This is a genomic window from Bradyrhizobium sp., from assembly GCF_035309285.1.
In the GTDB taxonomy this organism is placed as follows: Bacteria; Pseudomonadota; Alphaproteobacteria; order Rhizobiales; family Xanthobacteraceae; genus Bradyrhizobium.
This window is the reverse complement of sequence record NZ_DATGFH010000008.1, coordinates 168697-222557: the sequence shown is the minus strand read 5'-3', so window position 1 is coordinate 222557 and position 53861 is coordinate 168697. Positions and strand designations below refer to the sequence as shown.

Below are 53861 nucleotides of genomic sequence, written 5' to 3'. Positions count from 1 at the left end.
TCTCGCTTAAGCTATCCGTGCACGGAGCGAATTGGCGCACGGGACCCACTGCAATGACTTCGCCGAACGAGATACCAGCGCAGGAGATCACGATCCTGCTCGTCGAGGACGATCCGCCAACGCTATGGCGGCTGCGGGACGCGCTGGTGAAGGCCGGCTTCGATGTCGCGGCGGCCGCCACGCTTGCCGAGGCGCGGACCTCGCTTGCGGCTCGCGTGCCGCGCGTGCTGCTCACCGATCTGCAGCTCCCCGACGGCCACGGCGTGGAGCTGATCCGCGAGACGAGGGCGCGCCATCCCGCAACCGAGATCATGGTGATCTCGGCGCTCGGCGACGAGGAGACGGTGATCTCGGCCATCACGGTCGGCGCCACCGGCTATATCCTGAAAGACGCGTTTCCCTCCGACATCGCCGCGACGGTGCGCGACCTCGTCGCCGGCCACTCGCCGATCTCGGCCTCGATCGCGCGCTTCATCGTGCGACGGACGCAAGCCAATGTCGAGCCGCCGCCGGGGCCGGAGCTCAATACTGCAAAGCTGACGCCGCGCGAGATCGATATTCTCTGGGGCATCGCCAAGGGATTCAGCTATGCCGAGATCGCCGATCATCTCGGCATGTCGAAGCAGACCGTGCCCGGCCACATCAAGAGCATCTACCGCAAGCTCGAGGTGCACACCCGCGGCGAAGCCGTGTTCGAGGCCGTGCAGCAGGGCCTGATCAAGCTGTGACCGAGGGCGCGGCCAGGCCGTCCGTCCCGGCAACGCGCGTCTTGCGCGCGCGCAACACCGGCACCCGTCTTGCTCAATACAGTCTGCTGCAGGCCGCGATCGCGGCGCTCCTGATCTTTCTGCTGCAGCAAAGGCTGCCCGAGCCGCCGGCGACGACGCGGGTCACCTCGTTCAGCCTGACCGATCGCGGCGCGACGCGAGCGGTCACCCCGCCCGCCTTCGTGCCGTCCCGCAGCTCGATGAAGGAGCCAGCGATCTTCACCGGCCGCTTTAGCTGGAGCACGCGCGAGAAGGGTCGCACCTGGTCGGTCTATCTGCCGCGCTTCACCAATGGCGTCGCCGTCGACGTCAATGGCGTCGAGATCCTCGACAGCCGGCGCGATCCCTCCGCCAACCGTCCCGATCGCGCCACGCCCGAAATCGCAATCATTCCCGCCTCGCTGCTCCGCGACGGTGAGAACGCGCTCGTCATCCACCTCTTCGTCTGGGTCCCGATCTCGGGCTTCCTCGACAAGGTCTATGTCGGCCCCGACGAGGAGTTGCGCCGCGATTACGAGCAGCGCACGTTGTGGTTCGTCACGCTCCCGACCGTGTTCGCGGCCTGGCAGGGCATCCTGGCGGTGATCCTCACCGTGATGTGGACGATGCGGCGCGGCGAAGCCGCCTATGGCGCGCTCGCCGCGGCGATGGCGCTGGGCGCGATCCAGGCGTTCCTGTCGTCTACGATCGACCAGCCCGCCCATCCCGAGCTCAACGCCGCGCTGCTCGCGTCCGCGCCGCTCGAAAGCGGCTTCGTGCTCACCTTCGGCATTCTGTTCTTCGGCCGCAAATGGCCGCGCCTGCTCGGCCCCCTGATCTTCGTGCCCGGCGTGATCCTGGTTCTGATCGGCGTGTTTGGCGATCCATTCACGCTCCGGAAATCCTTTCTCATCATCGGCATGCCGGCGCTTGTCGTGCACCTGGTGCTGCTCGGGTCGATCGTGGCGTGGTCGGAGATGCGGCGTCCCGACGTGCCGGGCCTGCTGCTTGGCTGCGGGGTCACGATCGTGCTGACCTCGCTGGTGCATGACATCGTTGAGGTCGCAGGCTTCATTCCCGACGATCGCGTGTTCTTCACGCGCCTGTCCTATTCCGCCATGCTGGTCGCGATTGGCGCGGGTCTCACCTGGCGCTTTGCGCGGGCGCTCAATCGCGTCGACGGCTTTGCCGCGCATCTTGCGATCCAGCTTCGCGAGGCCGAGGAGAAATTGAAGGCGAGCTTTGCCCGCGAGCAGGAGCGCGAGCGCGCCGCCGCCCTCGCACGCGAGCGCACGCGGCTGATGCGCGACCTGCACGACGGGCTCGGCGGGCAGCTCGTCTCGATCGTGGCGCTGAGCGAGCGCAACACGGATAGCGCCGGCATCGGTGATGCCGCCCGCGCCGCGCTGAAGGATCTCCGCCTCGTCATCGATTCCATGGACGACATCGGCGGCGACCTGATGCTGGCGCTGGCCTCGTGGCGCGATCGCGCCGCGGCGCAACTCCGCCCGCATGACATCGCGCTCGACTGGCGCGCGGCGCCGCCCGGCCTTCCCGTCTATCCTGAGCTTCGGCCCTGGCACGTCATCCAGATCATCCGCATCCTGGACGAGGCCGTTACCAATGCGGTGAAGCATGCCGCCGCCCGGCGCATCAGCGTGAGGATCGAAACGGTCGGAGAGGCCGATGGCGAGCATGGCTGCATCACCGTCGCCGATGACGGCAAGGGATTTGCGACGGATGGCGAAAAGCGACGGGCCTCGCGCGGACTTTCCAACATGAAAAACCGCGCCGCAAGATGCGGCGCGGCGCTCGAGCTTTCCTCCGGCGATGGCGGCACCACGGTGAGGCTGCAATTGCCCCGCCGCTTTCCTGAGGGCGACGCCGCCGCCGGCTGAATTTTTCATTTTCTTATTCGTTAGCGCCGCACGCGGGTGTAGCCGACGTGCCGCACGCCGTAGGGCGTGACGCGGGTGTAGCCGACATGGCGCACGGTGGCTGCCGGTGCCACGACAGGCGCGCGGTAGATCGGCGCCACGGGCCGCACCACAGGGGCGACGACAGCCGGTGTCGTGCGAACGACGCAGCCCTGCGGCACGCCCGCGGTCTTGCAGTAGACAGCCGCGGCATTGGCCGGCGCGGCAGCGAGCGCAGCGGTCGAGAGCACAGCAAAGGCAATTGCGGCGCCAATAAAACGAGACTTCGACATGGGACTTCTCCTGTTCAAGCATCTGGCGGTCTTGCGATGCATCGGATGATCACCGCAGCCGTTGTGCGGCGATACATGCGCCCGAACAGTCGTCGGCAAAATCCCACGAACATGGGGTGTGCGCTTTGTCGCATTCATCACGCTCGAAAGGATGCGAGCTGATCCATTCATGCGTCATCCCTGCTCCAAAAACGCCGAACGCGGTGGCGATCATCATCGCCACCGCGTTCGAAGTGATCCGCCGATGTTGTCAGCGCGTTAGCGCCACACGCGGGTGTACCCGACGTGCCGCACGCCATAGGGCGTGATGCGGGTGTAGCCGGCATGCGCCACCGCAACCGGAGCCGCCGGCGCGATGGCGGCGGTGCGGACGACGGCCGTGGTCGCAACCGGCGCCGGCGCGACGACGACCGGGGCCTTGGCGACGATGCAGCCCTGCGGCACACCGGCGGTCTTGCAGATCACGGCGGCATTGGCCGGCGCGGTCGCAAACGAAACGGCGGCGAGAGTGGCAAGAGCGATCGCGCCGCTCACGAAATGAGATGTCTTGGTCATGGTCCTTCTCCTGTTTGAAGCGTTTGGCGGTCTTGCGTTGGGCCGGTTGGCCACTGCAGCCGTCGCGGGGAGACACATGGACCCGATCGGCGAAGCGCAATATCCCATGGACATGGGGGATTCCGGCGCAAGCGAAATAACGTCGTTATTTCAATAGCTTTCACAAAGCACCATGAACATGGGATCGACCGTGCGTGGCTTTTCGACGAGGTTCGCGGCGCTTTCGAACGTCCAACACAACCCACATCGAAAAAAGGTGCTCCCATGACCAAGTCGACCACGTTGAAATCCGCCGCTCTCGCCCTTGCCCTCATGATCGCGGGCATCGCGCAAGCTTCCGCACAAAACGGCCCGACAATGCAGGAGAAGATGGCCTGCCGCGCCGACGCCGCAAGCTTCTGCTCGCAGTTCGTCGGCAAGCCGGACCAGATGCGGGCCTGCCTCGCGCAGAACAAGGCCAAGCTCTCCACGCCCTGCCGTCAGGTCGTGGAGGCGCATGGCGGCTGATCGCACGATCGCTTCGCCGCCTCCGCAAAAAAGCGACCTCCCTTGAACAGGGAGGTCGCTTTGGTTTCGAGATACCCTCGATCGTCGATCAGAAAGACTCAATCCTGCGGGCCGAACAGATTGAAGCCCGGAAGCCCGAACGGCATCGGCTGGCCAAAACCGCGGGAAGCGGAATCGTCGCGATCCGCGCGCCGCACGATGACCTCCCGCGATCCGCTATCGCGCCATCCGCTTCTGTCGTCGTGCCATCCTCGATTGTCACCCCATCGCCCGTTGTCGTTCCAGCCCTGATCGTCGCTGTTGCGCTGATCCTGATCATGCTGCTGCTGACGCCGGGCCATCCATTGTTGCCGGCGCTCGGCGCGGCGCTTGTCGTCCGCCCGCTTCAGATCCGCGTCGTGCGCCTTGGCATAGGCATCATAGGGTGAGGATGGTTGCGGCTGGCCGTCCGCAGGCTTCGCCGCCGTATTCGTCGATCCCGCCGTCCCGGCGGACTGCGCCGGCGCGGGCGGCTGTGAGGCCTGTGGCGCGGGGTGGCTCGCCTGGGTTCGGCTCGCCTGGCCTTGCGGCGGCGCAGGATTGGGCGCGGTCGGCGCGACCGCATCCGTTGCGCCGGATGCGGCCAGCGAGGCAGCGATGTACGGCAGCGGAGCCTGGGCTTCTTGCGGCTGGTCAACCTGGTTCGACGGAGGAAGAGGCTGCGATGACATGCGCTGCTCGAGCCGGGTTGCCTGGTGCTTTACCGGATGCGGACTCATGATGTTGCCCATCACGAGGCCACCGCCGACACCGACGGCGATCGCAGCCACGACGGTTCCTGCCCCCGCAAAAAACGCGATTGAAGCACGCATGGTCCTGCTCCTCCTTCGAGAGCAGGCGGGCAACGTCCGGCGTCAAGCGATGTTCCGTGTGCGCGGGCGGAACCCGCGTTCACGAAAAAGCGGGTCTACGATACAAATGAATGAGAGAGCAACGTCTGGGCTGCGCGCCCCGCGTCAAATCTGCTCGGCGACCTTCTCCAGCCCGATGAGGCGGGCGAGCTTGCGCACCTCCTCCTTCTGGTCGTCGCGGAGCTGGAACAGAAGCGGCATCGCCGCCGATTTGAGCTGTTGTACTTCCGCGCAGTCGGGATCGAGCTGGGCGGCTTTGGCGTGCGGATTGGAGAGCCGCTCGGCGTTGATCTTGCGGGCGACCGCGCGCAGCGCGGTTTCGACGCCCGGCCAGTAATATTCCTGATCCGATGAAAGTCTCAGCCGCTGCTTGATGCCGGCGATCTGGCCGTCGCTCAGGAGCGTGTAGGATTTTTGCGGCGCCAGCTTGGCTGCAACCTTCGGCTTGGCCGGCGGCACCGTCGCCGACGGCAGCGCGTCCGCTTGCGGCTCGGGCGACAGCGCAGCCACTTGCGGCTCCGGCGGTAGTGCACCGGTTTGTGGCGCGGGCGGCGCCACCTTTTGCAGGGCCGCGACCGCCTTCGCCGCTTCGACGTCGGCGGCGGAGGCATAGGCCTGGCGCAACACCTCGGTCGCGGACGGGGTCGCGGAAGTCGCCGGCTTCTCGGGCTGCTCGAACGATGCCTGCGCGAGGCTCATCACCGAGAGGCGGTCCTGCTTGGCCTCGCGGTTGGCGACCGGGTTCTTGACGACCGGCGCGGGTTCGGCCGGCGGCGCGATCATGCTTGCCTGCGAGAGAATGCTGGTGACGGCTGCACCCACCACCAGGAAACAGGTCAGCGCGATGATGGTGACCGCCTTCGACAAACCAAACTCCTCAAGGGTGGCCGTTGAGGCCCTTTGCCCCAAGACTGGGGGTTAAATAAGGCTTAACCGCGCTTTCCCCGCGGCATTGCCGCGTTTCCGCATAAACCTCTGAAAAACGACAGCAATCAGGCGGCTAATTCGTAGGCGTCCTGGATATCGGCGACGATGTCGGAAGCCTCGAACAGGGCGCGCGGCTCAATCGACCGTAGATTGACTGTCCAGTTGGCGCCGCGCTTGGTGCGCGGAGTCGAGACGACGTCGAACTGCACCCTGCGGCAAAGCGGATGACGCTCCAGCGCGTGGGCCACGCGGGCGGCGAGCTCATCGAGCGTGGCGGGTGTCTTGGCGAAAAGCATCTCAAAATCCATCGCGCATCCCCCTGCGAATCCCAATCGATGCGGCCCTGGAGAGGCCGGCTTTCCGAGGGATTGTTGGGGCGCGATGGTTAACGCCGCGTTAAACGAAAGGCTGCGCCCTTGCCGGGGGATCGTCGCGCGCGTCAATGTGAGCGCCGCGGTACTCGGCCATGGTGCGGGCGACGAGTTCCGCCACGGCAGGCACGTCGGTGACGCCGGATGTCGAATGCCCGGCGCTCCAGATATCGCGCCAGCGTTTCGGCCGCGCTTCGCGCGCGGCGATGTCGATGTCGCTGGCGATATCGATCGCGCCGCGCGCCGGCAGGTTGTCGGGATCGAGGCCGGCGGCGACGATCGAGGGCTTCAGCATGTTGGTCTGCAGCCCCGTAAAGGCCGTGGTCAGGAGCACGTCGTCGGCGCTGCTTTGAACCAGCATCGCCTTGTAGCGCGCATCCGCCATGCTCTCGCGCGTGGCGATGAATTTGGTGCCCATATAGGCGAGATCGCAGCCAAGCACCTCGGCGGCGCGCAGCGCCTGGCCGTCGCTGATGCCGCCCGCAAGCACGATGGGGCCGGCGAAGAATGTCCGCACCGCGCGCACGAAGGCAAACGGATTGAGCCAGCCGGTCTGCCCGCCCGCGCCCGCCGTGAGCAGGACGAGGCCGTCGGCGCCCGCCTCGATCGCGCGTTCGGCATGGCGAATGCTCGCGACATCGGCGAGCACGACCGCGCCGGCCTCATGCAGCGGCTTGAGCACCGGCGCGGGCGAGCCGACCGAGGTGATGACGAGCTCGCATTGATGCCGCAGCAGCACCTTCAGGTCTTCGGCGAGCCGCGCGTTGGAGCGATGCACAATCAGGTTCGGGCACACCGGCGCGGCATTCTGGTCGCGCAAGCGGCTTTTGATCTCGCTGAGCCAATGGTCGAGCTCGTCCGACGAACGGCAGTTCACGGTCGGAAAGGCGCCGATCACGCCGTTCAAGCAGGCGGCGGCCACAAGCTCGACGCCGGAGACCAGAAACATCGGTGCAGCGACGAGCGGCAGGCGAAGACGGTCGCGAAAGCGCGAAAGCGGATCGGCGGTTTGCAACGGCGTTGGTCCTTGCTAACGTTGTTGACGAAGATTGGCACGAGAGAGGCCGAAGACAAAACGTCGTCGTCATTCCGGGATGGTCCGAAGGACCAGACCCGGAATCTCGAGATTCCGGGTTCGATGCTGCGTATCGCCCCGGAATGACGACGGAGATGGGAGGATCCGACCACATGAGCAATCCGCTCTACGGGTTTCCGCCGGCTTGCGAGCAGACGCTGCGGGCGCTGGCGCGCTATCCACAGCGGACGGCTTTTGCGTGGCCGGGCGGATCGCTGTCGTATCAGGGCGCGACCGACCTGATCGGCCGCTTGCAGGCGGTGTTCATGCGGCTCGGCCTGAAAGCCGGCACGCGCGTCGCCTTCCTCACCGCCAACCGCGCCGAGAGCTGGTGCGCCGGCGTCGCCGCCCAGCTTTCGCAGCTCGCGCTCACCTTCCTGCATCCGCTGGGCTCACTCGACGACCAGCTCTTCCAGCTCGACGATTCCGAAGCAGAGATGCTGGTGGTCGATACATCCGCGTTCCGCGACCGCGGCGGCGACCTCGCGACGCGGGCGCAGGGCGTCAAGACAGTGTTCACGATGGGACCCGCAAGCTACGGCACCGATCTGCTCGCCGTAGTCGAGCGAGAAGGCAGCGTCAGCCCGCGTTGCCTCGTCTGCCCCGACGACCTCGCCACGCTGAACTACACCGGCGGCACCACCGGAAAATCCAAGGGCGCGCTGCGCACTCACCGCGAATATGGCGGCTTCGCCAACGCGATCCTTGCCGATTTCGAGATACCTGAAGGCGCGCGCTATCTCACGGTCGCGCCCATCAGCCATGTTGCCGGCACCAAGGTGCTGCCGACGCTGATGCGCGGCGGCACCGTGCATATGCTGAAGGGATTCGATCCCGACGCCGTGCTGCAGACGATCGCGCACGAAAGGATCAATTTCACGCTGTTCGTGCCGACCATGATCTACGTGCTGCTCGACCACCCCGCGCTTCCCAAGACCGATCTCTCTTCGCTCGAGCTCGTCCTCTATGGCGCTTCCGCCATGTCGCCATCGCGCCTCGCCGAAGGCATCGAGCGCATCGGGCCGGTATTCTCGCAACTCTACGGTCAGACCGAATGCTATCCGGTCTCGGTGCTGCGCAAGGCGGATCACGATCCGAAGACGCCGGAGCTGTTCCTGTCCTGCGGCTTCCCGATCGCGGCCTGCCAGGTGAAAATCCTCGACGACAACGACCAGGAGGTCGCAACCGGCGAGGCGGGCGAAATCTGCGTGCGCGCGCCCCATGCGATGGCCGAATACTGGAAGCGGCCGGACATCACCGCGGAAACCCTGAAGAACGGCTGGCTCCATACCGGCGATATCGCGCGCAAGGACGAGCGCGGCTACATGTTCATCCTCGACCGCAAGAAGGACATGATCGTCTCCGGCGGCTTCAACATTTTTCCACGTGAGGTCGAGGACGTGCTGACACAGCACGCCGATGTTGCGATGTGCGCGGTGGTCGGCATCCCCGACCACAAATGGGGCGAGGCCGTCACCGCGGTCGTGGTCGCGCGCGAGGGTGCAAAGCCTGATGCGGACGAACTCATCAACCTCGTGAAGGCGCGCAAGGGCTCGGCGCATGCGCCGAAGCAGATCCAGTTCGTGAAGGAACTGCCGATGACCGGCGTCGGCAAGGTCGACAAGAAGGTGCTACGCGCGCGCTTCTGGGCGGGGCGCGAGCGGATGGTGGGGTAGCGCCATCGCGTTCCCAGGTGCGATGCAGCGGGACGCGCCGCTGAACCGGACGCCAGAGACCCGTATTCGCCCGGAATCCACAAAATGCGGAATTTTGCCCATACTCGCGCACGCGAGCGGGGGAATTTCATTCCGTATAAATTATTTCCGGCAAGGCCGCTGAATATCACCACTTCAGCGGCCTTTTGCCTGGGCCGTCGCGATCCTGCTGCTCTCTCTATCGCTTCTCGATCACAAGGCTCTGCACAGCGCGGCCGAAATAACCGTGTTGATCGGCGAGTCGCGCCATGGCGAGCCCCGCGCCATCGGGGCTAATCCAGCTTTCCGCATCGAGCAGGATCCATTCGCCGATCGGCTCGCGCGCCATGCTGACGGTGAGGTCGGCATTGAGGAAGATCCAGTGGCGGAAGTCGAGCGCCGCCCCGGTGCCGTTGCAGAAGTCCGCCGCGACCACCGCGCGCACCGCCTGCGACACCTTTTCGCCTTCGACTAGCGGACGCACCACGCGATACCAGATGGCCCCGGGCCCGGGCACGCCGAATTTTCCGCGCGCGGCACGGAGTTGCATGCCGGTGACGAACGGGCTGTTCGAGAATTGTGCGGGGTCCTCCACCGACTCGTCCGGCGAAGGCAGCTCGACCTTCGGGCCGGAGATATCCGGCGGCAGCGCCTCGCGCTTGTGCCTCACCTTGAGCACGGTCGCGGCCACCACCAGCACGCCGTCGGCGCGCAGGCGGATCGCGCAAAGCTGGATCTTGCGGCCCTCGCGCAGGATCTCGCTCTCGATCGTCAGCGGCTTCAGCGGCACCGGCCGCATCAAGTCGATCGTGACGCGCGCAATCCGCATCGGCACCGCGGTCGGGATCGCCTCCGCGAGCCAGACCACGAGGGAGGCCGGCGCGGAGCCGTGCTGCATGGTCGGATCCCAGGGACCGGCGGCCAGAGGACTGACACTGACGCGATCGCCGTCGACGCGAAAAATGGCTTCCATCAACTCAAATCGATCGCGGCAAACGCGTTGCTCCAGGTCTCAACTCGCCACGGCAAGCACCGGCTCGAGCCCGTTGTTCGGGAGCTCGACGTCGACCTCAAGCGTCGACACGTTCTTCCCCCGCTCCATTCGCACAATAACCTTGTCGGGATCGAGCGCAACATGGCGCGAAACCGCGGCCAGGATTTCCTCCCGGAGCAGCATCAGAAGATCGGGCTGCTGGCCCCGCATGCCCCGCTCATGGGCAAGCAGGATCTGCAGCCGTTCCCGCGCGATCGGCGCGGTGGCCGGTGGAGCGGGTCGGCTGGCGAATAGCCGAAACATGTTCATGCAGCTCTCCGTCCGAATAGTTTCCTCAGGCCCTTGGGTTCACTCGGGACCAGCATCGGGATGGTCTCGCCAAGCAGCCGTCTGGTCGCATCCGAATAGGCGCGCGCCGGGGCGCTCGTCGGGCTGTTCAGCGTCACCGGCGAGCCGACATTGGAAGCGCGCAGCACGTCCTGGCTTTCCGGGATGATGCCGAGCAAGGGCGTCGCCAGAATCTCCAGGATGTCCTCGATGCCGAGCATCTCGCCGCGCGAGGCGCGCGCGGGATCATAACGCGTGAGCAGGATGTGCTTTAAGACCTGCTCGCCCTTCTCCGCCTTCACTGTCTTGGAATCGAGCATGCCGATGATACGGTCGGAGTCCCGCACCGACGACACTTCGGGATTGGTGACGATGATGGCCTCGTCGGCAAAGCGCATGGCAAGCATGGCGCCGCGCTCGATGCCGGCCGGGCTGTCGCAAAGGATATAATCGAAACTGCCCCGCATCTCGCTGATGACGCGACCGACGCCCTCTTCGGTCAGCGCGTCCTTGTCGCGGGTCTGGGAAGCCGGCAACAGCGACAAATTCTCGAGCCGCTTGTCGCGGATCAAGGCCTGCGGCAGCTTGGCGACACCCTGCACCACGTTGATGAGGTCGAACACGACGCGGCGCTCGGCGCCCAGGACGAGATCGAGATTGCGCAGGCCCACATCGAAATCGACCACCGCGACCTTCTTGCCATTCTGGGCAAGCGCGGCCCCGATTGCAGCGGTGGTCGTGGTCTTGCCCACCCCGCCCTTGCCCGACGTCACCACCAGCACTTTGGCCATCTTGATTATCCTCCAATAGGGTTTGAATCAGTTGAGCGGCGTAATCCGCAACGTTTCGCCTTCAAGCCACGCCTGCGCTGGTCGGTTGCGAAGAGCGGCGTCGAACTCTTCCGCAGTCTGGTAGAAGCCGTCGATCGCCAGAAGTTCGGCTTCGATCTTCTGGCAGTAGATGCGCGCGGCCGCATTGCCGTTGATGCCGGCCATGGCACGGCCGCGCAGCGTGCCGTAGATGTGGATGGAGCCGCCGGCGACGATCTCGGCGCCCGAGGCAACCGAGCCCACCACCGTCACGTCGCCTTCCGGAAACACGATCGATTGTCCGGAGCGCACGGGCTGATCGAGCAGGAGCGAGGTCGGCGGCGCCGGCCGCGCCGCCTCGACCTTCTCCTCCGAAGGCTGCGGCACGGCGCAGCTCCGCCCGCCCGAGATCAGGGGCGGCATGTTCGACGCCAGCCTCGCAGCATCAACCCCTTCGATGCCGAGCACGCGGATGTTGCGCTTCTCAAGGCTCAACAGGAGATGCGAGATCGCCGGCGGGCTGAGGTCGACCGCGGAGAGATCGAGCACCACCGGCTTGCCGACAAAGAAGCCGGGCGAGCGGGCCAGGGTTTGGTCGATTTCGGTGAGCCAGTCGACGATCGGCACGGCGGGGGCAAAGACAAAAGCAACATAAGAGCGGCCGCGCAAACGAACCGGCTGGATTTTGGGTTCGAGTTGGGAGTCCAATGCTTCCGTGGTCATGGCTGACGACTCGCCTTTCTTACTGAAAGGTTACAGAGCGCCCGTCATGGTTAACGTCTCTTTAAGACTTTCTGGACGCGCGCGGGCCAAAGTCTGACAAAAGCGTGGCGCGTGCACGCGAGGCGCGAGGCCCTACAACGTCGGGGCGAACGGCAGCCGTCTCTCAGACCCAGCGCCGCACCTGCGCGACATAGGCGTCATAATCTGCCCCGAACTGGCGACGCATCTTGGCTTCTTCGAAGGGAATGTGGACCCAGTTGGCGGTCGCGAACACCGCGACCGGCGCAATGATCATCGGCCAGGCGCCGACCCATATGGCGATGCCGAAGGCGAGGAGCACGAGGCCCGAATACATCGGGTTGCGCGTGAAGCGGTACGGACCGCTCGTCACCAGCTTGCGATTGGTCGGCGAGGTCGGCTCGATCTCGGTGCCCTCACGCTGGAACAGGATGAAGGCCCAGACCGGCGGGATGAAGGCGACCGCCACCAGGGCCGCTCCCAGGAGCGGAAGTGGCAGGCCTGGAATCCTCGGCCAGCCGAGCAGCCAGCTCAGCGCGGCACAGAGAAGGAGATAGATGAGCATCCAGATTGGCGGGGGAAACTTGAGCATGATCGATCCACCTCCTCGCCGATTTGAGTTCGAACCCTCAGCGATCAACCTTGATCTGATAGCGCTCGGCGATTGCCGACAACTGGCTCCACGTCTCCCCGTCGATCTCGATGCCGCGCGCAAGGCGCTCAGCGCGCGCGATGCGTTCGGGCTCGCCCGCCACCAGCACCGGAAGATCGGGATCGGCTGGCGCGGCCGACTTCACCCAGGCGATCATGGCGTCGATCTCGGCCAACATGGCATCGCGCGTGGAAAGCCGCGCCGGATCGATGACGATCGTGAGCATGCCATTGATGATACCGCGCTCGGGCGGCGTCATCGTCGTGACGCTTGACGAGCCGACGATGGCGCCGGCCAACAATTCGCACACCAGCGCAAGCCCCGAGCCCTTGTGCTCGCCGAACGGCAGCACCACGCCGCGCGGCTGCGTGTACATGACCGCGGGATTGATCGTGGGTTTGCCCGTATGGTCGAGCAATGCACCGTCGAGCATCGGCTTCTTCGCATTGTAGGCCACCCGCACCTTTCCGAGCGCGACGCGGCTGGTGGCGAAGTCGAGCAGGATCGGCTCGTTGCTGGCGGTGCCGGGAATGGCGATGCAGACCGGGTTGGTCAGGAATCGCCCTTCACGGCCGCGAAAGGGCGCGACGCCCGGAGGACCGGAAGCGACGTTGACGAAATGCAGCGCCACCATGCCTTCGCGCGCGGCGATCTCGCCATAGGTGCCGACGCGGCCGATGTGGTGGGCGTTGCGCAAGCCGTTCACCGCGACGCCATGCTCGCGCGCCGCGCCGATCGCCCATTCGACCGCCTTGCGGGCGACCACCTGGCCATAGCCGGCATGCGCATCCCACACCGAAATCGTGCCGGTGTCAGAGACGACCTCCGGCGCCTGGTTCGCTTTGAGCGTGCCGCCCTCGAAGTCGCGTACATAGGCGACGAGCATGCCGACGCCATGGCTGTCGTGGCCACGCAGGTTGGCTTCGACCAGGTGCTCGGCAACGATAGCTGCCTCGGCAGGCGAACTGCCACCGGCCGCCACGATGCGGCTTGCGAATGCAAGTAGCCTGGCGTGGTCGATAATCATGCTGTCTCCTCATCTCGCGATATGCGGCCGGATCATGATTGAGGCCGGACGCTCTCCATACCTTCGCATATCACACGGGCGAAGCCCGCTACGAGGATTTATGCCGCAGGAATGACACACAACGGTTGTCAGCAGACAAAAACTCAACGCCGTTCTGCCCCGATTCGAGCTTAATAATGTCGCTCGCGAGTTGCATCACAATCACGCGAGACGGGGGGCCGTCTCATTCTGCTAGGCGGCATTTGCCGGGGACAGGCAGTGCGAACGATGGGGAAGCGCGGTTCTTCCGGTTTTCCGGACCATGGAATTGCCAATGTGCGACGCGAGCGCGCAGCACGCGCGCGCCCGATTTGCGCCACGCGATCGCCGTTGGCGTCGTTCAACGCACCCATAGCGATGTTCCCGCCGATTTTCCCGCACGCGCTTTGGCTTGAAACCCTGCCAGGCGCCGCGGCACGGCCGCATGCGTAGCAGTCAGTGGCGAGAGGAGTAGCGTATGAGTAGCAGTAGCGAAGAATCCCCCACCAACAATCCGATAGAGGCTCTGGACGCGTTGGTCTCCGCGTCGCGGCGAGCGGCCGAACGCGCCGAGCCGCCGCGGCTTGCCGCGATCGGAGATGGCCCGTTCTCACGCGCATTCAAGGTCGAGCCGCCGCGGCTTGCGGCCTCGGCCGGCGACCGGCTGGAAAGCGCGATGTCCGAATTCGTGCGGCGCCAGATCAAGCCCGCGGTCGTGCCCGAGCCGCCTGATCTCAAGCGCGAGAGCAAACGCCGCACACTGCTCGCCGGATTCGTCGGCGTCGTGGCTGCGGTCGCGGTTGCATCGGTCGCGGCGCTGCTGTTCGTCACGCTCTTTCCCAGGCAAAGGGGTCTCGAGCAATTCATCGCAGCCGCGTCGCGAGCGCCTCGCGCCGACGACGCGCTTTCGCCATCCCGCGCGCCGGCGCCGACGGGTGGCGGTAACCAGAGCTTGACCCACGAGCAGTCTGAACAGCTGCTGCAGCAATTCGTGCAATGGCGACAGAAGACCGCTTTGACCGACAAACCGTGAGTGTTGGGAGTAACGACAATGTCTGATCATGGGGTTGGACTGAACAAGCAACGGAATCCTCGCCGGCATCTGCGCTGGGCGATCGCGCTGTGCGGCTTGCTGCTGGCAGGACCTGTGGTGACGGCCGCACCGGGTGACAATGTCAGCGTGGTACGCGACCTCGCAAGCCGGGTGGGGCCGATCCTTGGCTCCGCGCTCGCCTGTCCCGAGATTACCCAGTCGCGCATCCAGACGATCTCCGACAAGTTCAACGCCGTCATCAAGGACGTCGCGACCAGCGAGGCCGAGCGCGCGGACATCTCGCAGCAGTTCGATCACTACGTCATCGACGGCCGCGGCGCGATCACCGCGGGCCGTACCGACTGCAAGACGGCGGACCGCCAACTCACGGAGCTTGAACGATCGGTTTCTAGCCCGTCGCTCGCGGCCGTGATCGCGCCGTCGGCGGCGAACGCCGCGCCTGCGCCGATGGCATCGGTCGCGCCGCCCGCAGCGAGTGCTCCCGCGCCCGCTCAAACCAAGCTTGCGGCCATCACACCGAACGAACCGGCCGTACCGCTCACGCCGATGCCGAACGTCCACGGCATCAGTGCCGACGAGATCCGCTTCGGGATTGTGGGGCCGTTCTCCGGCGCGTCGAGAGAGCTCGGACGCCAGATGAAGCTCGGCATCGACACCGCCTTCGACCGCGTCAACGCCGCCGGCGGCGTCAACGGTCGCAAGCTGCACTTGTTCGCGGCCGACGACGGCTACGAGCCGTCGCGGACGCTGGATGCAATGAAGCAGCTTTACGAGAAGGATCAGGTGTTCGGTTACATCGGCAATGTCGGCACGCCGACGGCCGCGGTCGCCATTCCCTACGCGCTGGAGCACCGCGCGCTGTTCTTCGGCGCCTTCACCGGCTCCAATCTCCTGCGCAACGATCCGCCCGACCGCTACGTCTTCAACTACCGCGCCAGCTATGCGGAGGAGACCAGCGCGGTCGTCAACTACCTGATCAAGATCCGCCGGCTGCAGCCGCGGCAGATCGCCGTGTTTGCCCAACAGGACGCCTATGGTGACGCGGGCTATGCCGGCGTCGCAAAGGCTTTCCGCGCGCTCGGCGCCAACGACAGCGCCATCCTGCGGCTCAACTACAAGCGCAACACGATCGATGTGGACGAGGCGGTCAGCCAGCTCAAGTCACAGAAGCCACAGATCAGGGCGGTCGTGATGGTCGCGACTTACCGTGCCGCGGCCAAGTTCATCGAGAGGACCCGCGACACCTATCCCGGCATGATCTACACCAACGTGTCGTTCGTCGGCTCGACGGAGCTCGCCGAGGAGTTGATGCTGCTCGGCCCGCGCTTTGCCAACGGCGTGATCGTGACTCAGGTGGTGCCGGCGGTCGGCGGCTATTCGACTGCGGTGCTCGAATACAAGAACGCGCTCGCCAAATATTTCCCCGGCGAGGAACCCGACTACGTCTCGCTCGAGGGCTATATCGCAGCCAACGTGCTGATCAAGGCCATCCAGAAGACCGGTCCGCAGATCGACACCGAGAAGCTGATCGATACGCTCGAGCTGACGCGTAACCTCGACCTCGGCCTCGGCACGCCGCTCAGTTTCGGCAAGTCCGAGCACCAGGCCTCGCACAAGATCTGGGGCACGGAGATCAACGACGCCGGCAAATACACGCCGCTGGAATTGGATTAACGCCGGGCTTGTCCCTCACCTCTCCCCGTTGGGGAGAGGTCGGATTGCGAAGCAATCCGGGTGAGGGGCCGCGGCTCCAACGCGAGACCGTAACCCCTCACCCGGATCGCATCTCACGATGCGATCCGACCTCTCCCTTCGGGAGAGGTGAAAGACGTCGCGGAGCGATTCAGCCCACCTCACAGCGCCGGATCGAGCGCCTCGTCATATTCCTTCTTGAACCGGCCGATCAGCTCGGCGGCGGGCATTATGTAGCCGACGCTGCCGACGCCCTGGCCCGAGCCCCAGATCTCCTTCCACGCCTTCGGCTTGGCGCGCTCGCCGGAAGTATCTGTGCCGAAGCTCATCTTGGAGGGATCGGAGGTCGGCAGGTTGTCGGGGTCCATGCCGGCCGCGACGATCGAGGGTTTCAGGTAGTTGCCGTGCACGCCGGTGAAGAGATTGGAATAGACGATGTCTTCCGCCGACGAGGCCGTGATCATCGTCTTGTAGGTCTCGACCGCGTTGGCCTCCCTGGTCGCGATGAAGGCCGAGCCGATATAGGCGAAATCGGCGCCGAGGATGCGCGCGGCGCGGATGGCGCGGCCGTTGGCGATCGCGCCCGACAGCGCGATCGGTCCGTCGAACCATTGCCGCGTCTCGGCGACGAAGGCGAGCGGCGAGATGACGCCGGCGTGGCCGCCAGCGCCGGCCGCAACGAGGATGAGCCCGTCGGCGCCCTTCTCGATCGCCTTGTGGGCGAACTTCTGGTTGATCACGTCGTGGAAGACGATGCCGCCCCAGTTGTGGACGGCCTGGTTCAATTCCTCGCGCGCGCCGAGCGAAGAGATGATCATCGGCACCTTGTGCTTCTCGCAGAGCGCAACGTCATGATCGAGCCGGTTGTTCGACTTGTGCACGATCTGGTTGACCGCGAACGGCGCCGAGGGCCGCTCCGGATGCGCCTTGTCGTAGGCCGCAAGCTCCTCCTTGATCCGCGCCAGCCATTCGTCGAGCAGCGCGGGCGGGCGCGCATTCAAGGCCGGAAACGAGCCGACCACGCCCGCCTTGCACTGGGCGATCACGAGATCGGGTACGGAGATGATGAAGAGCGGCGCACCGATCACGGGCAGCGACAGGCGGCCCTTGAACAGGGCAGGCATGGACATTGCGGCAAATTCCTCGTGCTTATTCCGCCAAGCGGGATTGTGTTTACATTGTAAAGATACAGGTTTACACTGTAAAGATGCCAGGCATCATAGCAAGAGTCTGAACGCGGCGCGACGTCTTGCGCACCGGGCTGCGGCATAACTTCCGGCCTTACCCGGCGGCACCGGCTCCACAGACTCGTCATGCCCGGGCCTGGTGCCGGCCATGGCGAAAAATCGCGAGCTTCCAGCGGTCTTCATCCCTCGATCAGGTCGGGATTGATCAGCCGTTCGAAGGAGAACATCTCGTCCCACGTCTCCTGCGTGAGCAGCTTCTTCTCGACCACGATGATCTGGTGCAGGGATTTGCCCTCCTTGTAGCCTTGCCGAGCGATCTCGGCGCATTGCCTGTAGCCGAGCAGCGGCTTGAGCACGGTGATGATGCCGAGCGAGTTGAGTACCATGTTGCGGGTGTGCTCGTCGTTGGCAGTGATGCCGACGATGCAGTTCTCGCGCAGGCTGTTGACCGCCCGCTCCATGGTGCGGATCGAGAAGAACAGCGCGAACGAGATCACCGGCTCCATCACGTTGAGCTGGAGCTGGCCGGCGGAAGCGGCGAGCGTCACCGTGGTGTCCAGGCCGATGACGAGGAAGCTCGTCTGGTTGACGACTTCGGGGATCACCGGATTGACCTTGCCGGGCATGATCGAGGAGCCGGGCTGCAACTGCGGCAGGTTGATCTCGTTCAGCCCGCAGCGCGGCCCCGATGCCAGCAGGCGGATGTCGTTGCAGATCTTGGTGAGCTTGCTCGCCGTGCGCTTGAGCACGCCGGACAGTTGCACATAGGCGCCGGTGTCGGAGGTCGCCTCCACCAGATCGCTTGCGAGCACGAACTCGACGCCGGTCAGCGCGCTCAAGTGCCTCACGGCGACCTTGGGGTATCCGGGCGCCGCGGTCACCGAGGTGCCGATCGCGGTGGCTCCGAGATTGATCTCGCGCAGCAGCGACCGCGCCTCGGAGATGCGCTCGACTTCCTCGCCGATCGTGGTGCCCCAGCCGCGAAATTCGGCGCCAAGCGACATCGGCACCGCATCCTGCAGATGCGTGCGGCCCATCTTCAATACGCCGTCGAACTCCCTGCCCTTGGCGAAGAAGGCATCCTGGAGCTGGCGCAGCGCGGTGATGTAGCTCGAGAGCCTCAAGATCAGCGCAAGCCGAAACGCCGTCGGATAGGTGTCGTTGGTCGACTGGCCGTAATTGACGTGGTCGTTGGGGCTGACGTGCTGATACTCGCCCTTCTTGAAGCCGAGCTGCTCCAGCGCAAGGTTGGCGATGACCTCGTTGGCGTTCATGTTGGTCGAGGTGCCTGCGCCGCCCTGGATGAAGTCGGTGACGAACTGATCCATCATGTCGCCGGCGACGACACGGTCGCAGCCCTTGATGATGGCGTCCGCGACCTTCGCATCGAGCACGCCGAGGTCGCGGTTGGCCATGGCGGCGGCCTTCTTCACATAGCCCAGCGCCTTCACGAAGTAAGGCTCCTGGCTCATGGGGATGCCGGTGATATGGAAGTTTTCCTTACCCCGGATGGTCTGGACGCCGTAGTAGATGTCGTCGGCGATCTCGCGCGGTCCGAGGAAATCCTGCTCGGTGCGGCTCATGGGTCCTCCTTGTCCGGTGCTTGAAGCGTTGCGCGCGTGGTTGGCTCTACTGGCACAGCGCGGTGGTGACGTAAGTGTCGGTGCGGCAATCGCCGGGCTTGCGTTGCCGCCCGGGAATCAGCACCTTTGCCGAGCAGCTCTCGGCGGAATCGGTGTTGAGGCTCTTACCCTCCTTGTAGCCCTTGCCCTGGCAGAGCGTGTCGGCGGCCGCCTTGCAATCCGGCGTGCCGTTGGCGGCGAACACGCAGACCGTCCGCCCCGACACCATCGAACCAGGCTTCAGCCGCGACAGCGCGTCGCCTGCAGTCTTGGCAGCGTCTTTGGCGGCCTCCTTCGCGCGTGCATCGAGATCGCCGAGCGTCTCGCTCGGGCTCTTCATGGCAGGCATGATCCTGTCGATCAGCTTGCCCATCTCATGGATCAGACCGGGCTTTTCCGGCGCAGCCTCCGGCGCGGGCTGGTCTGGTGGTGGCGATGACGGCGCCGGTTGCTCCTGCAGGCCAAGCGCGGGCTGTTGCTGTGGCGAAGCCGCCTGCGGCCATGCCGATCCGGCCGTCACGAGCAAGGACAGGGCGACGGCCAAAACGTGCGCGCCACATCGCGACACCAATAGGACGGGCCGGAGTGTCATGGTCCAAACCGTAGCCGAAGCGGCGAGCGGCGGCAAACGTCAGACGAACTTGATTGCGATGACGAAGCCGAGCACCAGCACGATCAGAAACAGGATCACCCACAGCGCAAGATGGCGCTCGACCCGCTCCCGGATCCAGTCGCCATAGCGGTGGAGCACGACGGCCTCGAGATAGAAGCGGCAGCCGCGGGTGATCGCCGAGAGCAGTACGAACAGCCAGATGTTGTAGCCGGCAAAGCCGGAAGTGATGGTGACGAGCTTGTAGGGGATCGGCGTCAGCCCCTTCAGCAGGATGACGAGCGAGCCCCAGCGCGCGTAGCCTTCGCGGAACGCCTCGACCTTGTCGCCGAGATGATAGAACTGGATCAGCCAGTGTCCGACCGAGTCATAGAGCAGCGCGCCGATGGCATAGCCGAGCAAGCCGCCGACCACGGAAGCGACAGTGCAGACGCTGGCGAAGACCCAGGCGCGCTTCGGCCGCGCCAGCGACATTGGCGCCAGCATCACGTCCGGCGGGACCGGAAAGAACGAGCTTTCGGCAAACGCCATCGCGGCCAGGATCCAGAGCGCGTAGGGTTTCTCGGCGGCGGCGATGCACCAGTCATAGACACGTTTGAGCATGGCGCGATGAACCATCACCGGCGCGATTTGTCCATGCCTGGGGATCAGGGAAATACGGGAAATTCCCGGGTTGCTTCAGTGGCGCTTCCGCAAGGAACGACCTTCGAGCGCGACAATTGGTCGCCTGGCGACCCGCGGCGACACCGCCTTTGGCAGCTTCATGGCCGACTTCGGCAGCTTCTCTGCGATGCCGAGCATATGCTCGCGCCGCTCCATCTCGCGCCAGACGTCTTCGGGCCGCACGCCCGCCGCGGCCCACAGCACGGTGAGGTTATAGAGCAGGTCGGCGCTCTCGCGGACCACCGCTTGGGCGTCGCCGTTGACGGCGTCGATCACCACCTCGATGGCTTCCTCGGCGAGCTTCTTGGCCATCTTCGATGGCCCGTGCTGGAACAGCTTTGCTGTCCGCGACGTGGCGGGGTCCAGGTGCCTGGCGGCAAGCACCGCCAGGTAAAGCCGTTCGATCGAATCACTCATGACGCGAACTTAGACGAAACCCGTACGCAACGCGTTAACACCGAGCATCAAAGAGGCGTTAACACCAAGCATCAAAGGCGAAAAATCCGCCGGGCGCAACAAATCGTGACCGTCGGATCGGTTGCTATGCGCATTCCGGACTTACCAGCCGTACGCGCGGCTATCCACGTAAGGCGAGGTCGAGTCGCTACCGTAATAGCCATAAGCGGGGGCGCCATAGCCATAATAGTAACCGGGCGCAGGCGCGACGTAGACCGGGCCGCCGCCGTAGTATTCGTCATAATAGGCGCGCCGGTTCTGGGCCGCGGCGATGGCGAGCCCCGTGCCGACGATGCCGGCAAAGGCCGCAGCAGCAGCGGCTCCACCGCCCAGCCGGTGCCGGTGCCGGGCACTCGCCGCCGATGGCGCAATGGCGGTGATCGCAAGTGCAGCAATCGTCGCAATCGCGGTCGCACGGCCCGCGGACGCAAGCAGAGCCTTTCGGACAAACATCTTAAATCCTCCATCACAGTCGGCCCGGACGGGCCGCTACTGATCAATCCCCACCGAACATGTTGGGTTCCCGTTGAGCGGATACAAGCGCATTTGATCGCGCAAGACGCGAGATGGCCGGGAAAGCGCCAGCGAGCGATCGCGTCGCTTATTGGCCTATCTTGCGACGGCAATCCCTGCTTAGAATGCATCCTCGCGGCCGCCTACGGGCGAAGGCAAGACGAGCCAGGAAAAACGGGTCGAAGGTAGTTTGCCGGCATGTCCCTGCTTCGCCTCTACACCCGTGTCCTGGACATGCTCGGCAAGGAGGCGCGGCTTGGCTGGGTCCTTGCTCTTGCCAATCTCCTGCTCGCCACCACGCAGTTCGCCGAACCAGTGCTGTTCGGCCGGATCGTCGACGCGCTCTCGGACAAGACGGCCGGCGCCTCGGCCTGGCCGCTGCTGGGCGCCTGGGCGGCCTTCGGCCTGTTCACCATTGGCACGAGCGCCTGGGTGGCGTTGCATGCCGACCGCCTCTCGCACCGCCAGCGCCAGGCGGTTCTAACCAGCTATTTCGAGCACATCCTGCAGCTTCCGATGACGTTCCACACCGGAACGCATTCCGGCAAGCTGATGAAGGTGATGCTGAGCGGCACCGACGCGCTGTGGCGGCTCTGGCTGGGCTTCTTCCGCGAGCACTTTGCCGCGATCATGTCGGTTCTCGTGCTGCTGCCGATTTCGCTCTATCTCAACTGGCGGCTTGCGATCCTCCTGTTCGTGCTGTGCGTGGTGTTCACCTTTCTCACCACCTTCGTGGTGCGCAAGACCTACGGCATGCAGAGCGAGGTCGAGCAGCATTATAGCGACCTCTCCGCTCGCGCCTCCGACGCGCTCGGCAATGTGGCGCTCGTGCAAAGCTTCGTGCGCATCGACGCCGAGGTCCAGAGTCTGCGCCATGTCGCCGACAAGCTGCTCTCGGTGCAGATGCCGGTGCTGTCGTGGTGGGCACTGGTCACCGTCATCACCCGCGCCTCGACCACGATCACGGTGCTTGCGATCTTCACGCTCGGGATCGCGCTGCATAACGAGGACCTCACCTCGGTCGGCGAGATCGTGACCTTCGTCGCCTTCGCGACCATGCTGATCCAGAAGCTCGAGCAGGTGGTCGCCTTCATCAACAATGTGTTCATGGAGGCGCCGCGCCTGCAGGAATTCTTCAACGTGCTCGACGCCGTCCCCGCGGTGCGCGACCGCCCAGACGCGCTCGACACCGGGCGGCTGTCGGGCCTCGTCGAATTCCACGATGTGTCGTTCTCCTACGACGGCAAGCGGCCGGCGGTCGAGGACCTCTCTTTCTCCGCGCTGCCCGGCCAGACCATCGCGCTGGTCGGCCCGACCGGCGCCGGCAAATCCACCGCGATCGCGCTGTTGCACCGCGCCTTCGATCCGCAATCCGGCTTCATCCGCATCGACGGCATGGACGTGCGCGGGCTGCAGCTCACCGCGCTCCGGCGCAACATCGGCGTAGTGTTCCAGGAAGCGCTATTGTTCGATCGCTCGATCGCGGACAATCTGCGGGTCGGCAAGCCCGATGCGACCGAAGCCGAGATGCGGCAGGCTGCCGCCCGCGCGCAGGCGCTGGACTTCATCGAGAAGGCCAAGCACGGGTTTGACACCAAGGCCGGCGAGCGCGGCCGCATGCTGTCCGGCGGCGAGCGGCAGCGCCTGTCGATTGCGCGTGCGTTGTTGAAGGATCCGCCGATCCTGATCCTCGACGAGGCAACGAGTGCGCTCGACGCCGTCACCGAAGCCAAGGTCAATGCGGCATTGGACGAAGTGATGAAGGGACGCACCACCTTTGTGATCGCCCACCGTCTCTCCACGATCCGCAACGCGACCCGTATCCTGGTATTCGACAACGGCCGCGTGATCGAAAACGGAACTTTCGATGAACTGGTCGCACGCGGCGGCCGCTTTGCGGAACTCGCGCGCGCCCAGTTCATGGTGCAGGAGAGCGCACGCGCCAGCATGTCACGGCCGGAAGGCGATCAAACTGCTGTCAAGGTCTAGGAATCGCCGAAATTCGGCCCTCGTAAGTTTTGAATTAATCGTGCAAGCCTCTGTTCTGTTTCTCCTCTCCGGTATAGGTTTGCACGCGCCGCAAATGGCGGTGCGCCGGACAGCTTGAAACCCGAAAGTCAGAACTCAAGGACCTCCTTGGATCGCGTTCAATTGATGCATTCAAGGCGGGTCTCAAAGGACCGGAATCGGACAGTGCAGTTTCTCCGCTCATTGCTTTTCAAATCACCGATCATTTTCGCCGCAGCGCTTGCGGTGCTTGGCCCCCGCGCCGCTCATTCCGAAGCCAGGCTCCTCATCGAGGCCGACACCGGCAAGGTTCTGGAGGCGGAGAACGCCACCGTTCCCTGGTATCCCGCCTCGCTGAGCAAGCTGATGACGGCCTATGTCACGCTGGAGGCGGTGAAAGAAGGCAGGATCACGCTCGATACGCTGCTGACGGTGTCTCCCCTCGCCGCTTCGCAATCGCCGTCCAAGATGGGTTTGCGTCCGGGCACACGGCTCACCGTCGACAACGCGCTGAAGATGATGCTGGTGAAATCCGCCAACGACATGGCGGTCGTGCTCGCCGAAGGCGTCGGCGGCTCGATCGACGGCTTCTCGGCGATGATGAACCAGACCGCGCACCAGCTCGGCATGACACAGACGAGCTATGTCAATCCGAACGGCCTGCCCGCGGACGGCCAGATCACCTCGGCGCGCGACATGGCGATCCTCGCGCGCTCTTTCATCAAGAACCTGCCGGAATACGAATATTACGTCCACATCCCCGCGATCCGTTTTGGCAAACGCGTCACCCAGAACTTCAACAAGCTGATCGGGCGCTATCCCGGCGCCGACGGTTTCAAGACCGGCTTCATCTGCGCATCCGGATATAATCTCGTGGCGTCCGCCACGCATGACGGCCGGCGGCTGATCGCGGTGGTGCTCGGCGCGTCCTCAGGAACGATGCGCGCGGTGCGCGCCGCGCAACTGCTCGACCGCGGCTTCGCCAACAATGCGCTGTCGTGGCTCCGTCCCTCGCTCGGCACTGTCGATCAGCTCCAGCCGGTCGACGAATCGCCGCCGAACCTGCACGATGAGGTCTGCAGCGGCAAGCATCACCATGCGCCCAGCGACGAGGACGATGCGCTGACGGCGAGCGCTACCACACAAGGATCGAGTTCGGCCACGGGCGACGGTAGCAATGCGGTGTTCCTCTCCTCCGCGCTGCAGGCGCCGCTCGCGAAACCGACGGATTGGCTCTCGGCCCCGCCCGAGCCGTCCGAGCCGATCGTGGTCTATACCGGCCCAACCCGCACGGGCGCGGCCCTGGTTGCAGCGGTAGCCGCCGACAGCGCGAGCCAGGCTGCTCCCGCCAAGCACGGCAAGGGCAAGCGCTCGCACGCCGCCGCCAAGAAGAAGCCCGATGCCGCCGCCGAGCCGAAGGCGGCGGACGCGAGCACCAAGCCCGAGGCCAGGCCGGCTGCGGTGCGCCATGCCGCGGCGAAGCCGAAGCCGGCAACGTCCGCTGATGCGTCGGCAGCGAAGCCGGCGAAGCCCAACAAGCCCAAGACGGCGGCAAAACCGAAGCCGAAATCCACCGACGCCAAGCCGGCCGGCTGATCGTTACACCAACACAAAGCGACGTCATTCCGGGATGGTCCCAACGGGTCTGCGCGAAGCGCGGCTCGATGACAGGCTCCGGACCAGACCCGGACGGTCGAGATTCCGGGTTCGCGCTTCGCGCGCCCCGGAATGACGGCCTTTCTAATCGTGCGCACCGTTAACGCTGCGCCGCTTGCCACGGGCGGCGGCAGGCTCAATACTGCCTCAAAAGACATCGTTGCCGACCGAGCGACGTACCGGATTTTGAGAGGGGAAGGACCATGGAGCGCATCTGGCTCAAGCAATATCCGGCCGGCGTGCCTGCCGATATCGACACCAGCCGATATTCATCGCTGGTCGAGCTGCTCGAAGAGAGCTTCTCGAAATATGCCGACCGCAAGGCCTTCATCTGCATGGACAAGTCGATCAGCTATCGCGACCTCGACGAAATGTCGCTGGCGCTCGGCGCCTACCTGCAGAGCCTCGGACTATCCAGGGGCGCGCGCGTCGCGCTGATGATGCCCAACGTGCTGCAATATCCGGTCGCGACCGCAGCCGTGCTGCGCGCGGGCTTTGCGGTCGTCAACGTCAATCCGCTCTATACCCCGCGCGAGCTCGAGCATCAGCTCAAGGATTCAGGCGCGGAAGCGATCATCGTACTGGAGAATTTCGCGAGCACCGTGCAGCAGGCGCTGCCACAGACCTCCGTCAAGCATGTGATCGTCGGCAGCATGGGCGACCTGCTCGGCTTCAAGGGCGTGATCGTCAATCTGGTGGTGCGGCGCGTGAAAAAGATGGTGCCGGCCTATTCGCTGCCCGGCGCGGTCGCATTCAACGATGCGCTCGCCGCAGGCCGGGCCGCGAAATTCGTAAAGCCGGTGATCGGACCCAATGACGTAGCCTTCCTGCAATATACCGGCGGCACGACCGGCGTCTCCAAGGGCGCCACGCTGCTCCATCGCAACATCCTCGCCAATGTGCTGCAGAATGACGCCTGGCTGCAGCCGGCGCTCACGATCCCGCCGCATGTCGACGCGCTCCTGATCGTCTGCGCACTGCCGCTCTATCACATCTTCGCGCTGACCGCGTGCTATCTGCTCGCGGTGCGCGCCGGCGGCTGCAACCTGCTCATTCCGAACCCGCGCGACATTCCGGGTTTCATCAAGGAATTGATGAAGTACCAGGTCAATTCCTTCCCCGCCGTCAACACGCTCTATAACGGGCTGATGCACCATCCCGACTTCAAGAAGATCGATTTCTCGAAATTGAAGATTTCGAACGGCGGCGGCATGGCGGTGCAGCGGCCCGTCGCCGAGCAATGGAAGCAGATCACGGGCTGCAGCATCGCCGAAGGCTACGGCCTGTCCGAGACCTCGCCGACCTTGACCTGCAACACCGCGACCTCGAGCGAGTTCAACGGCTCGATCGGCCTGCCGGTGTCGTCGACCTGGATCTCGATCCGCGACGACGACGGCAAGGAAGTGCCGCTGGGAGAGCCCGGCGAAATCTGCGCCAAGGGCCCGCAGGTGATGGTCGGCTACTGGAACAGGCCGGACGAGACCGCGAAGGTGATGACCGCCGACGGCTATTTCCGCACCGGCGATATCGGCGTGATGGATGCGAGCGGCTATACCAAGATCGTCGACCGCAAGAAGGACATGATCCTGGTCTCGGGCTTCAACGTCTATCCGAACGAGGTCGAGGAGGTGATCGCGAGCCACCCGGGCGTGCTCGAATGCGCCGTGATCGGCGTTGCCGACGACAAATCGGGCGAGGCGGTGAAGGCCTTCGTCGTCAAGAAGGACCAGAGCGTCACGCCTGAGGACATCATCAAGTTCGCGCGCGAACGGCTCACCGCCTACAAGGTGCCGAAGCTGATCGAGTTCAGGACCGAGTTGCCCAAGACCAATGTCGGCAAGATCCTGCGCCGCCAGCTCCGCGACGAGAAGAAGGCCGCCGCGGCGTAAATCTCTCCCTCCTCATGGTGAGGAGGCGCGTCAGCGCCGTCTCTGGACGATGCTACGCATCGCCGGGAGAACCACGAGGCCCCACCGTGGCCTCATCTTTCGAGACGCGGCCAAGCGACGCCGCTCCTCGGGATGAGGGTCTGCCCAGAGCTCTGCTGACAATGCCAGATAGTGAGTTGCCAACTCCGGCGGGGATCCTCGCGTTCTGGCGCGAGGCCGGCCCGGACCGCTGGTACGAGAAGGACGACGCCTTCGACACCGAAGTCCGTCGCCGCTATCTAGAACTGTGGTACAAGGCCGCCGCCGGCGAATTGGCAGCCTGGGAAGCCAGCGACGAGGGCGCGCTGGCGCTGACCATCGTGCTCGACCAGTTTCCCCGCAACATCTTCCGCGGCGATGCCAGGGCCTTTTCCAGCGACGCCCAAGCGCGCGAGGTCGCCCGCCGCGCCGTCGCCCGCGGCGTTGATGCGCGCAGCGACCCGGTCCTGCGGGAATTTCTCTACCTGCCGTTCATGCATTCGGAGAGCCTGACCGACCAGCTTCGCTGCGTCGAGCTATTCCGAAACTCCCCCAATGCCGACAACCTCCGCTATGCCGAGGAGCACGCCGACATCATCCGCCGCTTCGGCCGCTTCCCGCATCGCAACCGCCTGCTGGGACGCACGACTACCCCCGAAGAAGAGGCCTTTCTGGAGGACGGCGGCTTTTCCGGCTGATGACATAACGGTGAAACGCCGTTGCTGTTTTCGTTAGCCCGAATATTGTACCGGCCGCCCTCCCGGTCTAAGACCCATCCCGCTCATAAATTAAGGAGAATTGACGATGGCGATCCAAGTTGGCGACAAGCTGCCCGAAGCGAAGTTTCGCGTGATGACCGCGGAAGGCCCGCAGGTCAAAACCACCGACGACATCTTCAAGGGCAAGAAAGTGGCGCTGTTTGCCGTTCCGGGCGCCTACACAGGCACCTGCCACAAGATGCACCTGCCGAGCATCTTCCTCAACGCCTATGCCATCAAGAACAAGGGCGTCGACACGATTGCGATCGTGTCCGTCAACGATGCGTTCGTGATGAACGCCTGGAAGCGCGACACCGACCAGCGCGACGAGGCGACCTTCCTCGCCGACGGCAACGCCGACTTCACCAAGGCGATCGGCATGGAGCTCGACGCCTCCGGTAACGGGCTTGGCATCCGCTCCAAGCGCTATTCCATGCTGGTCGAGAACGGCACGGTGAAGAAGCTCAACCTCGAGCCCGCACCCGGGAAGGTCGAAGTCTCCGGCGGCGACACGCTGCTGGGCCAGCTTTGAGATAGTCGTCATTGCGAGCCAACGGGTCCGCGCGAACGCGCGGCCCGATGACAGGCTCCGCGGAAGCAATCCAGAGCGACCAAAAACTGGATTGCTTCGTCCGCTTCGCTCCTCGCAATGACGGCGCGTGGATCGTAGGGTGGGCAAAGGCGCGCAGCGCCGTGCCCACCATTTTCTCGACGACCATCAATGGTGGGCACGCGGAGCCTGTCATCGGGCCGCGCTTCGCGCGGACCCGTTGGCTTTGCCCACCCTACGCGTTCCCGGCTACCCCTTCAACCTCGCCATCGCGACGCCGTCGCGGGCGAGCTGGTCGGCGCGCTCGTTCTCGTCATGGCCGGCATGGCCCCTGACCCAGTGCCACCGCACCTGATGCGGCTTGAGGGCTGCATCGAGGCGCTGCCACAGCTCGGCATTCTTCACCGGCTTCTTGTCGGCAGTGCGCCAGCCATTCTTCTTCCAGCCATGGATCCAGCCGGTGATGCCCTGCCGCACATATTGGCTGTCGGTGTAGAGATCGACCTGACACGGCTTCTTGAGCGCTTCCAGCGCCGAGATCGCCGCCATCAATTCCATGCGGTTGTTGGTGGTGTGGGCCTCGCCGCCCTTCAATTCCTTCTCGACCTCGCCGAATTTGAGGATCGCGCCCCAGCCGCCCGGCCCGGGATTGCCCGAGCAGGCGCCGTCGGTGTGGATGATGACGTTGGGCAATTCGCTCACGTGACCAATCCGTTGGCCATGACGCCGTAGTCGCGCACGCTCGCAACGCTCTGGTGAAAGCGCAGCTTGCGCGCATATTCGAGCGGGTCCTTGGGGCGCACCAGCGCACCGGGCGGCACGTTGAGCCAGTCGACCAGCCGCGTCAAAAGGAAACGCAGCGCCGCGCCGCGCGCCAGCAGCGGCAGCGCCGCCTCCTCGGCCTCCGACAATTTGCGCTCGCGGCCGTAAGCGGAAAGAAACGCGCGCGCCTTGGTGACGTTGAAGGAATGATCGGCCTCGAAGCACCAGGCATTGAGGCAGATCGCCACATCGTAGGCGAGCGTGTCGTTGCAGGCGAAGGTGAAATCGATGATGCCGGACAGCTCGTTGCCGAGGAAGAAGACGTTATCGGGGAAGAGATCGGCGTGGATCACGCCTTGCGGCAGATTCCCGGGCCAGACGCCGCTCTCGAGATAATCGAGCTCACGCGCGATGGTGTCGCGCAAACCCACTTGCACGCTGTCGGCGCGGGCAGCTGCGAGATCGAACAGCGGCCGCCAGCCCTTGACCGATAGCGCGTTCGAGCGCGACATCGCAAAGTCGTGGCCGGCGAGATGCATCTTCGCCAGCGCCGCGCCGACGCCGGCGCAATGGATCGCGTTCGGCTTGCGCGGCCAGATGCCTTCAAGAAAGGTGATGATCGCCGCCGGCCGGCCGCACAGCGAACCGAGCGCCTCGCCGTTGCGGTTCGTCACCGGCTGCGGGCAAGTGATGCCGTGCGTGGCGAGATGCGTCATCAGCGCGAGGAAGAACGGCAGGTCGCCGCGTGCGACCCGCTTCTCGTAGAGCGTCAGGATGAAGGAGCCACGCGCGGTGTGCAGCAGGAAGTTGGAATTCTCCACGCCCTCGGCGATGCCCTTGTACGACAACAGCTCGCCCAGATCGTACAGGGAGAGGAATTCCGCTAATTCGTCGGCGGCAACGTCGGTGTAGACCGCCATGCCGATCTACTCGGCGGCAGCTTCGGGGCGCACCGAACGCGGCAGCGGAAAGAACTCGTTCTCCTCCGCAGCCGAGACCGTCTCCACATGCAACTCGTAGCGCTCGGCGAAGGCGCCCATGATCTCCTCGACGATCACTTCCGGCGCCGAGGCGCCCGCGGTGATGCCGAGGCTCTTGATGCCTTCAAAGCGCTTCCAGTCGATATCGCCGGCGCGCTGCGCCAGCACCGAGATCTTGCAGCCTTCGCGCTCGGCGACCTCGCGCAGCCGCTGCGAATTCGACGAGTTGGGCGCGCCGACCACGATCAGGGCGTCGACCACCGGCGCCACCTTCTTCACAGCGAGCTGGCGGTTGGTGGTGGCGTAGCAGATGTCTTCCTTGTGCGGCCCGTTGATGTTCGGGAAGCGCTCTTTCAGGATCGCGACGATGTCGGCGGTGTCGTCGATCGACAGTGTCGTCTGCGTGACGAAGGCAAGGTTGTCCGGGTCCTTCGGCGTGAAGGTGCGGGCATCCCGATCGGTCTCGATCAGGGTCACCGCGCCCGACGGGAGCTGGCCGAGCGTACCGACCACCTCAGGGTGGTGGGAATGGCCGATCAGCAGGATTTCCCGGCCGCGCTTGAAGTGGATCGCGGCCTCCCGGTGCACCTTGGTGACCAGCGGGCAGGTCGCATCCAGCGAGAAGAAATTGCGGGCCTGGGCCTCGGCAGGAACCGATTTCGGCACGCCGTGGGCCGAAAACACCACCGGTGCGTTGGTATTGTCGGGGATCTCGGACAGTTCCTCGACGAAAATCGCGCCCTTGGTCTTCAGGCTGTCCACGACATAGCGGTTATGGACGATTTCATGGCGGACATAGACCGGGGCGCCATAGATGGCGAGCGCCCGTTCCACGGTGTCGATGGCGCGGACCACCCCGGCGCAGAAGCCCCGTGGTGAACAAAGCACGATCTTGAGGTCCGGTTTGGCGGCCAAGGGGGCTGACATGGAGTGATCTCGGGACCGAATCATCCCTCACCGACGGGCAGGGAACGGTCGTTTCCGGCTACGACTTGGGACTGGTTTCGGCCCCTGTCAAGGCACTTTAGCAAACCATTGCGCCGCAGGGCGGAGAGGGCCTATATAGAGCCAAATTCCCGTCATCGTTGATGACTACCGGCTTCGCCTCCCAACGGGCGGGTGAAGCACAAAGGAGATTTGCCATGAGCAACGCCCCGCTGATGCCCAAGGCGACCGCCGTCTGGCTGCTCGACAATACCGCCCTGACCTTCGACCAGGTCGCCGATTTCACCAAGATGCACCCCCTCGAGATCCGGGCCATCGCCGATGGCGACGCCGCCCAGGGCATCAAGGGTTCGGACCCGATTTCCAGCGGTCAGTTGACCCGCGAGGAGATCGAAAAGGGCGAGAAGGACCCGAACTACCGCCTCAAGCTGGAGGAGAGCAAGGTGGTGCTGCCGCCGGCCGCCAAGCGCAAGGGTCCACGCTACACCCCGGTGTCGCGCCGCCATGAGCGGCCGAGCGCGATCCTCTGGCTGGTGCGCAACCATCCCGAATTGAAAGACGCGCAGATCATGCGCCTGGTCGGCACTACCAAGACCACGATCGCGAGCGTGCGCGACCGCACCCATTGGAACGCCTCGACCTTGACGCCGATGGACCCGGTGACGCTCGGCCTGTGCTCGCAGATCGAGCTCGATTTCGAGGTGCAGCGCGCTGCCAAGGAAAAGCCGGCCGACACGCAGTATGGCGGTGCCACGCTGCTGCCGGCTTCCGAGACCACGCGCAAGGAGCCTGAGTACGAGACCGCGGAGAAGAAGAGCGACGACCTCAACGTCGACGCCGTATTCGCCAAGTTGAAGACCATCGGCGGCAAGAAGGCGGAGGAGGAGTAAGGCTCCAGCGCCTGGACATGACAATCGCGAAAAGCGCGGCGGAGCGACGCGGTCACACACACCGTCTCCGCCCCGCAGCGACGAGTCGCTTGCGAATCAGCCGAGTTCGATATCGTCGCTGACCTCGTGCGTGAGGCTGATGCCGCCGATGGTCAGTACCATTTTTGCCTGCAGCCTCTCGTGGCCTTTCAGGCGGCCGCTGTCGAGCGCCTCACGCACCGCCTTTTCGATCTCTCGCTGCGAGGTGACTCCGACCTTCTTCAGGAATCTGCGAAGGCTGCCATTGAAGACGTCTTCATTCATTGAGGCCTCCCGGGCTTGCAGCTAATCCGGATGATTCAGCATCCAATCGGCGAGGTCGCGCTGCTTGCGGTTGGCGCGTGTGACCGCAAGGTTGCGCTGAGCGTCACGGTCCTTGCGGCAATAGACATAGTCGGGTGAGCCGACCGCGACCTTGCCGCCGGCGCGGCAGTACATGTCGTCGTCCTGCGTGAGGTCCGCCCCCGAGTAAGGCGGCGGCTCGGTGCGCGAAAAGCAGCCGGCGAGCGGCAACGCGGCGAGCAGCACCACGAATGGCAATCGGACGGATTTGACCCGCATCGATGAGTTCCGTTGTCGGACTAGTTCGTCATTGCCGGGCTTGACCCGGCAATCCATCAAAATCATGGCGTTGTTTGCCCAGCAATGGATGCGCGGGTCAAGCCCGCGCATGATGAGCGGAGGGCTGTCACACCCTGCCCTTCAACGCGTCGGTGATCTCGTCCAGCACCTTCGGATCCTCGATCGTGGCCGGCATGGTCCAAGGCTCGCCGTCGGCGATCTTCTTGATGGTGCCGCGCAGGATCTTGCCCGAGCGCGTCTTCGGCAGCCGCGCCACCGTGATCGCGAGCTTGAACGCCGCCACGGGCCCGAGCTTCTCGCGCACCAGCGTCACGATCTCCTGCTCGATATCTGCGGACTTGCGCGCAACCCCGGCCTTCAGCACCAGGAAGCCGCAAGGCACCTCGCCCTTGATCGCATCGTGGATGCCGAGCACCGCGCATTCGGCGACATCCGGATGCGAGGCCAGGATCTCCTCCATGCCGCCGGTGGAGAGGCGGTGGCCCGCCACATTGATGATGTCGTCGGTGCGGCCCATGACGAAGACATAGCCGTCCTCGTCCTTGTAGCCGGCGTCGGAAGTTTTGTAGTAGCCGGGAAACTCGGTGAGATAGGATTCCTTGAAGCGATCGTCCTGCTCCCACAGGGTCGGCAAGCAGCCCGGCGGCATCGGCAGCTTGATGACGATCGAGCCCATGGTGCTGGCCGGCACGGGCTTCGCCGCCTCATCGACCACGTCGACCTGATAGCCCGGCATCGGCACCGTCGGCGAGCCGTGCTTCACCGGCAGTTGGCCCAGCCCCATCGGGTTGCCGGCGATGCACCAGCCCGTCTCGGTCTGCCACCAGTGATCGATCACGGGGATTTTCAACTGCGTCTCCGCCCATTCCACCGTCGGCGGATCGGCGCGCTCGCCGGCCAGGAACAGCGTGCGGAATTTCGACAAATCATATTTGCGGATCAGCTTGCCGTCGGGGTCTTCCTTCTTGATGGCGCGGAACGCGGTCGGCGCGGTGAAGAAGGCGACCGCCTTGTGCTCACTGATGACGCGCCAGAACGCGCCGGCATCGGGCGTGCCGACCGGCTTGCCTTCGTACATGATCGAGGTCGCGCCCTGGAACAGCGGGCCGTAGACGATGTAGCTGTGGCCAACCACCCAGCCGATGTCGGAGCCGCACCACCAGATTTCGCCGGGGCGCACGCCATAGAGGTTGAACATCGACCATTTGACCGCGACCAGATGCCCGCCATTGTCGCGCACGACGCCCTTGGGGACCCCCGTCGTCCCTGACGTGTAGAGGATGTAGAGCGGATCGGTCGCAAGCACCGGCACGCAAGCAGCCGCCTTGCCGGCATCGAGCGCGGCGCGGCGGAGGCTGGCCCAGTCGTGGTCGCGCCCCGCAACCAGATCGCACGCATGCTGCGGCCGTTGCAGGATGATGCAGGTTTCCGGCTTGGCGGCAGCCAGCTTGATTGCCTCGTCAAGCAGCGGCTTGTATTGCACGATGCGTCCCGGCTCGATACCGCAGCTTGCCGAGAAGATCAGTTTCGGCCTCGCATCGTCGATGCGGGTTGCAAGCTCCTTCGCCGCGAAGCCGCCGAACACCACGCTGTGCACCGCGCCGATGCGGGCGCAGGCGAGCATCGCCACCACCGCTTCCGGCACCATCGGCATATAGAGGATGACGCGGTCGCCCTTCTTGACGCCGAAATCCTGCATGATCGCGGCGAGCGCCTGCACCTCTTTCAGAAGCTCGGCATAGGTGAACTTCGTGATCGCGTTGGTCAGTGGCGAATCATGGATCAGCGCCACCTGATTGGCGCGGCCGCCGGCGACATGGCGATCGAGCGCGTTATAGCAGGAGTTGACCACGGCGCCGGCAAACCAGCGGCCATAAACCCCCATCGCGGGATCGAAGACCTTCTTCGCCGGCTCGATCCAGTTGATCTCGCGCGCGGCTTCGGCCCAAAAACCTTCGGGGTCTCGAAGCGATCGCGCGTGGACCTCGTGATACCGGCTCTTTTCCTGAATGTTCATGGCGTCTCTCTCCCGGCCCCTCGGGCATGACGATGCGGGGGCATGGCGTGGTTTGACGCGCATTGTCACGCGCCGACCCGACAATTCAAGCCGGAAAAGTCTGCGCCCTTCGATTAACGCGCCGCCGACTGCAGCGCGTCGAGGCGCTTTTGCAGGGCGAGATGCAGGTCATAGCCGGGCTTGCCGAAGCCGGCATTGCGCGCTGCGACGAAATTGCGTTGCGCCCGGCGCAGGGCATCGGCGGAACGGCGGCTCGCATTGTTGATCAGGCGGCTATAGGTTTCGGCGATCTCGCGATCCAGGGCGCCAAGCTGCGGATCGGCGCAGATCGCCAGCTCGACCGGCAGCCTGGCCGTCTCGCAATCGAACGAGGGGTGCGTATCGGGCGCGTGCATCGGTTGCGGGGGTTCGCTGCCGAAGCGGGCAATTTCGGCCCTCATGGTGCGGCGGCCGTTGGCGGCGTTCTCGTTGCCGGGATCGAGACGGAGTGCCGACTCATAATCAGCCAGCGCCTTGGCGCGCTCGCCCATCTTCTTGTACAGCACGGCGCGGTTGTTGTAGGCGAGCGCAAAATTCGGATCGAGGCGGAGCGCAGAGTCGTAATCGGAGAGCGCGGTGCCGAGCTCGCCCTTGAACTGGTAGGAATCGCCGCGGTTGGTGAAGAAGTTCGCCCGCTGCTCCAGCTTGAGCGCCTGGTCGTAATCGGCAATCGCCTTGTCGTAATCCTTCATCGCCGCATAGGTGAGGCCGCGGTTGTCAAAATATTCCGCTACGTTCGGATCGAGCCGGATCGCGTCGCTATCGTCTGCGAGCGCCTTGTCCAATTGGCCGAGCTTCTTGTAGGCGGCGGCGCGGTTGGTATAGGTGCGCGGCCGGTTCGGATCGAGTCTGAGCGCCTCGCCCGCGTCGTGAACCGCCTTCTCGTTGTCGCCGCCGAGATAATAGGTCACACCACGGTCGGACCAGGCCTGGGCGTCATCGGGCTTCAACTGGATCGCCTGGTCGTAGTCGGCGATGGCGCGATCGATCCGGCGCTGGCTGGTATAGATCACGCCGCGCAGCTCATAGGATTCGGCGTCCTGCGGATCGAGCTTGATCGCGGTGGTCAGATCATCCTCGGCCTCGCCGAGATTGCCGCCGGCCTCGCGCGTCAATTCGCCGCGCAGCCGGTAGGCGGCGGCGTTCTTGCCATTGAGTGAAATGGCGCGATCGAGATCGGCGAGCGCCTCGCTCAGGCCGCCCGAAATCCGCGAACGGGCGTCGGCCCGGACCACCAGCGCCGCGGCGCGGTCGCCGCGCGAAGCCGTCGTGTCGTCGATAATGGGGCTGCAGGCGGCAATGAGCCGCTCCAGAGGAGCGGGGCTGCCGGATACGCAATCAACGCTGGCGCCGGCGGCCGCAGCCGATCCTGCGGCGGCCAGCGCAAGGCCGAAGCCGACCAGGCCGGCCCGCCTCAGAAGGCCGAATGGCGTTAACGAATGCGTGGGATTGGGATTGCCGGACACGGCCTTGCTAACTCCGAAACAACGGTTTTTCCGTTGTCGCGGACGCCCCCCATCCGGTTCATATTTTAGGTTCCGTTGGCCTCCAACAGGCGCTGCAAGCGGTCGTTCATGACCTTCTTCAGGTCGTAGCCCCGCTTGCCGAAATCGGCGTTGCGGCGGGCTATGAAATCGTCCTGCTCGCGCCGCAGTGCCTGCCGCTTGCGCGCGTCTCGCGCTTCGTGCATCGCCCTGACGTTTGCCGCGTTGATCTCGCGGTCGAGATTGGCCAGCGCCGGGTTGGCGCAGATCGCCTTCTCGACCGGGCGGCGCGCGGTCGCACAATTGAAGCTGGGTTTGCCCGCGACTGCCATCAGCGCACCGAGACGCTCCAGCTCCAGCGCGAGTTTCCTGTTATTGTCTTTCGCGGCTGGATGATCCGGATTGAGTTTTAGCGCGGCGGCAAAATCGGCGAGCGCTTTCGGCCGATCGCCCTTCTTCCACCACAGCTCGCCGCGGGCATTGAAGATATCCGCCTGTGTCGGATCGAGCCGCAGTGCCACGTCGTAATCGGCAATGGCGCGGCCGAGCTGGTCCCTGTGGGCGAAGACCGCGCCGCGCGCGATCAGCGCCTTGAAGCGGTCGGGCTTCTCGGTCTTCTCATTGTCGATCAGCGCGCCGCATGCGCCGACGACCTTGTCGTCGTCATTGGCCGTGATGGCCGCCATGCACGGCGCGGGATCGGCGGGCGGGACCGTCGCGGTGTCCGCGCCGGTTGCATGGGCACCACGCGGCGTCAGCGCGAGCAACAACAGCACCAACATGCCCTTCGCGAATGGAGGCTTCATCATCAATCCGCGTCGTCCGCAATGACGTCGCTTCACTGACCCGACTTGCAGGTGATGCCGCCATCGACCACGAGCTCGATGCCGGTGACGTATCTGGATTCGTCGGAAGCAAGAAACAGCGCCGCGTTCGCCACGTCCCAGCCGTCGCCCATGTGGCCCATCGGCACCTGCGCGTCGCGGGCGCGCCACATCGCCTCCACATCGCCCTTGGCGTAGCTCTGCGCGAGCCCGGCCGAATGCTCCACCATCGGCGTCTTCATGAGCCCGGGCAGGATCGCGTTCACCCGCACATGTTTCGGCGCGAACTCGACCGCAGTGGTGCGCGTCATCTGGTTCATCGCGGCCTTGCTCGCATTATAGCTGACATAGGAGATGCCGACGTGGCGGATCGAGGCGATCGAGGAGATGTTGATGATCGAGCCGCCGCCTTGGCCGACCATCACGGGAATGACGTGCTTCATGGTGAGATAGGCGCTCTTCAGGTTGACGGCGAAGACGCGGTCCCATTCGGCTTCCGCCACGTCGACCACGCTGCCGACTTCGGCGATGCCGACATTGTTGTCGAGCACATCGATGCGGCCGCAAGCCTTCAGGCAGGCCGCGACCATGGCTTCGACCTCGGCGGCTTTCGATACATCGGCGGTATGCGCCGTTGCCCTTCCGCCCTCGCTTGCGATGATCTTCACCGTCTCCTCGGCCGCGGCCGGATTGCGATCGACGCAAAACACCTGCGCGCCCTCGCGGGCAAAGGTGACCGCAGTCGCCTTGCCGTTGCCCCAGCCGGGGCCAATCGAGCCGGCGCCCACCACCATCGCCACCTTGCCCTTGAGCCGATCCATTGCCCTGCTCTCCCTCTGCTTGTTCCTGTGAGAATCGCCCTCAGACCGCAACAGCGCGACATCGTCAAGCCGACCGAGCACGACGCGCTGCGACATCGCCCGCCCAAGCGCGAGCATGATGTGGCCTCGTTCTCCGACAGTTCAGCTTCGGCGCGGAAGGCTCACTGGAACGACATGTCCAGACATTTGCTGATGTCCGAGCCGAGCCCCGAGGCGATGGTGATGCAACCCCGCACCTTCTGCTGGGTGGTGTCGGCGGCCCAGATCGCATAGCCGCCGGAGCCGAAGAACGAATTGGTGTTCGGCGGCTCGGTCTCGGTGGCATCGAAGGTGTAGTGGGAGTCGGTGTCGAAGATGCGCGGCTTCTTGGTGCAGCCGCCGTCGGCCTGCACGTTGATGACTTCCTTGTTATCGCGCGTCAGCGCGAGCGTGACCTGGCAGCGGAAATATTCCGAGGTCTTGGTGTTGAAGACATAGGTGTAAGACCTGCAGGTCGCAGTGTTGAGCTTGCCCGCGGCCAAACCGCGGCTGCAGGCGATCCGGTGGCTGTTGGAAAGCTTGAACAATTCGTCCGCGCCTGCTGCAGAAACCAGCGTCACCATGGCAAACGTTGCAAGCAAACAAACTTTCATGACGTGGTTCATTCGAATCATCCCCATAACGGCTTTTGTCGAATTGGTTGTAGACGGTAACAGGAAGATAGTCGCGTCATGTGCGGCGGGAAATCACAAAGTCATCGTTGAAGCGTGAGATGATCCGCGACGCTTCTTGTTGACGACGCGGCAACGTTCGTGATTTGTTCAAGAAATGGGGGCGAAGGGAAGGATGAGCATGATCAGCATTTCAACCAAGACGCTGGTGCTGGCGGCCTCGATCAGCGCCCTGGCGACATTCGCTTTCGCGCAAGCAGCTGGGCCGACACCGTGGGAGCTGAAGCCGGACATGGGCTACGCCTATGACAAGGACGGCAAGACCTTCCAGTACAAAATGGGCACCAACAATGCCGGCCTGTTGCTGAAGGGCGCCAGGAAGGTGCCGAAGGGCACGCTGTTCTTCATCGGTCACAACGGCCAGCTCTATATGCGCAAGGGCCCGTATCTGGATGGCGACGGCTCGTTCATGTTCGGCTCGGAATGAGTCGTGTACCTCACCTTGCTTAGTGCACTCTCTCCCACACCGGAAGAGGGTGCGCTAACTACTTCCAGGCGAACACCGGCTGCTCGAGATCGGCGACGCGGGTGTCGCGTCCCGCCAGCACTTCGCGAAACTGATAGATCATCGCCGCCGTCGGCGCGTGGATCAGCCGCGCCTCCCAGTGAAAGCGGATCACGCGCCGCGCGCTCTCGGGGATGGCGATGAAGTCGAAGGCCGCATCATGCTCGATCGCGCCAAGAGGAATGCGATGGACGGCCGCGACTTCCTGCGGATTCGGTACGATCGCGCCATTGCCGGCCGCCCACACCACGACCGGCGTGATGAGATAGCCGGAGCGCGTCGGATAATCATCAAGCAGGCCGAGCACCGCATCCGCGTTCAGCTCCAGGCCAAGCTCCTCACGCAATTCGCGCAGCGCCGACTGCACTTCTGTCTCGCCGGCATCGCACCGCCCGCCCGGCAGCGCCCATTGCGCCCGATGCGCGCGCAAGCCTGAGGCGCGCCGCGTCAGGAGGAAAGCGGTTTCGTTACCAGCCTCACCGTCGGTCAGCGCGATGGCAACCGCCGCGCGCTTCAGCTCCGTCTTGGCTTGCGTGGCCTCCGTGGCTTGCGACCGTGCAAAGGCGGCGCAGAGCTCTGCGATATTCCGCCGGGTGGTATCGTCGAATGGACGCCTCATCCCGCTTGACTACATCACCTTTGCGCTGGATGGAATGACGGCAGAACGCGAGGGCGAGGTATGCACGATATGGTCGACAAGGCCGCGGCAAGGCTGAAATCCGACGGCTGGAAGCAGGTCGAATCCACGGGCTTCATCCAGCTCATCGGCCCGTTCTGGGAGCGCCTTGTCAACGGCCACTACGAATATGCGCTGCTCGCCGAGGACAAACACCACAACCGCCGCGGCCTGGTGCAGGGCGGCGTGCTGATGACCTTCGCCGACCGCACCTGCGGCATGACCGCACGCTTTGTGACCGGCAAGCCCACCATGGCGACCGCGCAGCTCGACGTGCATTTTGTCGAGGCCGGTCGGATCGGCGAGATGCTGGTGTCGCGGCCGCGCGTGGTGCGCGCGACCCGCAGCCTGATTTTCGTCTCAACCGAGGTAACCGTCGACAAGCGCGTCATCGCCATGGCCAATGGCGTGTTCAAGATCCTGAGGGGCGAGGGTTAGCCTCCGCCGTCATTGCGAGGAGCGAAGTGACGAAGCAATCCAAACTATCTCCGCGGAAACATTTCTGGATTGCTTCGCTTCGCTCGCAATGACGGAGGATAGCCGCTAAGCTCTCGGTCCCACGCGAGGGATATCTCCGATGCACTACCGCAAGCTCGGCCGCAGCGGCCTTAAGGTTTCGCCGATCTGTCTGGGCACCATGATGTTTGGCGGACCGACCGACGAAGCGACGTCGACGCGCATTGTTGCCAGGGCGCGCGAAGCCGGCATCAACTTCATCGACAGCGCCGACGCCTATAACAAGGGCGGCTCCGAGCAGGTGGTCGGCCGCGCCATTTCCAACAACCGGCCGGGCTGGGTGCTCGCGACCAAGCTCGCCAATCCGATGGGCGACGATCCCAATCGCGGCGGCCTGTCGCGGCGCTGGGTGCTTCAAGCCGCGGATGAAAGCCTGAAGCGGCTCGGCACCGATTACATCGACATCTATTATCTGCACAAGGAAGACCACTCGACGCCGCTGGAGGAGACAGTGCGCGCGATGGGCGAATTGATCCGCGCGGGCAAGATCCGCTATTTCGGCGTCTCGAACTACCGCGCCTGGCGCGTCGCCGAAATCTGCAACATCTGCGACCGGCTCGGCATCGATCGCCCTGTGGCGAGCCAACCCTATTACAATGCGATGAACCGCATGCCCGAGGTCGAGCATTTTCCGGCCTGCGCCTATTACGGGCTCGGCGTCGTGCCCTATAGTCCGCTGGCACGCGGGGTGCTCACCGGCAAATACGCGCCCGACGCCGCGCCTGATAAAGACACGCGCGCCGGCCGCAACGACACCCGCATGATGCAGACCGAGTGGCGGCCGGAGTCGCTCAAGCTCGCGCAGGAGATCAAGGCGCATGCAGAGAAGAAGGGCATCACCGCCGGCCAGTTCGCGGTGTCGTGGGTACTCAACGCATCGCTGGTGAGCGCGGTCATCGCCGGTCCCCGCACCGAGGCGCAATGGGACGATTACATCCGCGCGCTCGACTACAAATTCACCGCGGAAGACGAGGCCCTGATCGACCGCCTAGTTGTGTCCGGCCATCCCTCGACCCCCGGCTTCAACGATCCCGCCTATCCAATCGAGGGGCGAAGGGCGCGGACGGGAAATTAGCCGTCAGGCAACGCAAAGAACCCCGCCGTCTCCGGCAGGGTTCTCGTTCGACAAATACTCAGTACATCCGTGAAATATTCATCGCCGGAGCGCGTGCGCTCCAGTTTTCTTCGTTGAACATGATCTCCGCGCAATCGTTCGCGCTTGTCGCAAGGGAAACTGGTTGCCCTTTTTCCGGATCATGCTCTCGAGGATCAGATCAGCGCAAGATTTTCCGCGCTGGTCTTGCCACGCACCTTGTCGGTCTTGAGCTCGAAAGATACTTTCTGACCTTCGCCGAGGCCGGTAAGGCCGGCCCGTTCAACCGCGCTGATGTGAACGAACACGTCGTTTCCACCATCGAGCGGCTGAATGAAGCCAAAACCCTTTTGGCCGTTAAACCACTTCACAACACCGGTAGCCATGTAACTCTCTTCCTGTCTTGATCATGATCTCCGAGCGAACGCTTCGCGTCTGTCGCAAGGCAATAGCGGCGGATCATGCTCTGGCGCAATGCGCCGTATGCCCGCACGACCATCGTGCAGGCTCCCATTCAATCTCAGCGATGTCTCGGGGAAGGAGGCTTAGGCCGCAATCAACAAGGAAACGCGTTCAAAATCGAATAAGCGGCATATATAGTAGTTTTCGGCAATTGCAAGAGCGCAGGCAAGACATCTTCCATCGAGGGTTCTTTGCGGTCATCATGTCGGCAGAGAAAATGATGGTGAGGCATGCATGGTTCACCAGGATCGCTACGGACTACCGCTCTCCACCAGCTCGCCGACCGCCGCCTCGGCTTATCGCGACGGCGTCGACAGAATGCTGTCGGCGTGGCCGGGCGCGGCGGAGGCGTTCGATCGCGCCATCAAGGATGATCCCGAGTTCACGCTCGCCCACATCGCCCGCGCGCGCGTGCATTCGTTCTACCAGCAGGGCGAAGCGGCGCGGAAGGAAGCAGCTCACGCGCGCGATCTGGTCAAGCGCCGCGGCAGCGAGCGCGAGAAGAGCCACGTCGAGACGCTGGCGCTGGCCGCTGAAGGCCGGTTGCCGGCGGCGCTTTCATCCGCACTGAAGCATGTCGAAAGCTGGCCACGCGATGCGGTGGTGCTGTCGCTGCCGCTCGGCGCGTTCGGGCTGTTCGCCTTTTCCGGCATGGCCGACCACGACCGGGCACGGCAGGATCTCTGCGAGCGCTACGTGTCGCATTATGGCGAGGACTGGTGGTTCCTGTCTAACTACGGCTGGTCGATGACCGAGAACGGCCAGGTCAAAAAAGGCCGCGCCATGACCGAGCGCGCCTTCGATCTCAGGCGCAACAACGCCTATGCCGCGCATGCGCTGTTGCATGCGATGTTCGAGGACGGCTCGGTTGCGGACGCCGACGCGCTGGTCACGCAATGGATCGGCACCTATGAGCGGTCCGGCATCCTGCACGGCCACATCCGCTGGCACCAGGCGCTCGGCGCGCTGGAGCGGGACGACGCGGCAAGGGCGCTCTCGATCTACGCGGACGTGCTGCAGCCCTCAGCGACCGCGGCGCCGCCGCTCAACGTCATGTCCGACTGCGCCTCGCTGTTATGGCGGCTCGAAGCCTATGGCCACACTGTCCCGAAGCAGCTTTGGGCCGATGCTGACGCCTACGCGCGAAAATACTTCCCGAAGATGAGCCTGCCCTTCGTCGAGATGCATATGGCGCTGCTCGCGGCCGCAACGGGCAACCAGGCGGCGCTGGAGGAACGGCTGAACGCCGTCGAGCAACGGCTCGCCGAGGGCAAGCTTCCCGCCGGTCCGGTGGTGCCGAAGATCTGCCGCGCGATGAGCGCCTTCGCCGGCAAGGACTACGCGGCTTGCGCGCGTCACCTCGAAGACGTGCTCGGGGAAGTCGTCCGCATCGGCGGCAGCCACGCCCAGCGCGAGATCGTCGAGGACACTTTCATTGTCGCGCTGATCCGCTCGGGCGAGCTCAAGCGGGCGCGCACGCTGCTCGACGCCCGCTTGCACCGCCGCCCGTCGGCGCGCGATAAGCGCTGGCAGAGGGCCGCGGCTTGAGGCAAGATGGCGCGGCAGAAGCGGGAGGGACGCCCATGACGGAAATCGTTGCACTGGAAGCGCTCGCTGCGCGTATCCGGCCTGGCCAGTCGCTGGCGATCCCCGTTGCCGGGGTCGCGATGGCGGCGACCGCAGCGCTGCTCGAGAGCGGCACGAACGGCCTTCGCCTCGTCTGCGTTCCGATCTCGGGCCTGCAGGCGGACCTGTTGATCGGCGCCGGTGCCATCACCTCGCTCGAGACCAGCGCAATTACCCTCGGCGAAGCCGGTGGCGCGCCGCGCTTTGGCGCGGCCGTCCGCAGCGGCGCCTTTGCGCTGAAGGATTCCACCTGCCCAGCAATTCTTGCGGGCCTGCTGGCCGCGCAGAAGGGAGTGCCGTTCATGCCGATCGCAGGCATCATCGGCAGCGACCTGCTCGCCGTGCGGCCCGATTGGAAGATCATCGACAGCCCGGTGGGCGAGTCGGGCAAGGTCGTCGTGGTGCCGGCGATCACCCCCGATGTCGCGCTGTTCCACGCGCCAGAGGCCGATCGCGCCGGCAATATCAGGATCGGCCGCCATCGCGAGCTCGCGATGATGGCGTATGCCGCCAAGCGCACCCTCGTCACGGTCGAGCGCATCGTCGACCGCGATCTGCTCGAGACCGAGGATTCCGCGGCAGGCGTATTGCCCTCGCTCTATGTCGAGGCGGTTGCTGTGGCCGAACGCGGCGCCTGGCCGCTGCCGCTGTGGGATGAATATGACGGCGACGCCGCTGAGGTGGCGCGCTATGCCGCGATGGCGCGCAGCGACGAGGGTTTTCGCGCCTATCTCTCGGCCTTGCTCACCCGCCGCAAGCAAGTCGCCTGAATCATGCTGGCCGAGCGCGAGCGGCGCGAGCTCTTGATTGCGACCATCGCCGACCTGCTCGAGGGCGTACGCCACGTTGCGGTCGACGCCTCCTCGCCGATGCCGGCCGCAGGCGCCATGCTGCTGCGCGCCCGCAACGAGCGCGAGGGCAAGCCGCCGGTCCGGATCTCGATCCTCGGCTCGGAGCGCCACAACTTCTTCACCAATGGCACCGTCGAGCTGTTCGATTGTGCCGCCCAGGGCCGCGTCGATGCCTTCTTCCTCGGCGGCGGCCAGATCGACGGCCACGGCAACGTCAACCTGGTCGGCACCGGCGATTATCCGACATCAGCCGTGCGCTGGCCGGGCTCGTTCGGCTCGGCTTATCTCTATCATCTGGTGCCGCGCGTCATCCTGTTCCGCGAGGAACATTCGCCCCGCGTGCTCGTGCCAAAGGTCGACTTCATCAGCGCGGCCGCGGTGACACCCGAGGTTCCCCGCCGCGGCGGACCGCACGCGCTGCTCACCAATATGGCAGTGTTCGATTTCGACAAGACGCGCGGCGGGTTTCGCCTGCGTTCGGTGCATCCTCCCTTTTCGCCTGAGGACATCCGCGCCAACACCGGCTTCGACTACGAGGAGCCCGCGACCATTCCCGCAACGGCCCAGCCCGATGCCGCGACTTTGTCGCTTTTGCGCGGAAGAATCATCGACGAACTCGCCGAAAGCTATCCCACCTTCGCCGGCTCGATGATGGAAACGGCATGACCAGACGTCTCTGCTGGCTGGCGCTTGCCGCTGCCGGCCTCCTCTTCGCAACGCCCTCTGCGGCCGAGCCGAACTTTCCCGACCGGGAGAAGCCCGACGTCGACCTCTATGCGCTGATGAAAGGCGAATGCAGCACGCTAAAAATCGGCGGGCACGATTTCGCCTGCCGGGCGGTGGGCTATTTCCACAGTGAAAGCGGCCGCGCCAATTTCACGGTGGCGCTGGATGATCCCACCGATGGCAGCCACGTGATCGCATTCTCCGGAGAATATGGCCGCCGGACGCAGGACGACCTCTATGTGCTCTCGGTGGACCGGATGGAGCTGAACTCGAAGGACCGGCCCAAGGTCGACGGCCTTCCGGTGCCGGCCATCGAGCTGTCGAATGGTGTGTGCCGGCAGAAGGGCTATATCGCAAGGCGCGAGGTCTCGACCATCTCCTGCAGCGCGACCGACCACAAGGGCCGGCAATACCAGCTTCAGTTCGTCTCCGATGGGTCACCGATCACCGTGCGGCGGGTGCGGATGTCGGCGCCGACGATCCGGCGCGATCCATATCAGTGAGGCCCGCGCGTCCTGCAACGAAGCGCCGCAGCGCCTCACGCAGCTCGATCACCACCGGTTGCCAGGCGCGCGTCGCATCCTGCCGGAACAGCCGCGCGGTCGGATACCAGGGTGAATCGACGCGACCCGTGAGCCAGCGCCAGTCCGCGACGTAAGGCAGCAAAATCCAGACCGGCTTGCCGAGGCTGCCGGCCAGATGCGCCACGCTGGTGTCGACTGAAATCACGAGGTCGAGCTCGACGATCAGGCTCGCGGTGTCGGCAAAGCTTTCGAGCTTGGGACCGGCGTCAAGAAAGCCGTGATGCGCGCGCAAGACCGCCTGATCGCCGTCGCGCGCATTCTTCTGCAGGCTGACGAACTGCGCGTCGACGTCGAACAGGGGCGTGAGAGCCTGCAACGCAATGGAGCGGCGATGGTCGTTGATGTGATTGGGATTGCCGGACCAGACAAGGCCGATCCGCGCCATCGCGCTTTCGCCGAGCCAGGCGCTCCAGTCTCTCGCACCGTCGGGCACCGAAAGGTAAGGCACCGACGCGGGGATGGCCGCGAGGGTGGTATCAAAGGCGAGCGGCAGGCTCGTCAGCGGACTATGGAAATCGTAGTGCGGCAACGCCTCATCCCCCGCTACAGTCTGCGAGAGGCCCGCAAGGCCTGACAGCAAGGGCCTGAGCGCTGCATCGATCTCCAGCACCACCTTCGCGCCGCGCTCGGCAAGCAGCGGGATATAGCGGCAGAACTGGATCGCATCGCCCAGCCCCTGCTCATTGTGCAACAGCAGCGTCTTGCCACGAAGTGGCTCGGCGCCAAGCCAGAGCGGCTTGTCGAACGCGCGCGATCTCAGCCGCAGCGACTGCGACTTCCAGCGCCATTCCGCCTCCCGCCAGCCGGTACCGAAATCGCCGGTGCGCAGGCGGTTCACTGCAAGGTTCCAATGGGTGTCGGCATGGTCGGCCTTGAGCGCCAGAGCATTTCGATAGGATGACAACGCATCCTCGGGTCGCGCCAGATCGTCGAGGCAGATGCCGCGATTGCCGTGGGCCTCGGCATAATCGGGCTTTAGCGCGATCGCGCGATCGTAGTCGGCAAGCGCCGCGTCGAGACGGTCGAGCGCACGAAGCGCATTGGCGCGGGTGTTGTAGAGCTCGGCGAGCGCGGGCGACAGCGCGATCGCGCGGTCGAGCGCGGTGACCGCTTCAGCAAATCGCCCCAAATGGGTCAGCGCGATGCCGAGATTGTTGAGTGCTGCCGGCGCGTCCGGCTTGATCGCGGCTGCCGCCTTGAATTCGACGGCGGCTTCCTCGAAGCGGTGAAGGCCGGCCAAGAGGCTGCCGAAATCGTTGCGGGCATCGTAATTGCCTGGATCAAGCGCGGCCCATTGCGCATAGGCGCTCGCGGCTTCGCCAAAGCGCTGCAGCGCCCGCTTCAGCCGCGCCGATTTCTCCGCCGCCTCGGCATGGCGCGGGTCGAGCATTAGTGCGTGCTCATAGCTGCGCAGCGCTTCCTCGGCACGCTCCTGGCGTTGCAGGAGATCGCCGAGCCCGATCCATGCCTCGACAAAGTCAGGCTTGCGCTTGAGCGCGAGGTCGTAGCTCTTGAAGGATTCGTCGAAACGGCCGCAACGCGCGAGCAGCGCGCCCAGGCTGGAAAAATAATCGGGATTGGCCTGGTTGTGGCGGATCGCCTGCGCGACAAGGTCGATCGCAAGATCGAGATGACCTTTCTGCGCCTGGATCAGGCCGAGCAGATGCAGGCAGTCCGCGGCTTGCGGATCGGACGCGAGCTGCCGCCGGCAGAGCTCTTCCGCGAGCGCGAGCCGGCCGGCGACAAAGTCGCGCACGGCCGCATCGAACAGCGCCGCCGGCTGTCCCGATGCCTCGCTCCCGGCGTTTGCCCTGGCCATGGCGAGAGGGGTACCTGATTCCCCACCCCCGCAGAAGCCGGCGGAAGGCTGCGCACACGTTGACCGGCTGGCCAAGCCGGGCCGATGTTGTTTACGATCTGCAAATCTTGGGGCCGTTCGGACATCCGCCATGGGAACAAGACCTGCGACTGCCGCAACGACGGCAAGCCTTGCGCTCGGGGTCCTTCTCCTCGCTGCGGCTTGCCCCGGCTTCACGCCGCCGGCGCTCGCGCAAGCGGTGGCGCATGCAGATGCGCTTGCGACCTACAACGACGCCTTGGGCCGTTTCAAAGCGATCCTCGCCGAGCGGCGCAGCCAGATCGAGGCAAAGCGGCTTCCGAACCTGCCGGGGCAGGCCGTCTATCTCGCGCGCAACAATCTGATCAGCGCGTACAAGGACCTTACCGACGCCGTTCCGTCCAAAATCGGCAGGCCCAACAAGTTCGGCATTCCGCCGGCCTATTTCGACGCCGACAACGAGCCGCTGCTCGATGAATACCTGAAGCTTTTCGACCTCATGGAGGCGCCGCCCGCCAACGCGCAGAGTTCGCCGACGCCGTTCAAGGATGTCGTCGAGCTCGGCATGGCGATTGCGCGCGCCAAGGGTCTCGATGCGGCCAATGCCGAAGCGGCCGGCCGCATCAGCCTCGGCATCTTCTTTGCCGAGACCAATGGCCACCAGAACGTCGGCAATGCGCGCTCGAATACCTACAAGGGCAGCTTCCAGACCGGGCCGTCGGAAGATCAGAATGGTCGGAAGAAGTGGGCTGCGATCCGCTCGCGGGTTGCGGCGTTTGACCCGCAATTGATCGCGCGCGATGACAAGGAAGAGGCGCGCGCGGGCGGCCTGGACCACCGGTTCAACCACTGGACCGCCATACGCGACGGCCTGATGAACGCGCATGCCGAGCTGTTCCTGCAGATCCCGTCGATCGTGAAGACGCTGCCGAACCCGATCGATCAGATGAAACTGTTCGAGCTGATCCAGATCATTCCGAGCCCGACACGCGCGGCGCTGCGGTCAGGCAATCTGCTTGCCTACCGGATCACGGATTCCACGGTGATGAAATATCTGCGCAACAACAGCGTCTTCGCCTTTGGCAAGACGGATAGAGCAAAGACTTCCGCGACCTTCCGCGAGATCATGGACGCGATGTGGCTCTTCAACGACAAGTTCGAGCGCGCGCGTGCGAAATTCGCGGAGATCAGGGCGCAGTAGCGCCTGGTCGAGGCCCAGGCTCAAACGATCAAACCAGGCCGACGTGGTGAATTCGGACTAGTCCTTTGGGAGATCGGGAGAATTCCTTTCCTTGACGGCTACTCAGGGGAACCCGCGCGTTTTTGGCATGCGAGCAATGACAATACCGCCGACATAGAATTTAATTCTGCAATATTTAATTACGCAGGATTTAAATCCTGAAAGATCTAGTAATGCAGGATTTAATTCTCAAAAATTAAATATGCAAGATTTAAACTCCTGCGAAGTCTCTATTGGGACAGGGTTATTGTCCAAGGCTCAGTGTCAAAATTATCCTAGGTTATTACCAAATACGTCCTAAAATGTATTCTCAATCCCGGTGCGGACAATCGGGACGGCTGCCGAAGATTGAGGAATGTCATTCATTGGAGCGGCTGTGAGAGTATGTCGAGTGAGTCCGCTATACCGACGTATATTCTGCAAAGTGATGGCCTGTTCCGGGAAGGCCTTCGGCTAATACTGTCGAAGACCCGCTTCCGTGCCCACGGCTGTGCAATCGAGTTGGAAGATCTCACTGACGTTCCCGATGACAGGCCTATCCTGTTCATCGTAGGGGTCGACGCGAACCAGGCTGTTATCTGCAGCAAGATCAGGAGCCAATATCCTTTGGCTTTCATCGTGGCGGTCGCCGATGAGAGCAATCCGCGCTCGCTTGCGAGCGCCCTGGACGGCGGCGCAAACGCCGCGATCTTCAATACCGTCAGTCCCGATGACCTCGTCAGCACGCTGCAGGCTGTCATCAACGGCAAGCTCATTCTCATAGATGCACGTCTCTGGCCGCTGGAAACTCAGCCAAAGGCGGAGGAGCGGTCCTCGCCTCCCATCACAAGCGAGATGCTGTGTGATGTTGCAGACGAGCCTCAGACCATGAAGCTGTCCGCGCGGGAGATCGCAATCCTTGAACGCATTGTCCGGGGAGATTCCAACAAGCATGTCGCGCGCTTCTTCAAGATCGCGGAACCGACCGTGAAGGCCCATGTGAAGGCGATCCTGAGAAAAATCGGCGCGAGCAATCGTACGCAGGCTGCGACCTGGGCGCTTCACCACCGGGTGTTCGATCAGGGGGTCGAGGAACAGGCCGAGCTTCCGATGCTCGACGACGAAACGGCCCGCTGAGCGCATCGGCCCTGCCGAACAGGCAGCGATCTCAATAATCCCATCGCTCCGGCATTAACGGGCCTTCCAGTCCGGCCATCGGGGGCGGCGGGCCCTGCTCGCGCGGCCGCCGGTGGCAACCTCGACCACGGATGCGGTTGCAAGCACGAGCGAGACGAACAGCGCGAATTGGCTGGCGCTCACCAACGGCTCTTCCGGCGACGGCGGCTCCGAAATGCGCTCCGGCTCGAGCTCGCGCAGTTCGACCTGGAGCATGTTCGCTTCCGCCCAGCGATCCGCCAGCGTCGCCTCCTGCACTGGCACGGGCGTCTCCGGCACTGCGACGGGCACTTGCACCAGCGGCGAATGATGATCGTAGGTCCAGCATCCGTCGTCGTCTTTCGCCAGCATCCGCGCCGGCCATGTCCTCGCCGCTCGAGCATGGTCGAGGCAATGACGAGAGGCGTGCGCCGGTGGCGTGCCGGTCAGCAACAGCGCCACCAGCGCTGCGGCGAGCGGTGGAAGACCATGTTGGAGGCGAACATAGTTTCCGACACTCGCCGCATCGTCCGCGCCGATGTGAACGTTATCGGGATCGCACCATTGCGCGAAACACTCGCGGCACATCATGGCCTCCCCATGCCAGAATGAAGCCTTGACGTCATCCACATTGCGCCGGCAGCAATCACAGATCATCGCTGCGCCTCCTCGACGATGCGCCGGAGCTCCGCGCGGACCTCGCGGCGCTTCAGCTCCTTGATCAGTTCATCGCCGGCCCGGCTGTCCGGGTCGGAATAGAACCGCGCCTGATCGGCCGGCCCGCTGGCGGTCCTCGTCATCGTGCAACCGCCGACCATGACCGAGAGCAGCACGATGATGGGCGGTGCCGCGACCACAAGGTACGGCACCACCCAGTAGACGATCATGTCGCCCCCTCGGCGGCTTTCGCCGCGATCTTGTCCCGGAATGTCTCGCATAGCCGACGGACTTCGTCCGTCGCGCTGGAGCAGGATTCGATTTCGTTGAAGATGCGCTTTCCCTCCTTGCGATAGCGCGCCGCGGTCGCCCTGATGTCCTTGAGCATGTCGGACGCCGACGTGGTGAGCTGCTCGCAGCGCTGGGCCATTTCTTTCACAAATTCGCCCATGGCTTCGATTTCCTTCGCAGTCACCTCATATTCCCTGACAAGGGCCTCGGCCGAGAGCTTGCCGATCTCGGTTACGTCTTCGCGATGGCTGACATACTCCGGAACCGCCGGAGGTCGGGTCACGTGCTCGACCGCCTGGATGTGCGGAGGCCTTTGTTGAATGACTTCCCGGATATCCCCTTCGATCTGACCGACATCGAAGGGCCTCACCGCAGCATTCTGTCCTCTCATCGTATTCACTCCTCCGGCAATGTTACTCACTCCAAAAGAGCTGGTTGCCTCCAGCCCGCGGATCGCCAGGCCGGCGCCTCGGGCTCGAGGACGCATGTCGCCCCGGCAATTCAAACTGCGAAAGCGTTATGGATGCATCAACTCGTCCCCGAATCTCCCCATATCGCGCTGACTAGGTTGGCTTCCGTCGTCCCAAACGTGTTCTCCGCACGCGGCGCACCGGTACAAGCGGACGGTGTTGCCGCGGCGGGAATCGAGAATTGAACAGGTGAGCCAGGCGTACGCCGCGCATCTTTGGCAACGGAGCCGCCAGATGTCCGTCGGCGATTCGATACGCTGTCCGTCGCGGTCCACCATGGCGCGAGCGCTTCTCCAGCCACGACCCCAAAGTCGAGTCAAATGATCGTGGCGAAACCGGTGGAAATTGCGTCTTTTCAACGGAGCTTAATGACTAGTCCTTTTGGGACTAGCGGCCTGGCGCACCCCCATGAACGGGACGGCAGAGCGTGCGCGTGAATCGCCCCGCGCGAGCGCTGACGGCGCGCCGGGTCTGTCGTTTCAATCGCCGACAAAATTCTTCCATTTGCCGAACTGCGACTGCCTCAGACTCGTCCTTTCAGTCTCCAGCTCAGACAGACGCTTCGCAGCCGCCGCCATCGTCGCCGCCGCGTTGTTGTAGCTGTCCGCCTGGGATTGAAGGGGAAAGATGTACTGCCCGTTGACCACCTTGGTTACGGCAAATTCGTGGGCCAACAGGGCAACGCATGTCTCGTAGGCGACGAAATATTCGAGGCGCGAGGCCGCGATTTTTGACATGACGGCCTTCATGCGCCCGTGCTGCCCGTCGATCATGGTCATGAAGGTCGTGAACGTCTCGCTTCGTCCTTCCAGCACGCCTGCGTCGTGCTCGACCTTGTCGCGCGCAGCCTTGAGCAGATTGTCGTAGCGCGACCCAAGACCAGCCGCGTTGCTTTCCGCGAGCTTCAGATCGCGGCCAAGCGCCTCCACATCGGCACGGCTGGAGAATCCCTTCTCCATTCGTTGCCAAAGCTCCCCAGGCTCGGCTTCACTCAACAGTTTGCGGCTGGCGGCATCCATCTCGATCGAGTCCCGGTTCGCCAGCGCAACCAGCTTCAGAACCCGATTGGAAGGATGACGCTTGAGCACTTGATCCAGTTGTTGCGGATCATTGACACCGCGCAGGGCCGTCTGGCTCTCCTCGATTACGTTGACCTCCTGAAATCGTGCCAGATCGCCCACGAGGTACAGCGTGCCGAAGCAGACGATCGCAATGACGCAAGCCAGTGCGATGGCGAGTGCCTTTGATTTCCGGTCCGGAAATAGTGCCACGACTTTGACTCCCGATCGGACACTGCCCTTACACGATTCGTGATCAAGGTCTGACGGGCATCCCCCTCGCCTGGCGACAATCATAATCCCGCAAGCCGCGATTGGTCGCTGCTTTCAGCGATTCGAACCACGACGGACCTGGCAGTTCCAAATTCGCCGGCGGCGATCAAAGCAGACTGCGCAGGACGCCAACCAGGCGGCTGCATTGATCCTCGGTTCCGACCGTGATGCGCAGGAAGTCCTTGATCCGCGGTCTCCCAAAGTGCCGCACCAGGACGCCGCGCTCACGAAGCGCGGCCGCGAGCTCCGCGCCGCCGCGGCGGGGATGACGCGCGAACACGAAGTTCGCGAGCGACGGCAGAACCTCGAAGCCGAGACCGGAGAGGGCGTGGGTGAGCGTTTCGCGGCTCGCGATGATCCTTTTGCACGTCTCGGCAAACCATGCATTGTCCTCGAGAGCCGCGACGGCGCCGGCGATAGCGAGTCGATCGAGCGGGTAGGAATTGAAGCTGTCCTTCACCCGGTCCAGCGCCTCGATCAGAGGCCGCTTGCCGATCGCAAAGCCGACCCTGAGGCCCGCCAGCGCCCGCGACTTGGAGAGGGTCTGAACGACGAGCAGATTGTCGTGGCGCGCCACCAGCGGCACCGCGCTTTCGGCGCCGAAGTCGACGTAAGCCTCGTCGATCACCACGAGCTGCTCCGGATGCTCGGCCAGAAGCTGCTCGATCGCTGCGCGCGGCAAGGCGATGCCGGTCGGCGCGTTGGGATTGGGCAGCAGGATCGCGCTGCACGGCCGCCGGTAGTCGGCAAGCTGCAGGCGCATCGCGGCATCGAGCGGCACCGCCTCGCAGCTGACACCATAGAGCTCGGACCAGACTGGAAAGAAGCTATAGGTGACGTCCGGAAACAGGAGCGGTGCGTCATGCTTCAAAAGCGCCTGGAAGGTATGGGCCAGAACCTCATCCGAGCCGTTGCCGACGAAGACCTCGTCCGGCGCAACGCCGTAGCGCGACGCGATCGCCTCGCGCAGCAGGGAAGCTCGCGGATCGGGGTAGAGCCGCAGGCGACTCATAGCCGAAGCGATCGCCTCGGCCACGCGCGGCGAAGGCGGATAAGGATTCTCGTTGGTATTGAGCTTGATGACGCCGTCCTGCTTCGGCTGCTCGCCCGGCACGTAGGGCGAGAGCGTGTGGACGACGGGGCTCCAGAAACGGCTCATGATGGGTGACTCGATGGGGCAGTGAACATATCAAAATGAGCTGCCGCATCCTCAAACACGCGTCAAGGACGCCCTTCACACTCACGGACGCAAGGGCGCGCGCCATCCCTTCGCCGTCGCGAATTCGGCGTTGAACAGAGAAAACAGGCGTCCGACAAGGGACCAGGCGTTTGCCGCCCATGCGCCGGGGTCGCCCCAGATCACAACCGCCGCAGAATGCGCCGCGGAGTTCGTCCCCCACGGCTCACCGGCCGACGCCGCCCACGCCGCCTCCGCCGCGCATTTTGCCGCCCACGTCGCCTCCGCCGGCATGTCCGGCGGCTGGGACGCCAACGGCCCTTCCGAAGCTGACCACGGCCAGGCGGCGGCATGCGCAGCGGCGAGGTCGCCTTG

The 53861-nt window shown here is 64.3% G+C and carries 59 protein-coding genes (1 of these 59 running past the window's edge); 21 read left to right on the top strand and 38 right to left on the bottom strand.

All coding sequences use genetic code 11. The annotated features are described in order from the left end of the window. Positions 1-53 precede the first annotated feature (53 nt). Positions 54-728 carry a response regulator transcription factor gene (locus VKR55_RS03800; protein WP_324399808.1) on the top strand — a complete coding sequence of 225 codons (675 nt, stop codon included), beginning with the start codon at positions 54-56 and terminating at the stop codon, positions 726-728. Continuing rightward, on the top strand, positions 725-2644 hold the full coding sequence (locus tag VKR55_RS03795; RefSeq protein WP_324399806.1) for a sensor histidine kinase: 1920 nt from the start codon (positions 725-727) through the stop codon (positions 2642-2644). The genes VKR55_RS03800 and VKR55_RS03795 overlap by 4 nt, the downstream gene beginning before the upstream one ends. Before the next feature lie 20 nt (positions 2645-2664). On the opposite strand, the gene VKR55_RS03790 is transcribed toward VKR55_RS03795, so the two are convergent. Genes VKR55_RS03790 through VKR55_RS03780 form a run of 3 tightly spaced genes read right to left on the bottom strand, consistent with a single transcriptional unit; the run spans position 2665 to position 3510 of the window. After that, positions 2665-2955 (bottom strand): hypothetical protein, encoded by a 291-nt coding sequence (locus VKR55_RS03790; RefSeq protein ID WP_324399804.1) that lies wholly within the window; start codon positions 2953-2955, stop codon positions 2665-2667. A gap of 49 nt (positions 2956-3004) precedes the next feature. Then, a complete protein-coding gene (locus VKR55_RS03785; RefSeq protein ID WP_324399802.1) occupies positions 3005-3172 on the bottom strand; it encodes a hypothetical protein in 168 nt (55 codons plus the stop codon). A 41-nt stretch (positions 3173-3213) separates the two neighbouring features. Continuing rightward, complete coding sequence (locus VKR55_RS03780; RefSeq protein ID WP_324399800.1) at positions 3214-3510, bottom strand: hypothetical protein; 297 nt, start codon at positions 3508-3510, stop codon at positions 3214-3216. Between the two features lie 264 nt (positions 3511-3774). Here VKR55_RS03780 and VKR55_RS03775 point away from each other — a divergent pair, with 264 nt between their 5' ends. Then, the gene (locus VKR55_RS03775; RefSeq protein ID WP_324399798.1) at positions 3775-4017 is read left to right on the top strand and encodes a hypothetical protein; all 243 of its coding nucleotides are present in this window, start codon (positions 3775-3777) and stop codon (positions 4015-4017) included. A 98-nt stretch (positions 4018-4115) separates the two neighbouring features. Here the strand turns inward: VKR55_RS03775 and VKR55_RS03770 are convergent, their stop codons facing one another. From VKR55_RS03770 to VKR55_RS03755, 4 genes are all read right to left on the bottom strand, one after another. Beyond that, a complete protein-coding gene (locus VKR55_RS03770) occupies positions 4116-4868 on the bottom strand; it encodes a hypothetical protein (protein WP_324399796.1) in 753 nt (250 codons plus the stop codon). Positions 4869-5012: 144 nt separating this feature from the next. Next, the gene (locus VKR55_RS03765) at positions 5013-5774 is read right to left on the bottom strand and encodes a hypothetical protein (protein WP_324399794.1); all 762 of its coding nucleotides are present in this window, start codon (positions 5772-5774) and stop codon (positions 5013-5015) included. Positions 5775-5899: 125 nt separating this feature from the next. Then, entirely contained in the window at positions 5900-6142 is a 243-nt protein-coding gene (locus VKR55_RS03760) for a hypothetical protein (protein WP_324399792.1), read from the bottom strand. An 88-nt stretch (positions 6143-6230) separates the two neighbouring features. Then, entirely contained in the window at positions 6231-7220 is a 990-nt protein-coding gene (locus VKR55_RS03755; RefSeq protein ID WP_324399790.1) for an NAD(P)H-dependent flavin oxidoreductase, read from the bottom strand. 173 nt (positions 7221-7393) lie between these two features. Here VKR55_RS03755 and VKR55_RS03750 point away from each other — a divergent pair, with 173 nt between their 5' ends. Further along, positions 7394-8956 (top strand): AMP-binding protein, encoded by a 1563-nt coding sequence (locus VKR55_RS03750; RefSeq protein WP_324399788.1) that lies wholly within the window; start codon positions 7394-7396, stop codon positions 8954-8956. A gap of 217 nt (positions 8957-9173) precedes the next feature. Here VKR55_RS03750 and VKR55_RS03745 read toward each other — a convergent pair whose 3' ends face one another. The 6 genes from VKR55_RS03745 to VKR55_RS03720 all read right to left on the bottom strand — a co-directional run bounded on the left by VKR55_RS03745 (position 9174) and on the right by VKR55_RS03720 (position 13524). Further along, on the bottom strand, positions 9174-9947 hold the full coding sequence (locus tag VKR55_RS03745) for a thioesterase family protein (protein ID WP_324399786.1): 774 nt from the start codon (positions 9945-9947) through the stop codon (positions 9174-9176). A gap of 39 nt (positions 9948-9986) precedes the next feature. Then, entirely contained in the window at positions 9987-10277 is a 291-nt protein-coding gene (minE, locus tag VKR55_RS03740; RefSeq protein WP_324399784.1) for a cell division topological specificity factor MinE, read from the bottom strand. Then, positions 10274-11086 (bottom strand): septum site-determining protein MinD, encoded by an 813-nt coding sequence (gene minD, locus VKR55_RS03735; RefSeq protein WP_324399782.1) that lies wholly within the window; start codon positions 11084-11086, stop codon positions 10274-10276. Before minD ends, minE begins: the two co-directional genes overlap by 4 nt. Positions 11087-11113: 27 nt before the next feature. Next, positions 11114-11827, bottom strand: coding sequence for a septum site-determining protein MinC (minC, locus tag VKR55_RS03730; RefSeq protein WP_414642294.1), 714 nt, complete (start codon positions 11825-11827; stop codon positions 11114-11116). Positions 11828-11990: 163 nt separating this feature from the next. After that, positions 11991-12437 (bottom strand): methyltransferase family protein, encoded by a 447-nt coding sequence (locus VKR55_RS03725; protein ID WP_324399780.1) that lies wholly within the window; start codon positions 12435-12437, stop codon positions 11991-11993. A gap of 37 nt (positions 12438-12474) precedes the next feature. Continuing rightward, entirely contained in the window at positions 12475-13524 is a 1050-nt protein-coding gene (locus VKR55_RS03720; protein WP_324399778.1) for a malate/lactate/ureidoglycolate dehydrogenase, read from the bottom strand. A 496-nt stretch (positions 13525-14020) separates the two neighbouring features. On the opposite strand from VKR55_RS03720, the gene VKR55_RS03715 reads away from it, so the two are divergent. Further along, positions 14021-14575 carry a hypothetical protein gene (locus VKR55_RS03715; RefSeq protein ID WP_324399776.1) on the top strand — a complete coding sequence of 185 codons (555 nt, stop codon included), beginning with the start codon at positions 14021-14023 and terminating at the stop codon, positions 14573-14575. 18 nt (positions 14576-14593) lie between these two features. Next, complete coding sequence (locus tag VKR55_RS03710) at positions 14594-16270, top strand: ABC transporter substrate-binding protein (protein ID WP_324399773.1); 1677 nt, start codon at positions 14594-14596, stop codon at positions 16268-16270. A gap of 179 nt (positions 16271-16449) precedes the next feature. On the opposite strand, the gene VKR55_RS03705 is transcribed toward VKR55_RS03710, so the two are convergent. From VKR55_RS03705 to VKR55_RS03680, 6 genes are all read right to left on the bottom strand, one after another. Beyond that, positions 16450-17418: an NAD(P)H-dependent flavin oxidoreductase gene (locus tag VKR55_RS03705; RefSeq protein WP_324399771.1), complete on the bottom strand. Its 969-nt coding sequence runs from the start codon at positions 17416-17418 to the stop codon at positions 16450-16452. Between the two features lie 236 nt (positions 17419-17654). Continuing rightward, on the bottom strand, positions 17655-19058 hold the full coding sequence (locus tag VKR55_RS03700; RefSeq protein WP_324399770.1) for an aspartate ammonia-lyase: 1404 nt from the start codon (positions 19056-19058) through the stop codon (positions 17655-17657). 46 nt (positions 19059-19104) lie between these two features. Further along, a complete protein-coding gene (locus VKR55_RS03695) occupies positions 19105-19689 on the bottom strand; it encodes a hypothetical protein (protein ID WP_324399768.1) in 585 nt (194 codons plus the stop codon). A gap of 39 nt (positions 19690-19728) precedes the next feature. Next, entirely contained in the window at positions 19729-20310 is a 582-nt protein-coding gene (locus VKR55_RS03690) for a YqaA family protein (RefSeq protein ID WP_324399766.1), read from the bottom strand. A gap of 75 nt (positions 20311-20385) precedes the next feature. Continuing rightward, complete coding sequence (gene hisE, locus VKR55_RS03685) at positions 20386-20787, bottom strand: phosphoribosyl-ATP diphosphatase (RefSeq protein WP_324399764.1); 402 nt, start codon at positions 20785-20787, stop codon at positions 20386-20388. 141 nt (positions 20788-20928) lie between these two features. Continuing rightward, positions 20929-21279 carry a hypothetical protein gene (locus VKR55_RS03680; RefSeq protein ID WP_324399762.1) on the bottom strand — a complete coding sequence of 117 codons (351 nt, stop codon included), beginning with the start codon at positions 21277-21279 and terminating at the stop codon, positions 20929-20931. 258 nt (positions 21280-21537) lie between these two features. Between VKR55_RS03680 and VKR55_RS03675 the strand changes: the two genes are divergently transcribed. From VKR55_RS03675 to VKR55_RS03655, 5 genes are all read left to right on the top strand, one after another. After that, complete coding sequence (locus VKR55_RS03675) at positions 21538-23328, top strand: glucan ABC transporter ATP-binding protein/ permease (protein WP_324399760.1); 1791 nt, start codon at positions 21538-21540, stop codon at positions 23326-23328. 204 nt (positions 23329-23532) lie between these two features. After that, positions 23533-24942, top strand: coding sequence for a D-alanyl-D-alanine carboxypeptidase family protein (locus VKR55_RS03670; protein ID WP_324399758.1), 1410 nt, complete (start codon positions 23533-23535; stop codon positions 24940-24942). Between the two features lie 263 nt (positions 24943-25205). Continuing rightward, positions 25206-26891 (top strand): long-chain fatty acid--CoA ligase, encoded by a 1686-nt coding sequence (locus tag VKR55_RS03665; protein ID WP_324399756.1) that lies wholly within the window; start codon positions 25206-25208, stop codon positions 26889-26891. Positions 26892-27052: 161 nt separating this feature from the next. Continuing rightward, the gene (locus VKR55_RS03660; RefSeq protein WP_324399754.1) at positions 27053-27607 is read left to right on the top strand and encodes a DUF924 family protein; all 555 of its coding nucleotides are present in this window, start codon (positions 27053-27055) and stop codon (positions 27605-27607) included. A 106-nt stretch (positions 27608-27713) separates the two neighbouring features. After that, entirely contained in the window at positions 27714-28199 is a 486-nt protein-coding gene (locus VKR55_RS03655) for a peroxiredoxin (protein WP_324399752.1), read from the top strand. Positions 28200-28466: 267 nt separating this feature from the next. Here the strand turns inward: VKR55_RS03655 and rnhA are convergent, their stop codons facing one another. The 3 genes from rnhA to ispH are packed head-to-tail and all read right to left on the bottom strand — an operon-like array spanning position 28467 to position 30874. Continuing rightward, positions 28467-28919 carry a ribonuclease HI gene (gene rnhA / locus VKR55_RS03650; RefSeq protein ID WP_324399751.1) on the bottom strand — a complete coding sequence of 151 codons (453 nt, stop codon included), beginning with the start codon at positions 28917-28919 and terminating at the stop codon, positions 28467-28469. Further along, the gene (locus tag VKR55_RS03645) at positions 28916-29899 is read right to left on the bottom strand and encodes a homoserine kinase (RefSeq protein WP_324399749.1); all 984 of its coding nucleotides are present in this window, start codon (positions 29897-29899) and stop codon (positions 28916-28918) included. Before VKR55_RS03645 ends, rnhA begins: the two co-directional genes overlap by 4 nt. Positions 29900-29905: 6 nt before the next feature. Next, positions 29906-30874: a 4-hydroxy-3-methylbut-2-enyl diphosphate reductase gene (gene ispH / locus VKR55_RS03640; protein WP_324399933.1), complete on the bottom strand. Its 969-nt coding sequence runs from the start codon at positions 30872-30874 to the stop codon at positions 29906-29908. 227 nt (positions 30875-31101) lie between these two features. Between ispH and VKR55_RS03635 the strand changes: the two genes are divergently transcribed. Further along, positions 31102-31794: a DUF1013 domain-containing protein gene (locus VKR55_RS03635; protein WP_324399747.1), complete on the top strand. Its 693-nt coding sequence runs from the start codon at positions 31102-31104 to the stop codon at positions 31792-31794. A gap of 96 nt (positions 31795-31890) precedes the next feature. On the opposite strand, the gene VKR55_RS03630 is transcribed toward VKR55_RS03635, so the two are convergent. From VKR55_RS03630 to VKR55_RS03600, 7 genes are all read right to left on the bottom strand, one after another. Next, on the bottom strand, positions 31891-32097 hold the full coding sequence (locus VKR55_RS03630; protein WP_324399746.1) for a DUF6494 family protein: 207 nt from the start codon (positions 32095-32097) through the stop codon (positions 31891-31893). Between the two features lie 21 nt (positions 32098-32118). Next, positions 32119-32394, bottom strand: a complete 276-nt coding sequence (locus tag VKR55_RS03625; RefSeq protein ID WP_324399743.1) for a hypothetical protein — start codon at positions 32392-32394, stop codon at positions 32119-32121. A 127-nt stretch (positions 32395-32521) separates the two neighbouring features. Continuing rightward, on the bottom strand, positions 32522-34432 hold the full coding sequence (locus VKR55_RS03620) for a propionyl-CoA synthetase (protein ID WP_324399741.1): 1911 nt from the start codon (positions 34430-34432) through the stop codon (positions 32522-32524). A gap of 113 nt (positions 34433-34545) precedes the next feature. Beyond that, complete coding sequence (locus VKR55_RS03615; protein ID WP_324399931.1) at positions 34546-35889, bottom strand: tetratricopeptide repeat protein; 1344 nt, start codon at positions 35887-35889, stop codon at positions 34546-34548. 113 nt (positions 35890-36002) lie between these two features. Continuing rightward, positions 36003-36761 carry a tetratricopeptide repeat protein gene (locus VKR55_RS03610; protein WP_324399740.1) on the bottom strand — a complete coding sequence of 253 codons (759 nt, stop codon included), beginning with the start codon at positions 36759-36761 and terminating at the stop codon, positions 36003-36005. Positions 36762-36793: 32 nt separating this feature from the next. Beyond that, on the bottom strand, positions 36794-37600 hold the full coding sequence (locus VKR55_RS03605; protein ID WP_324399929.1) for an SDR family NAD(P)-dependent oxidoreductase: 807 nt from the start codon (positions 37598-37600) through the stop codon (positions 36794-36796). A 161-nt stretch (positions 37601-37761) separates the two neighbouring features. Beyond that, positions 37762-38244: a hypothetical protein gene (locus tag VKR55_RS03600; RefSeq protein ID WP_324399738.1), complete on the bottom strand. Its 483-nt coding sequence runs from the start codon at positions 38242-38244 to the stop codon at positions 37762-37764. 187 nt (positions 38245-38431) lie between these two features. Between VKR55_RS03600 and VKR55_RS03595 the strand changes: the two genes are divergently transcribed. Further along, entirely contained in the window at positions 38432-38737 is a 306-nt protein-coding gene (locus tag VKR55_RS03595) for a hypothetical protein (RefSeq protein ID WP_324399736.1), read from the top strand. A 58-nt stretch (positions 38738-38795) separates the two neighbouring features. Here VKR55_RS03595 and VKR55_RS03590 read toward each other — a convergent pair whose 3' ends face one another. Further along, positions 38796-39434 carry an NUDIX hydrolase gene (locus tag VKR55_RS03590; protein ID WP_324399734.1) on the bottom strand — a complete coding sequence of 213 codons (639 nt, stop codon included), beginning with the start codon at positions 39432-39434 and terminating at the stop codon, positions 38796-38798. A 69-nt stretch (positions 39435-39503) separates the two neighbouring features. Between VKR55_RS03590 and VKR55_RS03585 the strand changes: the two genes are divergently transcribed. Next, positions 39504-39929, top strand: a complete 426-nt coding sequence (locus tag VKR55_RS03585; protein WP_324399927.1) for a PaaI family thioesterase — start codon at positions 39504-39506, stop codon at positions 39927-39929. A gap of 139 nt (positions 39930-40068) precedes the next feature. Then, positions 40069-41082 (top strand): aldo/keto reductase, encoded by a 1014-nt coding sequence (locus VKR55_RS03580; protein WP_324399732.1) that lies wholly within the window; start codon positions 40069-40071, stop codon positions 41080-41082. A gap of 194 nt (positions 41083-41276) precedes the next feature. Here VKR55_RS03580 and VKR55_RS03575 read toward each other — a convergent pair whose 3' ends face one another. Further along, on the bottom strand, positions 41277-41486 hold the full coding sequence (locus tag VKR55_RS03575) for a cold-shock protein (RefSeq protein WP_324399730.1): 210 nt from the start codon (positions 41484-41486) through the stop codon (positions 41277-41279). 310 nt (positions 41487-41796) lie between these two features. Between VKR55_RS03575 and VKR55_RS03570 the strand changes: the two genes are divergently transcribed. The 4 genes from VKR55_RS03570 to VKR55_RS03555 are packed head-to-tail and all read left to right on the top strand — an operon-like array spanning position 41797 to position 45268. Continuing rightward, positions 41797-43110 carry a tetratricopeptide repeat protein gene (locus tag VKR55_RS03570; RefSeq protein WP_324399728.1) on the top strand — a complete coding sequence of 438 codons (1314 nt, stop codon included), beginning with the start codon at positions 41797-41799 and terminating at the stop codon, positions 43108-43110. Positions 43111-43145: 35 nt separating this feature from the next. Then, positions 43146-43958 carry a CoA transferase subunit A gene (locus VKR55_RS03565; protein WP_324399726.1) on the top strand — a complete coding sequence of 271 codons (813 nt, stop codon included), beginning with the start codon at positions 43146-43148 and terminating at the stop codon, positions 43956-43958. Positions 43959-43961: 3 nt separating this feature from the next. After that, a complete protein-coding gene (locus VKR55_RS03560; protein ID WP_324399724.1) occupies positions 43962-44705 on the top strand; it encodes a CoA-transferase in 744 nt (247 codons plus the stop codon). Further along, on the top strand, positions 44702-45268 hold the full coding sequence (locus tag VKR55_RS03555; protein WP_324399722.1) for a hypothetical protein: 567 nt from the start codon (positions 44702-44704) through the stop codon (positions 45266-45268). Before VKR55_RS03560 ends, VKR55_RS03555 begins: the two co-directional genes overlap by 4 nt. Here the strand turns inward: VKR55_RS03555 and VKR55_RS03550 are convergent. Next, positions 45210-47168, bottom strand: coding sequence for a tetratricopeptide repeat protein (locus VKR55_RS03550; protein WP_324399720.1), 1959 nt, complete (start codon positions 47166-47168; stop codon positions 45210-45212). The two genes, VKR55_RS03555 and VKR55_RS03550, sit on opposite strands and share 59 nt — an antisense overlap. Positions 47169-47298: 130 nt before the next feature. Here VKR55_RS03550 and VKR55_RS03545 point away from each other — a divergent pair, with 130 nt between their 5' ends. Continuing rightward, positions 47299-48387 (top strand): hypothetical protein, encoded by a 1089-nt coding sequence (locus tag VKR55_RS03545; protein ID WP_324399718.1) that lies wholly within the window; start codon positions 47299-47301, stop codon positions 48385-48387. A gap of 387 nt (positions 48388-48774) precedes the next feature. Continuing rightward, a complete protein-coding gene (locus tag VKR55_RS03540; protein WP_324399717.1) occupies positions 48775-49542 on the top strand; it encodes a response regulator transcription factor in 768 nt (255 codons plus the stop codon). Positions 49543-49596: 54 nt separating this feature from the next. On the opposite strand, the gene VKR55_RS03535 is transcribed toward VKR55_RS03540, so the two are convergent. The 6 genes from VKR55_RS03535 to VKR55_RS03510 all read right to left on the bottom strand — a co-directional run. Further along, on the bottom strand, positions 49597-50217 hold the full coding sequence (locus tag VKR55_RS03535; RefSeq protein ID WP_324399715.1) for a hypothetical protein: 621 nt from the start codon (positions 50215-50217) through the stop codon (positions 49597-49599). Continuing rightward, on the bottom strand, positions 50214-50447 hold the full coding sequence (locus VKR55_RS03530; RefSeq protein ID WP_324399713.1) for a hypothetical protein: 234 nt from the start codon (positions 50445-50447) through the stop codon (positions 50214-50216). Before VKR55_RS03530 ends, VKR55_RS03535 begins: the two co-directional genes overlap by 4 nt. Beyond that, complete coding sequence (locus tag VKR55_RS03525; RefSeq protein ID WP_324399711.1) at positions 50444-50899, bottom strand: hypothetical protein; 456 nt, start codon at positions 50897-50899, stop codon at positions 50444-50446. Before VKR55_RS03525 ends, VKR55_RS03530 begins: the two co-directional genes overlap by 4 nt. 558 nt (positions 50900-51457) lie before the next feature. Further along, positions 51458-52249, bottom strand: a complete 792-nt coding sequence (locus tag VKR55_RS03520; RefSeq protein WP_324399709.1) for a hypothetical protein — start codon at positions 52247-52249, stop codon at positions 51458-51460. Positions 52250-52415: 166 nt separating this feature from the next. Further along, on the bottom strand, positions 52416-53468 hold the full coding sequence (gene hisC, locus VKR55_RS03515; RefSeq protein ID WP_324399707.1) for a histidinol-phosphate transaminase: 1053 nt from the start codon (positions 53466-53468) through the stop codon (positions 52416-52418). Positions 53469-53549: 81 nt separating this feature from the next. After that, on the bottom strand, positions 53550-53861 hold the 3' portion of the coding sequence (locus VKR55_RS03510; protein ID WP_324399705.1) for a hypothetical protein. Its footprint extends 393 nt past the window's final position; the window shows 312 of its 705 coding nt (coding positions 394-705); the start codon falls outside the window, past its right edge — the gene reads right to left on this strand; its stop codon occupies positions 53550-53552.

Excerpts from the sequence above, each read along its gene's own strand:
- VKR55_RS03530 (WP_324399713.1), bottom strand. The coding sequence starts at position 50,447 with ATGATCGTCTACTGGGTGGTGCCGTACCTTGTGGTCGCGGCACCGCCC.
- minE (WP_324399784.1), bottom strand. The coding sequence starts at position 10,277 with ATGAACATGTTTCGGCTATTCGCCAGCCGACCCGCTCCACCGGCCACC.
- VKR55_RS03785 (WP_324399802.1), bottom strand. The coding sequence starts at position 3,172 with ATGATGATCGCCACCGCGTTCGGCGTTTTTGGAGCAGGGATGACGCAT.
- VKR55_RS03655 (WP_324399752.1), top strand. The coding sequence starts at position 27,714 with ATGGCGATCCAAGTTGGCGACAAGCTGCCCGAAGCGAAGTTTCGCGTG.
- minC (WP_414642294.1), bottom strand. The coding sequence starts at position 11,827 with ATGACCACGGAAGCATTGGACTCCCAACTCGAACCCAAAATCCAGCCG.
- VKR55_RS03570 (WP_324399728.1), top strand. The coding sequence starts at position 41,797 with ATGGTTCACCAGGATCGCTACGGACTACCGCTCTCCACCAGCTCGCCG.
- VKR55_RS03565 (WP_324399726.1), top strand. The coding sequence starts at position 43,146 with ATGACGGAAATCGTTGCACTGGAAGCGCTCGCTGCGCGTATCCGGCCT.
- VKR55_RS03575 (WP_324399730.1), bottom strand. The coding sequence starts at position 41,486 with ATGGCTACCGGTGTTGTGAAGTGGTTTAACGGCCAAAAGGGTTTTGGC.
- VKR55_RS03645 (WP_324399749.1), bottom strand. The coding sequence starts at position 29,899 with ATGGCGGTCTACACCGACGTTGCCGCCGACGAATTAGCGGAATTCCTC.
- VKR55_RS03745 (WP_324399786.1), bottom strand. The coding sequence starts at position 9,947 with ATGGAAGCCATTTTTCGCGTCGACGGCGATCGCGTCAGTGTCAGTCCT.
- VKR55_RS03800 (WP_324399808.1), top strand. The coding sequence starts at position 54 with ATGACTTCGCCGAACGAGATACCAGCGCAGGAGATCACGATCCTGCTC.
- VKR55_RS03675 (WP_324399760.1), top strand. The coding sequence starts at position 21,538 with ATGTCCCTGCTTCGCCTCTACACCCGTGTCCTGGACATGCTCGGCAAG.
- VKR55_RS03660 (WP_324399754.1), top strand. The coding sequence starts at position 27,053 with ATGCCAGATAGTGAGTTGCCAACTCCGGCGGGGATCCTCGCGTTCTGG.
- VKR55_RS03545 (WP_324399718.1), top strand. The coding sequence starts at position 47,299 with ATGGGAACAAGACCTGCGACTGCCGCAACGACGGCAAGCCTTGCGCTC.
- VKR55_RS03695 (WP_324399768.1), bottom strand. The coding sequence starts at position 19,689 with ATGACACTCCGGCCCGTCCTATTGGTGTCGCGATGTGGCGCGCACGTT.
- hisE (WP_324399764.1), bottom strand. The coding sequence starts at position 20,787 with ATGAGTGATTCGATCGAACGGCTTTACCTGGCGGTGCTTGCCGCCAGG.
- VKR55_RS03750 (WP_324399788.1), top strand. The coding sequence starts at position 7,394 with ATGAGCAATCCGCTCTACGGGTTTCCGCCGGCTTGCGAGCAGACGCTG.
- VKR55_RS03625 (WP_324399743.1), bottom strand. The coding sequence starts at position 32,394 with ATGCGGGTCAAATCCGTCCGATTGCCATTCGTGGTGCTGCTCGCCGCG.
- VKR55_RS03790 (WP_324399804.1), bottom strand. The coding sequence starts at position 2,955 with ATGTCGAAGTCTCGTTTTATTGGCGCCGCAATTGCCTTTGCTGTGCTC.
- VKR55_RS03710 (WP_324399773.1), top strand. The coding sequence starts at position 14,594 with ATGTCTGATCATGGGGTTGGACTGAACAAGCAACGGAATCCTCGCCGG.
- VKR55_RS03690 (WP_324399766.1), bottom strand. The coding sequence starts at position 20,310 with ATGCTCAAACGTGTCTATGACTGGTGCATCGCCGCCGCCGAGAAACCC.
- hisC (WP_324399707.1), bottom strand. The coding sequence starts at position 53,468 with ATGAGCCGTTTCTGGAGCCCCGTCGTCCACACGCTCTCGCCCTACGTG.
- VKR55_RS03605 (WP_324399929.1), bottom strand. The coding sequence starts at position 37,600 with ATGGATCGGCTCAAGGGCAAGGTGGCGATGGTGGTGGGCGCCGGCTCG.
- VKR55_RS03760 (WP_324399792.1), bottom strand. The coding sequence starts at position 6,142 with ATGGATTTTGAGATGCTTTTCGCCAAGACACCCGCCACGCTCGATGAG.
- VKR55_RS03700 (WP_324399770.1), bottom strand. The coding sequence starts at position 19,058 with ATGAGCCGCACCGAGCAGGATTTCCTCGGACCGCGCGAGATCGCCGAC.
- VKR55_RS03620 (WP_324399741.1), bottom strand. The coding sequence starts at position 34,432 with ATGAACATTCAGGAAAAGAGCCGGTATCACGAGGTCCACGCGCGATCG.
- VKR55_RS03665 (WP_324399756.1), top strand. The coding sequence starts at position 25,206 with ATGGAGCGCATCTGGCTCAAGCAATATCCGGCCGGCGTGCCTGCCGAT.
- VKR55_RS03585 (WP_324399927.1), top strand. The coding sequence starts at position 39,504 with ATGGTCGACAAGGCCGCGGCAAGGCTGAAATCCGACGGCTGGAAGCAG.
- VKR55_RS03775 (WP_324399798.1), top strand. The coding sequence starts at position 3,775 with ATGACCAAGTCGACCACGTTGAAATCCGCCGCTCTCGCCCTTGCCCTC.
- VKR55_RS03535 (WP_324399715.1), bottom strand. The coding sequence starts at position 50,217 with ATGATCTGTGATTGCTGCCGGCGCAATGTGGATGACGTCAAGGCTTCA.
- VKR55_RS03580 (WP_324399732.1), top strand. The coding sequence starts at position 40,069 with ATGCACTACCGCAAGCTCGGCCGCAGCGGCCTTAAGGTTTCGCCGATC.
- VKR55_RS03715 (WP_324399776.1), top strand. The coding sequence starts at position 14,021 with ATGAGTAGCAGTAGCGAAGAATCCCCCACCAACAATCCGATAGAGGCT.
- VKR55_RS03720 (WP_324399778.1), bottom strand. The coding sequence starts at position 13,524 with ATGATTATCGACCACGCCAGGCTACTTGCATTCGCAAGCCGCATCGTG.
- VKR55_RS03630 (WP_324399746.1), bottom strand. The coding sequence starts at position 32,097 with ATGAATGAAGACGTCTTCAATGGCAGCCTTCGCAGATTCCTGAAGAAG.
- VKR55_RS03555 (WP_324399722.1), top strand. The coding sequence starts at position 44,702 with ATGACCAGACGTCTCTGCTGGCTGGCGCTTGCCGCTGCCGGCCTCCTC.
- VKR55_RS03600 (WP_324399738.1), bottom strand. The coding sequence starts at position 38,244 with ATGAACCACGTCATGAAAGTTTGTTTGCTTGCAACGTTTGCCATGGTG.
- VKR55_RS03550 (WP_324399720.1), bottom strand. The coding sequence starts at position 47,168 with ATGGCCAGGGCAAACGCCGGGAGCGAGGCATCGGGACAGCCGGCGGCG.
- VKR55_RS03770 (WP_324399796.1), bottom strand. The coding sequence starts at position 4,868 with ATGCGTGCTTCAATCGCGTTTTTTGCGGGGGCAGGAACCGTCGTGGCT.
- VKR55_RS03680 (WP_324399762.1), bottom strand. The coding sequence starts at position 21,279 with ATGTTTGTCCGAAAGGCTCTGCTTGCGTCCGCGGGCCGTGCGACCGCG.
- minD (WP_324399782.1), bottom strand. The coding sequence starts at position 11,086 with ATGGCCAAAGTGCTGGTGGTGACGTCGGGCAAGGGCGGGGTGGGCAAG.
- VKR55_RS03595 (WP_324399736.1), top strand. The coding sequence starts at position 38,432 with ATGATCAGCATTTCAACCAAGACGCTGGTGCTGGCGGCCTCGATCAGC.
- VKR55_RS03635 (WP_324399747.1), top strand. The coding sequence starts at position 31,102 with ATGAGCAACGCCCCGCTGATGCCCAAGGCGACCGCCGTCTGGCTGCTC.
- VKR55_RS03610 (WP_324399740.1), bottom strand. The coding sequence starts at position 36,761 with ATGAAGCCTCCATTCGCGAAGGGCATGTTGGTGCTGTTGTTGCTCGCG.
- VKR55_RS03560 (WP_324399724.1), top strand. The coding sequence starts at position 43,962 with ATGCTGGCCGAGCGCGAGCGGCGCGAGCTCTTGATTGCGACCATCGCC.
- VKR55_RS03725 (WP_324399780.1), bottom strand. The coding sequence starts at position 12,437 with ATGCTCAAGTTTCCCCCGCCAATCTGGATGCTCATCTATCTCCTTCTC.
- VKR55_RS03705 (WP_324399771.1), bottom strand. The coding sequence starts at position 17,418 with ATGTCCATGCCTGCCCTGTTCAAGGGCCGCCTGTCGCTGCCCGTGATC.
- VKR55_RS03590 (WP_324399734.1), bottom strand. The coding sequence starts at position 39,434 with ATGAGGCGTCCATTCGACGATACCACCCGGCGGAATATCGCAGAGCTC.
- VKR55_RS03780 (WP_324399800.1), bottom strand. The coding sequence starts at position 3,510 with ATGACCAAGACATCTCATTTCGTGAGCGGCGCGATCGCTCTTGCCACT.
- VKR55_RS03525 (WP_324399711.1), bottom strand. The coding sequence starts at position 50,899 with ATGAGAGGACAGAATGCTGCGGTGAGGCCCTTCGATGTCGGTCAGATC.